The sequence below is a fragment of the Sorangium sp. So ce119 genome (genome assembly GCF_051524405.1).
Classification (GTDB): domain Bacteria; phylum Myxococcota_A; class Polyangia; order Polyangiales; family Polyangiaceae; genus Sorangium; species Sorangium cellulosum_G.
This window is the reverse complement of the sequence record NZ_CP150310.1, coordinates 461374-519044: the sequence shown is the minus strand read 5'-3', so window position 1 is coordinate 519044 and position 57671 is coordinate 461374. Positions and strand designations below refer to the sequence as shown.

42 protein-coding genes and 1 tRNA gene (2 of these 43 only partly in view) are annotated in these 57671 nt (G+C 74.3%); 20 read left to right on the top strand and 23 right to left on the bottom strand.

Going from position 1 to position 57671, the window contains the following annotated elements:
- Window positions 1–951: the 3' portion of a hypothetical protein gene (locus WME76_RS02015; protein ID WP_437958539.1), read on the top strand. Its footprint begins 726 nt before the window's first position; the window shows 951 of its 1677 coding nt (coding positions 727–1677); its start codon lies off the left edge, out of view; the stop codon is at window positions 949–951.
- A gap of 20 nt (window positions 952–971) precedes the next feature.
- On the opposite strand, the gene WME76_RS02010 is transcribed toward WME76_RS02015, so the two are convergent.
- A complete protein-coding gene (locus WME76_RS02010; protein WP_437958538.1) occupies window positions 972–4250 on the bottom strand; it encodes a protein kinase domain-containing protein in 3279 nt (1092 codons plus the stop codon).
- A gap of 145 nt (window positions 4251–4395) precedes the next feature.
- On the opposite strand from WME76_RS02010, the gene WME76_RS02005 reads away from it, so the two are divergent.
- Window positions 4396–8046: an AAA family ATPase gene (locus WME76_RS02005; protein WP_437958537.1), complete on the top strand. Its 3651-nt coding sequence runs from the start codon at window positions 4396–4398 to the stop codon at window positions 8044–8046.
- A gap of 24 nt (window positions 8047–8070) precedes the next feature.
- Here WME76_RS02005 and WME76_RS02000 read toward each other — a convergent pair whose 3' ends face one another.
- The 11 genes from WME76_RS02000 to WME76_RS01950 form a co-directional block, all read right to left on the bottom strand.
- The gene (locus WME76_RS02000; RefSeq protein WP_437958536.1) at window positions 8071–10803 is read right to left on the bottom strand and encodes a penicillin-binding protein 1A; all 2733 of its coding nucleotides are present in this window, start codon (window positions 10801–10803) and stop codon (window positions 8071–8073) included.
- Window positions 10804–11289: 486 nt separating this feature from the next.
- Window positions 11290–11361, bottom strand: a tRNA-Cys gene (locus tag WME76_RS01995).
- 231 nt (window positions 11362–11592) lie between these two features.
- Window positions 11593–12351, bottom strand: coding sequence for a hypothetical protein (locus tag WME76_RS01990; protein ID WP_437958535.1), 759 nt, complete (start codon window positions 12349–12351; stop codon window positions 11593–11595).
- Between the two features lie 295 nt (window positions 12352–12646).
- Window positions 12647–13552: a sulfate ABC transporter permease subunit CysW gene (gene cysW, locus WME76_RS01985; RefSeq protein ID WP_437958534.1), complete on the bottom strand. Its 906-nt coding sequence runs from the start codon at window positions 13550–13552 to the stop codon at window positions 12647–12649.
- Window positions 13552–14457 carry a sulfate ABC transporter permease subunit CysT gene (gene cysT / locus WME76_RS01980; protein WP_437958533.1) on the bottom strand — a complete coding sequence of 302 codons (906 nt, stop codon included), beginning with the start codon at window positions 14455–14457 and terminating at the stop codon, window positions 13552–13554. The genes cysW and cysT overlap by 1 nt, the downstream gene beginning before the upstream one ends.
- Before the next feature lie 6 nt (window positions 14458–14463).
- On the bottom strand, window positions 14464–15483 hold the full coding sequence (locus WME76_RS01975) for a sulfate ABC transporter substrate-binding protein (protein WP_437958532.1): 1020 nt from the start codon (window positions 15481–15483) through the stop codon (window positions 14464–14466).
- A gap of 17 nt (window positions 15484–15500) precedes the next feature.
- Window positions 15501–15824 carry a DUF2325 domain-containing protein gene (locus WME76_RS01970; protein ID WP_061607824.1) on the bottom strand — a complete coding sequence of 108 codons (324 nt, stop codon included), beginning with the start codon at window positions 15822–15824 and terminating at the stop codon, window positions 15501–15503.
- Window positions 15825–16030: 206 nt separating this feature from the next.
- Entirely contained in the window at window positions 16031–16714 is a 684-nt protein-coding gene (locus tag WME76_RS01965) for a helix-turn-helix domain-containing protein (RefSeq protein ID WP_437958531.1), read from the bottom strand.
- Window positions 16715–16772: 58 nt separating this feature from the next.
- Window positions 16773–18128: an NAD(P)/FAD-dependent oxidoreductase gene (locus tag WME76_RS01960; RefSeq protein WP_437958530.1), complete on the bottom strand. Its 1356-nt coding sequence runs from the start codon at window positions 18126–18128 to the stop codon at window positions 16773–16775.
- Window positions 18129–18211: 83 nt separating this feature from the next.
- Window positions 18212–18949, bottom strand: coding sequence for an RNA polymerase sigma factor (locus tag WME76_RS01955; protein WP_437958529.1), 738 nt, complete (start codon window positions 18947–18949; stop codon window positions 18212–18214).
- A 176-nt stretch (window positions 18950–19125) separates the two neighbouring features.
- Entirely contained in the window at window positions 19126–21030 is a 1905-nt protein-coding gene (locus WME76_RS01950; RefSeq protein WP_437958528.1) for a c-type cytochrome, read from the bottom strand.
- A gap of 105 nt (window positions 21031–21135) precedes the next feature.
- Between WME76_RS01950 and WME76_RS01945 the strand changes: the two genes are divergently transcribed.
- Window positions 21136–21783, top strand: a complete 648-nt coding sequence (locus tag WME76_RS01945) for an NADPH-dependent F420 reductase (protein ID WP_437958527.1) — start codon at window positions 21136–21138, stop codon at window positions 21781–21783.
- A gap of 67 nt (window positions 21784–21850) precedes the next feature.
- On the opposite strand, the gene WME76_RS01940 is transcribed toward WME76_RS01945, so the two are convergent.
- Genes WME76_RS01940 through WME76_RS01930 form a run of 3 tightly spaced genes read right to left on the bottom strand, consistent with a single transcriptional unit; the run spans window position 21851 to window position 24362 of the window.
- A complete protein-coding gene (locus WME76_RS01940) occupies window positions 21851–23677 on the bottom strand; it encodes an NAD(P)H-hydrate dehydratase (protein WP_437958526.1) in 1827 nt (608 codons plus the stop codon).
- 5 nt (window positions 23678–23682) lie between these two features.
- Window positions 23683–24237, bottom strand: a complete 555-nt coding sequence (acpS, locus tag WME76_RS01935; RefSeq protein WP_437958525.1) for a holo-ACP synthase — start codon at window positions 24235–24237, stop codon at window positions 23683–23685.
- Entirely contained in the window at window positions 24234–24362 is a 129-nt protein-coding gene (locus WME76_RS01930) for a hypothetical protein (RefSeq protein WP_437958524.1), read from the bottom strand. Before WME76_RS01930 ends, acpS begins: the two co-directional genes overlap by 4 nt.
- A gap of 198 nt (window positions 24363–24560) precedes the next feature.
- On the opposite strand from WME76_RS01930, the gene WME76_RS01925 reads away from it, so the two are divergent.
- From WME76_RS01925 to WME76_RS01885, 9 genes are all read left to right on the top strand, one after another.
- Window positions 24561–26360 (top strand): Eco57I restriction-modification methylase domain-containing protein, encoded by a 1800-nt coding sequence (locus WME76_RS01925; RefSeq protein ID WP_437958523.1) that lies wholly within the window; start codon window positions 24561–24563, stop codon window positions 26358–26360.
- Window positions 26332–28674, top strand: coding sequence for a DUF4139 domain-containing protein (locus WME76_RS01920; RefSeq protein ID WP_437958522.1), 2343 nt, complete (start codon window positions 26332–26334; stop codon window positions 28672–28674). Before WME76_RS01925 ends, WME76_RS01920 begins: the two co-directional genes overlap by 29 nt.
- A gap of 19 nt (window positions 28675–28693) precedes the next feature.
- Entirely contained in the window at window positions 28694–30484 is a 1791-nt protein-coding gene (locus WME76_RS01915) for a DUF4139 domain-containing protein (RefSeq protein WP_437958521.1), read from the top strand.
- Window positions 30485–30584: 100 nt separating this feature from the next.
- Window positions 30585–30941 carry a cupin domain-containing protein gene (locus WME76_RS01910; protein ID WP_437958520.1) on the top strand — a complete coding sequence of 119 codons (357 nt, stop codon included), beginning with the start codon at window positions 30585–30587 and terminating at the stop codon, window positions 30939–30941.
- 16 nt (window positions 30942–30957) lie between these two features.
- The gene (locus WME76_RS01905) at window positions 30958–31899 is read left to right on the top strand and encodes a phosphatase PAP2 family protein (RefSeq protein ID WP_437958519.1); all 942 of its coding nucleotides are present in this window, start codon (window positions 30958–30960) and stop codon (window positions 31897–31899) included.
- 2 nt (window positions 31900–31901) lie between these two features.
- Window positions 31902–32801, top strand: coding sequence for a hypothetical protein (locus WME76_RS01900; protein WP_437958518.1), 900 nt, complete (start codon window positions 31902–31904; stop codon window positions 32799–32801).
- 38 nt (window positions 32802–32839) lie between these two features.
- A complete protein-coding gene (locus tag WME76_RS01895; RefSeq protein ID WP_437958517.1) occupies window positions 32840–33553 on the top strand; it encodes a thioredoxin family protein in 714 nt (237 codons plus the stop codon).
- 467 nt (window positions 33554–34020) lie between these two features.
- Window positions 34021–34833 carry a hypothetical protein gene (locus WME76_RS01890; protein WP_437958516.1) on the top strand — a complete coding sequence of 271 codons (813 nt, stop codon included), beginning with the start codon at window positions 34021–34023 and terminating at the stop codon, window positions 34831–34833.
- A 278-nt stretch (window positions 34834–35111) separates the two neighbouring features.
- The gene (locus tag WME76_RS01885; protein WP_437958515.1) at window positions 35112–38282 is read left to right on the top strand and encodes a protein kinase domain-containing protein; all 3171 of its coding nucleotides are present in this window, start codon (window positions 35112–35114) and stop codon (window positions 38280–38282) included.
- Here WME76_RS01885 and WME76_RS01880 read toward each other — a convergent pair.
- The 3 genes from WME76_RS01880 to WME76_RS01870 form a co-directional block, all read right to left on the bottom strand.
- Entirely contained in the window at window positions 38279–38806 is a 528-nt protein-coding gene (locus WME76_RS01880; RefSeq protein ID WP_437958514.1) for a J domain-containing protein, read from the bottom strand. The genes WME76_RS01885 and WME76_RS01880 overlap by 4 nt on opposite strands.
- Window positions 38807–38975: 169 nt before the next feature.
- Window positions 38976–40199, bottom strand: coding sequence for a GNAT family N-acetyltransferase (locus WME76_RS01875; protein ID WP_437958513.1), 1224 nt, complete (start codon window positions 40197–40199; stop codon window positions 38976–38978).
- Window positions 40200–40323: 124 nt separating this feature from the next.
- On the bottom strand, window positions 40324–41487 hold the full coding sequence (locus tag WME76_RS01870; RefSeq protein ID WP_437958512.1) for an alpha/beta hydrolase: 1164 nt from the start codon (window positions 41485–41487) through the stop codon (window positions 40324–40326).
- Window positions 41488–41839: 352 nt separating this feature from the next.
- On the opposite strand from WME76_RS01870, the gene WME76_RS01865 reads away from it, so the two are divergent.
- The 4 genes from WME76_RS01865 (at window position 41840) to WME76_RS01850 (ending at window position 48670) form a co-directional block, all read left to right on the top strand.
- Window positions 41840–42781, top strand: coding sequence for a hypothetical protein (locus WME76_RS01865; protein WP_437958511.1), 942 nt, complete (start codon window positions 41840–41842; stop codon window positions 42779–42781).
- Between the two features lie 12 nt (window positions 42782–42793).
- The gene (locus tag WME76_RS01860) at window positions 42794–47461 is read left to right on the top strand and encodes a sigma 54-interacting transcriptional regulator (protein WP_437958510.1); all 4668 of its coding nucleotides are present in this window, start codon (window positions 42794–42796) and stop codon (window positions 47459–47461) included.
- Window positions 47462–47716: 255 nt separating this feature from the next.
- Window positions 47717–48214, top strand: a complete 498-nt coding sequence (locus tag WME76_RS01855; RefSeq protein WP_437958509.1) for a hypothetical protein — start codon at window positions 47717–47719, stop codon at window positions 48212–48214.
- Window positions 48215–48322: 108 nt separating this feature from the next.
- A complete protein-coding gene (locus WME76_RS01850) occupies window positions 48323–48670 on the top strand; it encodes a hypothetical protein (protein ID WP_437958508.1) in 348 nt (115 codons plus the stop codon).
- A gap of 365 nt (window positions 48671–49035) precedes the next feature.
- On the opposite strand, the gene WME76_RS01845 is transcribed toward WME76_RS01850, so the two are convergent.
- The 3 genes from WME76_RS01845 to WME76_RS01835 all read right to left on the bottom strand — a co-directional run bounded on the left by WME76_RS01845 (window position 49036) and on the right by WME76_RS01835 (window position 52706).
- Window positions 49036–50697 (bottom strand): tetratricopeptide repeat protein, encoded by a 1662-nt coding sequence (locus tag WME76_RS01845; protein ID WP_437958507.1) that lies wholly within the window; start codon window positions 50695–50697, stop codon window positions 49036–49038.
- A gap of 219 nt (window positions 50698–50916) precedes the next feature.
- Window positions 50917–52245, bottom strand: a complete 1329-nt coding sequence (locus WME76_RS01840; protein ID WP_437958506.1) for a LysM peptidoglycan-binding domain-containing protein — start codon at window positions 52243–52245, stop codon at window positions 50917–50919.
- Between the two features lie 8 nt (window positions 52246–52253).
- Complete coding sequence (locus WME76_RS01835) at window positions 52254–52706, bottom strand: hypothetical protein (protein WP_437958505.1); 453 nt, start codon at window positions 52704–52706, stop codon at window positions 52254–52256.
- 113 nt (window positions 52707–52819) lie between these two features.
- On the opposite strand from WME76_RS01835, the gene WME76_RS01830 reads away from it, so the two are divergent.
- The 4 genes from WME76_RS01830 (at window position 52820) to WME76_RS01815 (ending at window position 55808) form a co-directional block, all read left to right on the top strand.
- Window positions 52820–53335 carry a hypothetical protein gene (locus WME76_RS01830; RefSeq protein ID WP_437958504.1) on the top strand — a complete coding sequence of 172 codons (516 nt, stop codon included), beginning with the start codon at window positions 52820–52822 and terminating at the stop codon, window positions 53333–53335.
- Window positions 53332–53943: a Holliday junction branch migration protein RuvA gene (gene ruvA / locus WME76_RS01825; RefSeq protein ID WP_433932892.1), complete on the top strand. Its 612-nt coding sequence runs from the start codon at window positions 53332–53334 to the stop codon at window positions 53941–53943. Before WME76_RS01830 ends, ruvA begins: the two co-directional genes overlap by 4 nt.
- A gap of 235 nt (window positions 53944–54178) precedes the next feature.
- On the top strand, window positions 54179–55321 hold the full coding sequence (locus tag WME76_RS01820; RefSeq protein WP_437958503.1) for an FHA domain-containing protein: 1143 nt from the start codon (window positions 54179–54181) through the stop codon (window positions 55319–55321).
- 88 nt (window positions 55322–55409) lie between these two features.
- A complete protein-coding gene (locus WME76_RS01815) occupies window positions 55410–55808 on the top strand; it encodes a (deoxy)nucleoside triphosphate pyrophosphohydrolase (RefSeq protein WP_437958502.1) in 399 nt (132 codons plus the stop codon).
- A 73-nt stretch (window positions 55809–55881) separates the two neighbouring features.
- On the opposite strand, the gene WME76_RS01810 is transcribed toward WME76_RS01815, so the two are convergent.
- Both WME76_RS01810 and WME76_RS01805 read right to left on the bottom strand, forming a co-directional pair.
- Window positions 55882–56904, bottom strand: coding sequence for a FecCD family ABC transporter permease (locus WME76_RS01810; RefSeq protein ID WP_437958501.1), 1023 nt, complete (start codon window positions 56902–56904; stop codon window positions 55882–55884).
- A protein-coding gene (locus WME76_RS01805) for a type III pantothenate kinase (protein WP_437958500.1) crosses the window boundary here: on the bottom strand, window positions 56901–57671 show its 3' portion. 138 nt of this gene lie beyond the right edge of the window; the window shows 771 of its 909 coding nt (coding positions 139–909); the start codon falls outside the window, past its right edge; the stop codon is at window positions 56901–56903. The genes WME76_RS01810 and WME76_RS01805 overlap by 4 nt, the downstream gene beginning before the upstream one ends.

Sequence of the window (57671 nt, the reverse complement as noted above, 5' to 3'; positions counted from 1 at the left end):
GACCGCTCGAACCCCCCGGGCTATCCGTTCCACTATGCGGGCTTCGTGGGAGGGTTCGGCGAGGACCAGCCGATCGAGTTCACGTGTCCCTGGGACGTGGGCGCCGCCCCGAGCGGGCACCTCGACGACACGTACTTCAGCGTGATGGTGGCGCCAGCCCACACGGGGTCTGTCTCGCCCCGAGCCATCAAGGCAAGGGCCGGCGCCACCATCACGTACCCGGCCGCGGAGCGGGAGGTGTTCACCTATGCGGAGGGCGCGTTCTACGGGGATATCTTCAAGGCGCCGCCGGCGAGCCATGCATCGGCAGGCGACGACGACGGGAGACACGCCTGCTACAGCGAGATCTGGTCCGAGGGCGAGGCGTACTTCACCGATCGGTTCTGCGCGGGTCGGGGCCTGGATTGCGAGCTCGACGCCCCGACCCTCCCCTGCCGACCTCTCGGCGCCTTCCCCCACGTCTGCGCGGCCACGGGCCCCGCGCCGGAGTCAACCTATCTCGACTGCAAGGAGGGGCCCTCCAGCACCTACCGGTGGGAGCACGGGGTCACCGTCTTCCTCAACGACCCGAGCGATCTCGCCAGCGGGCCGGAGGGCTGGGCGACCGTGTGCAGCCACGACAAGTGCACGACCGGCGCGGCGCTCGACAAGTGGTGCAGCCCGAGCGTGACGGAGGTCTGCGCCGTCGATCCCTACTGCTGCACGGTCGCCTGGGACAGCGTCTGCGTCAGCGAGCTCGAGAGCGTGGCGGGTAGCTGGGCGTGCCGCATGCACGACGGGGACTGCTCCCACCCGCTCTGCGCCACCGGCAGCCGATGCGAGCCAGAGCCGGACACCGCGACCTACTGCGTCTGGGAGGTCTGCGCCGCAGACCCTTACTGCTGCACGACCGCCTGGGACAGCGTCTGTGTCGGCGAGGTGGAGAGCGTGTGCGGTCAGACCTGCGAATGAGGCGAGCGCCCGCGCCCGGCTCACCGCGCCGCGCCGCGGGGCGCCTGGGCGAGCCGGCGCATCTCGGCCACCGCCGGGACGGGCTCGTCGGCCACGGACCACGCGTCGAGGACCTGCCTCGCGAGCCCCCGCGCCCGATCGCCGTCGCCGCGCCGGGCGGCGCGGCGCGCGGCGCGCACCAGCGCGAGGCTCGCCCCGTTGAGCTCCGCGGACCGGTCGGCGACCGCCGCGTCCAGGCGGTCGATGAGCTCGAGCTCCCCCGCGCGCTCGAACGCCTCCGCCATCGGCCCGGCGAGCACCTCGACGAACGGGCCCGGCGTCCGGAGCAGCGGGCGGAACGCGCGCGCCGCGCCCGCGAGATCGCCCGCCGCGTAGCGCTCGGCGCCCGCCGTGAAGGCGTCCGCGTCCGGGAGGGCGCTGTACGACAGCGGCTGCCGGAGCGCTCGGAACCGGGCGAAGCAGCGGCGGGAGACGGCGGGCGAGGCGTGCGCGCAGACGGCGGGCAGGCGCAGCGGCACGTCGAGGTGCGCGACGTCGAGCGGCGGGGGCTCGGGATCCAGGAAGCGCTCCACGATGACGTCGGCGACCTCCCGCGCGCGGCCGAGGACGAGCGCGATCTGCAGCGCGTGCCACGCGATCTCGAAGCGCTCCGCGCGGAGCCACCCGGCGTCGTCCGCGGAGACGACCATGGCCTGCCGCGCCCGCGCGAGCGCGGCGCCGAAGCGCGCCTCGCTCGCCTCGACGCGCAGCAGGAGGAGCTCGCTCCGGAGCCGGTGGACAGGGTAGCCGCCGCCCGCGAGCGCGAGCGCGATGCTCCGCACCTCCTCGCGCGCGCCGGCGGCGAGCAGCGCGTCGGCGAGGGTGCTGGCCACGTACGTGTCGAGGGGCGAGAGCGTGTAGGCGCGCCGGGCGTACGCGAGCGCGGCGGCCCGGTCACCCGAGCTCTTCGCGTGGAACAGCCACCCGTAGCTGTCCCAGGGCGCCCATGCCTGCATCGCGCGCAGCGCGACCGCGGCGCTCGAGGTGCCCTGCGTCACCGCGACGAGCTGGGGCCAGGGCGCGCAGAGCTCGCCGATCGCGTTCTCCGGCTCGGCCTGCACCGCGAGCATCGCCATCTCCTCGGCCCGCCTCGGGTCGGACGGCTGGAGGAGGCACGAGAGCGTCGCCGCGAGCGTAGAGCGGCCGAGCGCGGAGGTCTCGCGCTGGAAGCGCCGATCGAGCTCGGCGTTCACCGCCGGGTCGTCCGCGGATCGCGCGTTGTGCTCGACGCGCGCGCGCGCGGCGAGCCCGCCCGGTGACGCGGGATCCAGGGGAGGCAGCGCCACCTCCGGCAGCGGGAGGCCGAGCGTGTAGGCGCAGCGCCAGCGCTCGCCGGGCCCCATCTCCGCGAGCTCGGCGCTCCTCGCCGCGACCCGAGAGCATTCCTCGGGGAGCCCGCCCGCGTTGTGGCTCATGGCCAGGGCGAGATCGACAAGCGCGAGACCGTCGTCGATGTCACTAGCACGAGAAAAATCCGTCACAACAGGATCGAGCGCCGGCGCCGCCGGGAGCGAGCCCCGCTCGGCGAGGGGCGTCATCGCGTCGCGCACGGCCTCGTAGAGGGCGCGCCCGGCGCCGGCGGCGCGATCGATCTCGGCCCCGTCGGGTCGACGGAGGACGAGCGTGATCCGGAAGCCGGCGCCCTCCCGGACGACCTCGCCGTCGGCGTACGCCGCCGCCCGCCGGCGGGCCGCCTCGATCGACGTCGCGCGCGCGCCGGGCGCGGCGTACGGGTCCTCGGGGAACCTGTCGACGAGCTGCGCCGGGAGCGACAGCAGCTCCGCGGGGACGAGCGTGCGCGACGAGGATCCGCCGAGGATCACGCGCGCCCGCTCGCACACGGCGCCCGCCGCCGCCGCGCCGAGCCACCCGGCGGGCGCGTCGACGCCCGAGGCCTCCAGGATCGGGCAGGCGAGCACCGTCCCGGGGGCGGCGAGCGGAGAGGCCGCTGTGGGCGCCGTGTACGAGCGGGCGCCCGCGTCCTGCCGCGGCCGCGCGCCGGCGCCGAGCCACGCGCTGGCCCCGGCCATCACCATGGCCAGCGCGCCGCCCGCGACCAGCGCGCGCCGCCCCCACGGCGCGCGGCGGCGCGCCGCGACCGGCGCGGGCACCGTCGGCGCGAGCGGCTCGACGCTGTCGACCTGCGCTGTCGCGCCTCGCTCGGCGGCGCGCGCCCCGCCGCCGTCCGCCGTCAGCGTCCGGCCATCGCCCTCGCCGCCGGCGCGCGCCCCGCCGCCGTCCGCCGTCAGCGTCCGGCCATCGCCCTCGCCGCCGGCGCGCGCCTCGGCCGCGCCGGTCCCCACCTCCGCCGCGCGCTCGCCGCGCGCCTCCCCGGCGTTCGTGGGCTCGTCGCCGCCTCGGGGCACGTCGATGCCCCACACGTCCGCGAGCGCCTCGACCGCCGCGCGCGCGCTCGCGAAGCGGCCCGACGGATCGACGTGCGTCGCCTTCACGAACCAGGCGTCGAACGCGGGCGGCAGCTCCACGCCGCGCCGCGCCGCGCGCGCGCTCGCGCGCTCGCCGGGGCCTCGCGTCGTGACGAGCGCGAACGCGAGCAGGTTGTCGTGCTGGGCGAGCTCCTGCGCCCAGTACGCCTCTCCCGCGAGGAACGTGTAGGCGATCATCCCCAGCGCGTACCGATCCACGGCGGCCGTCACCTTCGCGCCCAGGAGCTGCTCCGGCGCCATGTACAGCGGCGTCCCCACGGCCGTGGCCGTCCCGGTGGCCGCCCCCTCGGCCATGAGCTTCGCCACGCCGAAATCGAGCACCTTGATCCGCGCCTGCCCGTCCTGCTCGGCGAGGAACAGGTTCCCCGGCTTCAGATCGCGGTGGATCACGGACGCCCGGTGCATCGTGTCGAGCGCCACCGCGGTCTCATGCAGGGCGCGCACCGCCTCGTCCGGCGAGAGCCGGCCCAGCCGCTGGAGCCGCTGGCTCAGGTCCTCTCCGCGAAGGAGCTCCATCACGAGGAACGGCGCGCCGGTCGCCTCGTCGACGCCGGCGTCCAGCACGTCCACGACCCCGCCGCCCCCCACCCGCGCCGCGAGCCTGGCCTCGAGCGCGAACCGCTCGCGCAGGTCCTGCCGCTCGGCGATGTGCGCGTGCATGACCTTGAGCGCGCAGCGCCTGTCGGTCTGCGCGTGCAGCGCCTCGTAGACCGCGCCCATGCCCCCCGCGCCGAGCCGCCGGAGCACGCGGTAGCGGCCCGCGAAGACGATGCCTTCGACGAGCCCCAGCCCGAGCGGCGCCTGCTCCTCCACGCCTGCAGGATGTCACGGAGCGCGCGCGCTGAGGAGCCCGCGCGGCCGGGCGATCCGGGTCGCCGCGGCGCGGATCGCCCGAGAAATCGAGCCGCAGCGGAGAGAGCGCGCGGGGGCCGCCGGGATCTCCACTACACTCGCCGCCGTGCACTTCACGATCCCGCTCTTCGAGCGGAGGACAGCGAACGTCGCGTGCGTGACGCTCGGCCTCGGCCCGAGCACGCGCTCGCGCGAGGGGCGGCACCCGGAGCGCGTGCGGCGCCTGCTCATCGAGGAGCTCAGGCCGATCTTCGAGAAGACCCGCGCCGCGCAGCTCGCGCGCTTCGAGGTGCCGCGCGGCATCCGGCTCGAGAAGGTGCGCCTCGAGCTCACGCTGTCCGGCGCCGGCCTCGCCGATCGCCGCAAGGTGAGCGGGCTCTGCCCCGTCGTGCTCGAGCCGCGCTGGGCCTCCGAGCACGAGCGCATCGTCTTCGCCTACCACCCCGCCCGGCAGGGCGACGCGGCGCCGATCCGCGACGACCTCCCGCTGGACGAGCAGCTCCGCGCCCTGTTCCAGGTCGCGTGGGCCGCGCTCGACGACGACGAGATCGCGGCGCTCTGGAGCCGCGGCAAGGAGCGCCTCACGACGCTGTCGTTCTCGTGCGCCCCGCGCTCGGCGCTCGCGGACCTGCCCGATCGGCCGGGCGACGACGACACCGGCGCCGACCCGGCGTTCCGCTGGAAGAAGCGCCGCGGCCTCAAGGTGCTGCCGGGCCTCGGCGTGAGCCTCACGCAGCGCGCGGCCCAGGGCGACCTCGACGGGGGCGCGCCGCGCTCGCCGCAGCGCGAGCAGCTCGCGCTGCTGCTCGGCGCCGGCAGGGCCCAGCCCGTCCTCGTCGTCGGCCCGCCCGGGTGCGGCAAGACGACGCTGATCCACCGGGCGGTGCTCGACCTCCTCGAGGCCGACGGGTACGCCGCGCACCGGAACCTCGACCGCGCGCGCGACGTCGTCGCCGTGAGCGGCCGCAGGATCATCGCCGGGATGAGCCACCTCGGCGACTGGGAGAAGCGCTGCGTCGAGCTGGTCGAGGACGCGCGCGGCCGGGGCGCGATCCTCGTGGTCGACGACCTCCACCACTTCGGCCGGATCGGGCGGTCGCGCGAGAGCGAGCGCTCGCTCGCCGACTTCTTCCGCGGCCCGCTCTCCCGCCGCGAGATCGTGATGGTCGGCGAGTGCTCGCCCGAGGCGTTCCGCCTGCTCGAGCAGGAGGCGCCGTCGTTCGCGGCCCTGTTCACGCCGCTGTTCCTCCCCGAGGCGACGCCCTCCGAGACCTTCCGCCTCATGGTGCGCGAGGTCCGCGCCCTCGAGCAGCGCCACGCCGCCCGCGTGAGCCCGTACGCGCTGCGGACCATCCTCGACCTCGGCGGCTCGCTGCTGTCGGCGCAGGCGCTCCCGGGCAAGGCCATGGACCTCCTGCGCGAGGTCGTCCGCGCGGCCGGGAGGCCCGCGCCCGCCGCGGAGCAGGCCGCGGCGCGCGGGCCGCGGCCGGTCGGCTCGCACGACGTGCTCCGGCTGCTGTCGCAGAAGACCGGCGTGCCGGGGCTGCTGCTCGGCGGCGACGAGCCGCTCGACGCCGGCGCGCTCGAGGAGGAGATCGGCCGGCGGGTCATCGGCCAGCCGGAGGCCGTGCGCGCCGCGGCGGACCTCGTGGCGCGCATCAAGGCGGGGCTCGTGGACCCGCGGCGCCCGTACGGGGTGTACCTGTTCACCGGGCCGACGGGGACCGGCAAGACCGAGCTCGCCAGGTGCATGGCGGAGCTCATCTACGGCGGCGCGTCGCGCCTCCTGCGCCTCGACATGAGCGAGCACAGCGGCCCCGACGCGCCGGCGCGGCTCATCGGAGACCGCTACGCGCCCGACGGGATCCTGACGCAACGGGCGCGGGAGCAGCCGTTCTCGCTCGTGCTGCTCGACGAGATCGAGAAGGCGCACCCGTCGGTGCACAGCCTGCTGCTCCAGCTCTTCGAGGACGGCCGGCTCACCGACGCGGCGGCGCGGCCCGCGCACTTCAACCACGCCGTGGTGGTGATGACCTCGAACCTGGGCGCGAGGGCGCGGCCCTTGCTCGGCTTCGGCGGCGCGGGGCTGCCCGAGGCGCGCGCGCTCGCGATGGCGGAGGAGGCGGCCCAGGAGGTCGCGCGGGCCGTGCGCGAGTTCTTCCCGCCCGAGCTGTTCAACCGGATCGATCGGGTCGTGCCGTTCCGGCCGCTGACGCCCGAGGTCGCGGTGCGAGTGGCCGAGAAGGAGCTCGACAAGCTGCTCTGCCGTCGCGGGCTCACGGAGCGGAGCGTCTTCGTGCGCCGGGGCGCCGGCGTGGCCGAGCGGATCGCGCGCGAGGCGTTCGTCGCCGAGGACGGCGCCCGCTCGGTGAAGCGGTTCGTCGAGGACGAGATCGGCTCGCTGCTGAGCGACGCGCTCGCCGGCGGCGCGCCCGCCGCGATGCAGCTCCTGCGCATCCACACGCGCGGCGCCCCCGCCGAGGACGGCGCCGCGTCGGCCGCCTCGCCTGCGCCGCCCTCCCCTTCCCCCGCTCCCGGTCCCTTCGTGCTACACCGCGAGGCGCTCGTGGAGGCCGAGCCCGCGGCCGCGGCGTGGGCGCTCGCGCCCCTCGTGGAGCGGCCGCTCGACGCGCTCGTGGCGGAGCTCTCGCCCCTGCTCGAGTTCGTCGACGCGCTCGAGCGGAGCGACGACCTCGCGCGCCTCTCGGAGCGGATCCGCTACCACCTCGAGGAGCACAGCCGCACCGCCGCGGCGGGGCCCGAGGCGCACGAGCACGCGGAGGCGGTCTACAACCTCGACGCGATGCGCGGGGCGATCCGGGCGTTCCGCGAGCGGATCGAGCTCGCCCGGCGGCGGAGCGGCGACGACGACGGCGAGCAGCGGCACCTCGACCTGGAGATGCAGCGGTTCCGGCACGTGGTCGTGGCCGACGAGTGGAGCCGCCACCGCGTGCGCCTGTTCCACCGGGGCCAGCAGGCGCGCCCGCTGCCGCGGCTGGCGAAGCAGGAGGTGCTCGAGTGCATCGCCGAGGGCCACGCGCTGCGGCGCGCGCTCCGCAAGGTGGACGAGCCGGGCCAGCACGCGGTGCTGATCGAGCTGCTCCGCGCCGCGAGCTTCACGGAGGCCCCGGCCGGGGGCCCCGCCGGCGCGCGCGACGCGGCGGAAGAGGGGCTCTTCGAGGCGCTCGCGCGCGCGTACGGCGAGGCGGGCGGCGAGGTCGAGGGGTGGGCGGGCGCGCGCTCCGGCCGCGCGCCGGAGGGCGATCCCCCCGTGCACGCCCACGCGCGCGCGGTCGAGCACGGCCGCGGGACGGCGGGGCTCGACGCGGCGCTCGCGAGCGGCCCGGAGCTGCTCGTGCTGAGCGTCGTCGGGCTGTGCGTGCGGGACTTCTTCGAGCTCGAGACGGGCGCGCACGTCTGGACGTCGCTCGCGCGCGGCCCCGAGGTGGTGCGGGTGCGCGTGCTGCCGGCGCTGCCGGGCCTCTCGCCCGCGGCCGCGGTCCGCGACCACCTCGAGCGGCAGGCGGCGTTCGACGAGGCGGCGCGGCGCGGGCGCGCGCTGCCGCCGAACCCGGCGGAGCTCCTGCCCGTGGTGCGGCGGATCCGGTTCGACCCGCCGCGCCGGCCGGGCAAGGCCGCGCCGATCGAGATCGAGGACTACGTCATGGGGTACGCCGAGGCGGCGCTGGTGCGGAGCCTGTCGCAGGCGCTCGCGCCGCTGTGGCTGCTCCGGATGAGCCGCGAGGACGTCGCGTGACCTGGCGTGACCGGCGCGTCGGGCCTACTGCGTCGTCTTGAACAGGTCCAGGATCCCCTGTCCGATGGCGGCCGGGTCCGGGATCGCGACGCCGGTCGGCTCGGTGCCCTCGAGGAACACCTCCTGGACCGCGTTTTCCTGGCCGGGCATCGCGATCATGCCGGTCTCGGGGTCGATCTCGAGGCGCACGATCCCGAGCGGCTCCGGGAAATCGGTCGCGGGCCGCCCCGCGTGCGCCTTCTCCATGAACGCGACGAAGGCTGGCAGGGCGGCGCTGCTGCCCACCTCGCGCGCGCCGAGGGGCGCGGCGTCGTCGAAGCCGGTCCACACGGCGCACGCGATGTCGGTCGAGTAGCCGACGAACCACGCGTCCCTGGCGTGGTTCGTCGTGCCGGTCTTGCCCGCGATCGGCCGGCGCAGCGAGAGCGCCTGCTTCGCGGTGCCGACCTTGACGACCGAGGTGAGCAGGTCCGTCGTGATGTACGCCTCGGCCGCGGTCATCACCGGGCGCGGCGGCGGCCGCGCGGGCAGCGGCAGCGCCTCGCCGCGCGGCCCCGTGATCTTCGTCACGACGACGGGCTCCTGGTACGCGCCGCCCGCCGCGAACGTCGCGTACGCGGCCGCCATCTCGCGCGGGGTCACCTCGTACGAGCCGAGCGCGAGCGACAGGTCGGCGCCGAGCTTCGAGGCGATCCCGAGCTCGCGCGCCCACGCGACGACGGCCTCGGGGCCGACCTCCCGGAGCGCCGCCACCGCGGCGACGTTCACGCTGTGCGCGAGCGCCTCGCGCAGGCGCTTCGGGCTCTGCCCCTCGCTCTCGTCGTAGTTGCCCGGCTGGTAGCCGTCGAGCGCCGCGGGGTTCGTCTCGAGGATCGACGCGGCCGTGAGCTTCCGCGCGTGGATGCCGTAGCCGTAGACGAGCGCCTTGAACGTCGACCCCGGCTGGCGGTGCGCGTGGCTCGCCCGATCGAGCCCGCCGCGCGCGCCGTCGTAGCCGCCGACGAGCGCGAGGATCTCGCGCGTGCGCGCGTCGATCGCGACGAGCGCGCCCTGCGGGCCGAGGTCCAGCCGGAGCTTGCCGGCGTCGGGGTCGCCGGCGAAGCGCACGCGCAGCACCTTGCCGATCTCGGCGAAGCGGCTCGGCGGGAGCCCGCGCGGGTTGTACCGGCGCTCCTTGCGCAGGTCGACGGTCCCCTGGACGGTGCCCACGCGGATCGCCAGCGTCCCGCGGCCGTCGTCGGCGCCGGTCACCGCGCCGAGGTAGGCGCGGTTCGGGTCCCTGGGCTCGCCCTGGAACGGCGCCGGGTCCCCCTTGGCCCTGGTAAACGGCGCCGCGACGCCGTGCCGCGCGGCGTACGCGTCGAGGTTCTGGCGCACCGCCGCGCGCGCCGCGGCCTGCATCTTCGGGTCGATCGAGGTCACGACGGTGTAGCCGCCGTACCGGGCCTCGGGCCCCACGGCCTGCCGCAGCGCGCGCTCGGCCTCGGCGACGACCTCCGGCGCGAGCTCGTCCGAGTGCTCCGGCTCGGGGGCGAGGCGGATCGGCTCCGCGAGGGCGGCGTCGATCTGCGCCGCGGGCATGAACCGCTTCTCGCGCATCTGGCCGAGCACGAAGGCCCGGCGCTTCTCCGCGCGCTCCTTGCTCACGCGCGGCGAGTAGATGGACGGCCCCTTCACGATGCCCGCGAGGAGCGCCGCCTCGGCGAGCGTCACCTGGCGGACGCTCTTGCCGAAGTAGAACCGCGCGGCCTCCTCGACCCCGTAGCGCCCATGGCCGAAGTAGATGTGGTTCAGGTAGAGCTCGAGGATCTGGTCCTTCGTGAGCTCCTGCTCGATCCGCCGGGCGAGGAGGAGCTCGCGCATCTTGCGGTCCAGCGTGCGCTCGTGCGTGAGCAGCACGTTCTTCACGACCTGCTGCGTGATCGTGCTGCCGCCCTGGCGCGCCTCGGCGGAGCGCAGGTTGACGATCAGGGCGCGGAGCATGCCGAGGTAGTTGAGCCCGTCGTGCTTGTAGAACCTGGCGTCCTCGGCCGCGAGCGCCGCGAGGCTCATCACCGGCGGGATCTCGGTGACGGGCACGAGCGTCCGACGCTCGACGAAGAGCTCGCCGATGACGGTACCGTCGCGCGCGAGGAACCGCGTCACCTGCGGCGGGTTGTAATTCTTCAGCTCCGCCGTGGTCGGCAGGTCGCGCTCGTAGTGGCGGACGACGAGGAAGAAGGCGAGCGTCGCGGCCGCGAGGAGGCACGCGAGGGCGATCGCGAGCCGCTTGCCCCACAGGAGGAGCTGCGCGCGTCGCGGCGGCCTGGGGCCCGGGTTGCGGGGCTTTCGCTGGAGGAGGGCGCGGAGCGCGGCGATCCCGCGCGCCCACGGCGGGCGCGCGGGCGCGGACGGCGGGTGCGCGGGCGCGGGCGGCGCCGGCGGCGGGTGCGCGGGCGGCGCCGGCGGAGCGTACGCGGGCGTGGGCGGCGGGTGCGCGGGCGCGGGCGGCGCCGGCGGAGCGTACCCGGGCGGCGGGTGCGCAGGCGCGGGCGCGGGCGGCGCCGGCGGAGCGTACCCGGGCGGCGGGTGCGCGGGCGCGGGCGCGGGCGGCGCCGGGTGTCGGGGCGACCAGAGCCGTGTCGGCGCGCGATCGCTCGGCGTCGGGTCGGAGCTCGCCGCCCCTGCGTCGTACGGCAGCGTGGGTTCCAGCGGGGCGGGTCGAGCGCCGGCCCCTTCGGGGTGCGCGGGGGGTTTTCGCGGGGGGTCCGAGGCCATGCTTCAGCGCGCCGGAGCCCGCGGCGCCACCGCGGCGCCCGGGGTGCGGTGATCCAGCCGCGCCACGGTACCACGATCGATCTCCACGGTGGTCCCGCGCGCCGGTCGTCTCATGCGACAACGAGTCCCGCCCCGCGCGCCCGAATCCAGGCGAGTCTCTCGCGCGCGAGGCGAGCCGACGCGGCGGTGGGAGATGGCTTGTCCCTCAAAGGCTGCTCCCGCGTCGCGCTCGCGCGATACAGCCGCTCGGCGTCGCCCGCTGTCAGCCGTCCAGCGGTGCCCAGGACTCGATAGCGACGTCGGTCCAGCGCCGGACTCGATGGCTGCCAACGCGCCCGGCGGCTCCACAGCGCGAGGAGGTGAGCTCCGGCAACGGCTCTACCTCGTTCGAGCCTCGCCTCCCGGAGCCGTATGCCAGGACCACGAGGCCCAGCCGGCTCGATACGGGGCGGCGTTTCCGTCAGCGCTGGGCTGTCGTGCGTGCGGAGGTGAGGACGGGATTCGAACCCGCGTATAACGGTTTTGCAAACCGTTGCCTAACCACTTGGCTACCTCACCGACTGTTCGAAGCGGCGCGAGGTCATGCCTCATCCCGGCCCCGCTGTCAACGCTTTCGGCGCCTCCATCTCGATTTATGCAGCCGAGCCGCCTCGACATGGAGCGCTCCACCACGCCTTCTCGCGTCCTCGACCCGGCGGAGGAGCGCGCACGTCGCGTGCGCACCCCTCCACCCTCCGCCGGCCCCTGCGTCCTGGATCCCTCCTCGCGACCTCCAGGCCCCCCGCTCGCCTACCGCTCGCGCCCGCCGCGCCGCGTCCCCCGCGCTCGCCCCCGGGTCCCCGGCGCCCCCAGCGTCCGCCCGAGGTAGCTGGCCGCGTAGGTCGCCAGCCGCGTGGCCTGGAGCAGCCCGCGCGGCACGATCCCCCGCCCCGTGCGAAACGGATCGAAGCGGAGCGCGTTCTGGTCGATGTCCACCGGCTCGTACAGCTCGATATCGGCCACGGCCATCCACCGCGCCCGTCTCCCCCGCCTCACCTCGAGCCGCAGCAGCGCGAGCCCCGACGCCGCCGCGCGCTCCAGCCTGTCCAGGCGATTGCCCTCCACCGTCTTCGCGCGCAGCGGCACCATGCGGAACTCCGCACGACCGAAATCGGCCACGTCGAAGGGCAGCTGCGCGTAATAATCGTTGTCCAGGAAATCACGTGTCTTCGTCGTGAACAGCGCGATCGGAAGCAGCGCAAAGCGCCGCGCGCTCAGGAAGATCAGGTCCTGATCACGGTCGCTCGCGACCGGCGTCGCCTCCTCGCTCGCCCGGAACCGCACCGCGATGCCCAGCACATCCGGGCGGCTCTCCCGCTTTCCGCCCCGCCACCGCCATAGCGCGCTCGACAGCCGCACGAGCGCCGGCCCCGCGAGCCGCTGCGCCAGCGCGCCGACATCGCCCTCCACCGCGAGCGCCTTCACCCCCGCGCAGTAGACCACGCCGTCGGCGTGGACCAGCCGCGCTCTCCGGAGAAGGCTGCCCTGCCAGACAAAGGGAGACAGCACTCCCCCGATCGCACGCCCAATCGCTTCCAGAAACCGCATGACGCCCCCCTCCCTGCAACCTGGAGCGCCGGGGACCCATCGCAAGTCGGGCGCACACGGGCGCGCCGGTCGCGGCGACGCGCCGAGATCTGCTGTTCTCCGCGCCCCCTCCGCTCTGCCGTGCAGAGGCGATTCCAGCGAAGCGCAGCGCCCCAGGCGCTCCCGCTCGTCCCCGGTCCTCCAGCCGCCCTCGCCTCTCCACGCCCGCCGCGCACGAGGCGAGCGCGAACCGCGAGGCGCTCTCTCGACGACCGCGTTACTGCGCGCCGGCCTTCGCGGCCGGGTCGAGCGCCGGGGCGGTCTCTCGCTGCGCCCTGTGCTCGATGAGGCGCTTCACCACGAGCGTGAGGAGCGCGAGGAGCACGAGCAACGAGGCGACGGCGAACGCCGCCGAGAAGTGGAATTCGTTGTAGAGCACCTCGACGTGCAGCGGCATCGTGTTGGTCTGTCCCCGGATATGGCCCGAGACGACCGACACCGCGCCGAACTCGCCCATCGCCCGCGCGTTGCAGAGCACCACCCCGTAGAGCAGGCCCCACTTCGCGTTGGGGAGGGTGATGCGGAAGAACATGCTCCACCCGCTCGCGCCGAGCGACAGCGCCGCGTGCTCCTCGTCCGCCCCCTGGCTCTCCAGGAACGGGATGAGCTCGCGCGCGACGAAGGGGAACGTCACGAACGTCGTCGCCAGGATGATGCCAGGACGATCGAAGATCACCCGGACGTCGTGATCGATGAGCCACGGGCCGATCACCCCGTGCGCCCCGAAGAGCAGGACGAAGATCATGCCGGAGATCACCGGCGAGACCGCGAACGGCAGGTCGATGAGCGTGACCAGCAGGCTCTTGCCGGTGAACTCGAAGCGCGCGATCGCCCAGGCCGCGGCCACGCCGAAGACGAGGTTGAGCGGCACCGCGATGAGCGCCGTCGTGAGCGTCAGCTCGATGGCGGCGACGGCGTCCGGCGCGGTGATCGCCCGCCAGTACCCCGACAGGCCGTCCTTCAAGGCCTCGATGAACACCGCCACGACCGGCAGGAAGAGGAAGAACCCGAGGAACGCGAGCGCCACCGCCGTGAGCGCCCAGCGCACCAGCGGCGGCTCGGAGGTCGCGCCGCGCACCGCGCCGCGCGACCTCACCCGCAGCTTGCCCGCCGCGCCCGCCATTACGACGCGACCCCGGGCGCGCCGGCGCCGGCAGGGGCAGCGGGCGCCGGGCGCGGCGCCTCGACCGGGCTCCGCGACGACACGCGCGCGCCGCTCCAGGCCTGGAGTCGGTTGATCACGAAGAGAAGGACGAAGGAGCAGAGCAGCATCACCAGCGCGAGCGCCGTCGCCCCCGCATAGTCGTACTGCTCGAGCTTGGTCATGATGACGAGCGGCGTGATCTCCGTCTTGAGCGGCATGTTCCCGGAGATGAACACGACCGACCCGTACTCGCCGAACGCCCGCGCGAACGACATCGCGAACCCGGTGAGGATCGACGGCCAGAGCGACGGGAGCAGGACGCGACGGAAGATCTCGAATCGGCCCGCGCCGAGCGACGCCGCCGCCTCTTCCTGATCCACCTCGAGCTCCTCCATCACCGGCTGGACCGTCCGCACCACGAACGGGAGACCCACGAAGGTGAGCGCGATGACCACGCCGAGGCGGCTGAACGCGCTCTGGATCCCGAGCGGGTAGAGGAACTGGCCCACCCACCCCTGCTGCGCGTAGATGGCCGTGAGCGCGATGCCGCCGACCGCCGTCGGGAGCGCGAACGGCAGATCGACCAGCGCGTCGACGATCGACTTGCCCGGAAAGGTGTAGCGCACGAGCACCCACGCCACGAGGACGCCGAAGATCGCGTTGATCCCCGCCGCGATCAGCGACGCGGAGAAGCTCATCTTCAGGGAGGCGACGGCGCGCGGCGACGTCACCACAGCCCAGATCTCACCGGGGTTGAGCGTCGCCGTCTTGAGGAAGATCATCGACAGCGGGACGAGCACGAGCAGCGACAGGTACGTTACCGTGATACCCATCGCGAGCCCGAAGCCGGGCAGAACGCTCTGTCGCCGCCACAGGAGACCCACGGAATTTTACTTGCCGGCCTGGTAGATCTGGTCGAAGACGCCGCCGTCGGAGAAGTGCGTCTTCTGGGCTTTCTGCCATCCGCCGAAGATCTCGTCAATCGAGAAGAGCGCGACCTTCTGGAAGACACCCTCCGACTCGGCCGCCGCGAGCACCGCCGGATGGCGCGGGCGGTAGAAGTGCTTCACCGCGATGCGCTGCCCCTCCTCCGTGTAGAGGAAGTTGAGATACGCCTCCGCAGCCGCCCTGGTCCCGCGCTTGTCGGCCACCTTGTCGACCACCGCGACCGGCGGCTCGGCGAGGATGCTGATCGACGGGACGACCACCTCGAACTTGTCCTTGCCGCCCTGCTTCAGCGCGAGCAGGGCCTCGTTCTCCCACGCGATCAGCACGTCGCCGATCTGGCGCTCGACGAACGTCGTGGTCGAGCCGCGCGCGCCGGTGTCGAGGACCGGCACGTTCTTGAAGAGGCGGCCGACGAACTCCTTCGCTTTCGCCTCGTCGCCGCCCGCGCGCTTCAGCTCGTAGCCCCACGCGGCGAGGTAGTTCCACCGCGCCCCGCCCGAGGTCTTCGGGTTCGGCGTGATGACCGCCACACCCTCCTTCACGAGATCGTCCCAGTCCTTGATGCCCTTCGGGTTGCCCTTGCGCACCAGGAAGACGATGGTCGATGTGTAAGGAGCGCTGTTGTCCTTGAGGCGCGCCTGCCACCCGTCCTTGATGTAGCCGGCCGACGCGACAGCATCGACGTCGTAAGCGAGCGCCAGCGTGACGACGTCCGCCTCGAGCCCGTCGATCACCGAGCGGGCCTGCTTGCCCGAGCCGCCGTGCGACTGCTTGACGGTGACGTCCTGCCCGCTCTGCTCCTTCCAGCGCTTCGCGAAGGCGGCGTTCACCTCCTCGTAGAGCTCGCGCGTGGGGTCATAGGAGACGTTCAGGAGCTGCACAGCCCCCGACTTGCTCGCCTCGCCCTTCGAGCACCCAGCCAGCGCGAGCACGCAGCAGAGCACCATCATCCAGCATCGCATCGATCGTCCTCACTCCCTCATCCCGTGGCCAGGAACCGCGCTTCCCGCTGCGCGAGCGCGTCGAGCAGCTGCTGGAAGCGCGAGGCGCCGATGCGGCGCGCCATGAAGGCCGCGCGACCCAGCTTCTGGCAGAGCTTCTTCGCGAGCAGCACGCCGCCGTGGCTGTTCACGTCCGTCAACACGATCACGAGGTCGGCCCGCTCGATGGCCGCCCGCAGCTCGGCCGCCCCGCGGCCCCCGGTGTTGCCCGTGTGAAACTCCAGGTGGTGACCCGCCTGCAGCGCCATCCGCTCTAGCTGGGCCTGATTGCGATCCAACCCCCCGATCCAGGTGATCCGCATCGCGCCGTCTCCTTGCAACGTCCAGCGGGCCGTCGCCGCTATAACGGACATATCTCACGCTAAAGCGGAGGACGCAAGGGAGATCTGTCAGTATAACGGAGGACACGTCTTGGATACCGGAGGGAGACCGAGCGGCTGGGATCCGGAAATAGAGAAAGCAGCGCAGGCAGAGCGGGACCGGGCAGGCCGACCGCGACAGCGCGGGGCTACCCGCGCGAGCCGTAGGTCATGACGAGGTACATGACGGCCTCGGCGCCGCCCAGGTTGCGGTAGCTGTGCGGGCTGTCGGCCTCGAAGAGGATGGCGTCGCCGGTCTCGAGGACGCGCCGCTCGCCGGCCACGGTGATCTCCACCGAGCCCTCCGTGACGATCAGGTTCTCCGAGGTGCCGGGGGCGTGCGCGTCGGCGTGCTCCACGGAGCGCGGCGCGAGGCGGAGCTCGTAGAACTCGACGTTGCGCGGTCGGTCCATCGGGAAGAGCGCCCGGGAAGAGAACTCGCCGTTCTTCGAGCGCAGGATGCGCGCGTGCGCCGACTGCATGACCGTCGTCACGGGCGAGGCCGCCTGGCTCATCAGCGCCGAGAAGGGGACCCCGAGGGCGCGCGCGATCTTCCAGAGGACGTTGATCGTCGGCGTGCTCTGGCCCAGCTCGATCTGCCCGAGCATCGCCCGGCTCACCCCCGAAGCCTTCGCCAGCCGCTCGAGCGACAGGCCGCGCTCGGCGCGGAACCGCTTCAGGTTGGAGGCGACGACCGGCGTGAGATCCGAGGCCTCGTCGAACGCGGGTTCGTCCCCGCCCGGCTCGCTCGCCGGGGGCGCCGGCCCGCTCGCCGGGGGCGGCGGCTCGGCGGCCAGAGATCGCGCGGATTGCTGGGCTTTGCGTGCCTTCACTGGAGGCGTATCCGCCATGGTGGAGGGCGCGCGTCAAGCGAGCGAGGGAAGAGGGCGCTCAGGCGCCGCCAGAGACGGCGTCGACCACCGCGCTCCTGGCCGACGGGCGTGGCGCCGGCGGCGCGGCCGCGGTCGCCGCGGCGGGGAGCGCGGTCCGCGTGGTGTGGCCCGTGATGAGCCGGGCGCCGCGCTTGAAGGTGATGTACTGCCACATCCACGCGAACATTACAGCGAAGCGGTTCTTGAAGCCGATGAGGAAGAGCACGTGGACGCCGAGCCAGGCGAGCCACGCGAGCATGCCCGACATCTGCAGGCGCCCGACCTTCGCGATGGCGCGCGAGCGGCCGATGGTCGCCATCGTCCCCTTGTCGCGGTAGGCGAACTGCCCGCGCGGGCGGCCCGCGAGGTCGCCGAGGATGCAGCGCGCGACGAAGCGCCCCTCCTGGATGGCGGCGGGGCTGAGGCCGGGCACGTCGACGCCGTTGCGGTCGCGGAGCATGGCCATGTCGCCGATGGCGAAGGCGGTCGGGTGCCCGGGCAGCGAGCAGTCCGGCTCGACCTTCACGCGGCCGATGCGGTCGAGCTCGACCCCGAGCGCGTGCGCGAGCGGGGTGCCGCGGACGCCGGCGGCCCAGATGATCGTCGCGGCGGGGAGGCGCTCGCCGTCCTCGAACTCGACGCCCTGCTCGTCGATGGTCCGGAAGCGGCGGCCCTTGATGACCTCGACGCCGAGCGACGTGAGCTGCTCCTCGGCGCTCGTCGAGAGGCGCTCGGGGAAGGCCTGGAGGATGCGCTGGCCGATCTCGACGAGCAGCACCCGCGAGAGCGACGGGTCGAGGGCGCGGAAGTCGCGCGCGAGGATGTAGCGCGCGAGCTCGGCGAAGGCGCCGGCCATCTCGACGCCTGTCGCGCCGCCGCCGATGACGACGAACGTGAGCAGCCGCCGGCGCACGGCGGGGTCCTGCTCGCGCTCGGCGGCCTCGAAGGCGAGCAGCATGCGCTCGCGGATGGTGAGCGCCTCGTCGAGGTTCTTGAGCGCGGGCGCGAACCGGGCCCACTCCTCGTGGCCAAAGTAGTTGTTCGCCGCGCCGACGGCGAGGATCAGGTAGTCGTAGTCGAGCGTGTCGTCGTCGACGGTGATGCGCCGGCCGGCGAGGTCCACGCGCGTCACCTCGCCGAGCAGGACGCGGACGTTGCGCTGGCGCGACAGGACCGACCGGATCGGAACGGCGATGTCGGCCGGCGAGAGGCTCGCGGTCGCGACCTGGTAGAGCAGCGGCTGGAACAGGTGGTGATTCGTCCTGTCGACGAGCGTGACCCGGACGGGCGCGTCGCGGAGCGCCTTTGCCGCGTTCAGGCCGCCGAATCCTCCGCCGACGATCACGACGTGGGGCTCTTTCGCGGGCGTGGCCATGGTGCCTCCTGGCGAGGAACGCTTCCTCGGTGGCACGCCGATGGTAGGGGTCGCCGATCAGCGCGGCAAGCGGCCGCGACGGCTCATGCGGCGGCCTGCACGTCGCTCACACCCGTGTTCACGTCGCTCGCGTCCGCGCTCGTCGTCACGTCCAGCTTCACGTCCAGCTTCACGTCCAGCTTCGAATCGGGCGCGGCCTCGCCCCGGAGCGCCTCGGCGAGCAGCTTCCGGCCGCGGTGCAGGCGGCTCATGACCGTGCCGACCGGGACGCCGAGCTGGGTCGCCGCGTCCTTGTAAGACATCTCCTCGAGGTCCACGAGCACCACGGTGTCGCGGAAGCTCGGCGGGAGCGTCGCGAGCGCGCGGCGCACGCCGGGCGAGAGGGCGTGCATCTCCGCGCGGCGCTCGGGCGCGGTCCACGCGCAAGGGTCGGTCGCGAGCACGTCGAGGGCGTTGCGCTCGCGGCGGCTGCGCCGGCAACGGGTGATGAAGACGCTGAAGAGGATCTGATGCACCCACGCCCGCAGGTTGGTCCCAGGCTCGTAGTTGGACGCGAACCGGATCGCGCGCTCCACGGTGTCCTGCACGAGGTCCTCCGCCGTCGCGGGCGATCGGGAGAGCCGGAGCGCGCGGCCGAAGAGCTCCGGTGTCATTTCGACAAGGCCGCGGAGGAGCTCGTCGATCGCCGCCCGCGGTCCGCCGCCCGGCGCCGTCCCGGCCGCGCCGTGGGACGGCCCGGGCCCGAGCGCGGGCCTCACGCCGGGCGGCAGCGGCGCTGGATTCGTGGACCGGGCGGGGACGTGAGCGGCGTGGACGAGCATGGGCGGGACCTCCTTCGCATCGGCACTGGCAAGGCAGGTGCCACCGAGAGGACCGCGCGAACGCCGCGAAATACGCCGGATGGCGCGGGCGGAGACACGCGGGCGCGTGTCAAATCGACATCAGGCCACGCGCGCGCGCCAGAGTGGCGAACCCCGGCGCGCCGGGCGGCTCCGCGTCAGAGCGTCTCGAGGTAGGCGACGAGATCGTCGATCTGGGCCGGTGAGAGCGTCGAGGTGACGCCGTGCTTGTCCCCTCCGCCGCACGGCCCGAAGCGGTCGTGGAGGGTCGCGGCGCAGCCGTCGTGCATGTACGGGGCGCGCGCGGCGAGCCCGCGCAGCGAGGGCACCTGGAAGGCCTTGCCCGTGCCCACATCGACCGTCCGGTTGTCCGTGAGCTTCTCGCCCGCGTGGCACGACGCGCAGGCCACCTCCTGGTCGTTGAAGAGCGCCTCGCCGCGCCGGACGGCGTCCTCGTCCGCCGGCTCGGACAGGGGCACGGGCTTGATCGTGTCGAGCCACGACGCGAACGCCGCGACGCGCGCGTCGCCCTGCGGCTGGCCGCCCATCCGCTGCTCGAACACCTCGCTCATGATGGTGCCGAAATCGGTCATGTCGCCGTCCCAGTGCAGCGGCGCCGTCGCGGTGACGCCGCCCGCGAGCGACTGCGTCCGCCGCACGCCGATCGGATTGAAGGACCACACCCGGCCGTCGTCCAGCCCCTCGGGGTGGCACGACGCGCACGCAAGGCTCATCTGCCCGGCGCCGTCGCCGTGAAACAGCGCGTGGCCCGTGTCGACGCGGCTCTCGCCGGGGAGCAGGAACGTCGCGGCGAGCTCGCCGGTCAGGGCCGAGAGGCGCACGACGCTCGGCGGCTCCCGGAGCTGCACGAGCAGGTTGCTCGCCTCGTCGTAGCCAACCGCGATCGGCTCCCCTGGCACCGAGACGATGCGCTGGCCGGCGAGGGATATGCAGTCGAGCGCATCCGTCTTCTCGAGCACGTCGAGCGGCGTCTCGAGCACCGCGCGGCTGCCCGCCATCAAGATCGCCCCGCGGAAGCCGTCCGGCGAGATCGCCATGTCGACCGGGAGCACGCCGAACGCGAGGCCGCCCACGCCGGCCGCGGGCGGCGCGGGCGCCGGGTTGGCCTCGCTGGGCAGCGGGCGCAGCATGGTCACCGCCGGCTGCATCACGACCGTGCTGCAGTCGAACCCCGAGTAGCTGTTCTGCGGCGCGTCCTCGATGTCGATGGGATCGACAAGGCCGCGCTGGTGCACCATCGCCACGCCGCCCTTGGGCAGCGGGACCATCCTCCACGCCACCGCCGGCTCGAACACGCGCGCCATCCTGGGCTGCACGTACGCCGGCGGCTTCACGCGCTCGACCACCGCGCCGTCCTTCGAGACGACCAGGAGCTCGGGCGACCGGAACCGGCTCACGAGCAGCGAGTCACCCTCGACGACGACGTCGCGCAGGTCGCGGTCGAGGCGCAGCGCGCGCACGGGCGGGGCCTCGAGATCGGAGGAGAGCGAGACGAGCTCTCCGCCCGCGCACGCCACGTGGAGCAGCTCCGTCTTCGTGTCGTACGCCAGCCCGCGCGGCGCCGGACAGACGGGCCTGCGGCGCATCTCCCGGGTCTCGAGATCGATCGTGACCACCGCGCCGCCGCGGCGGAGCGCCACGTGCGCGGAGCCGGGCGCCCCCTCGATCACGCGCCCGGGCTCGTCGCCTGCTTGCAGGGCGAGGTCGGGGACCGCCTCGCCGGTGACGAGGTCGACGATGGATACCCTGTCGCGATCCGGATCCGCGGCGACGGCGAGCGCCTTGTCGGCGGTCACGAGGAGCGTACCGCCGCTGATGGGGGGCGGCGGCACCGGAGACACGTCGGGGGGCAGGTTGTCCACGAACCCGCTTCCGCCCGTTCCGTCGAAGCCCCCCGTCGAGAAGCCCCCCGTCGAGAAGCCTCCCGCGGCCCCGGAGCTGCCAGGCCGGTCATCGTCTGGAAACCACTCCTCGCCTTCATCACATCCGGCGATGGCCGCGGCGGCGAGCGCGGCGAGCCACGTTGCGACGTGCGCTTTCATATGCCTCCTCCTCCCGGCGCGGCCTTGCGATCGCGGCCCGAGCGTGCCTCGGATTTCGGACAGCAGCGCTGGAGCTCGGCTCCGTGCGCGTGCGATGATCCCGCCATGAGCAAAGTCGCGGTTCTCGGTTCGGGGATTGTCGGGCAGACGCTGGCAGACGGGTTTCTCAAGCACGGTTACAGCGTGATGCGCGCCACGCGCGAGCCCTCGAAGCTCGCGAGCTGGCTCGCGGACGCGGGGCCGAAGGCGACCGTCGGGACGTTCGCGGAGGCGGCGCAGTTCGGCGACCTCGTGGTGCTCGCCGTGAAGGGGACCGCGGCCGAGCAGGCGGTCGATCTCGCGGGCGCCCAGGCGCTCGCGGGCAAGACGGTCATCGACGCGACCAACCCCATCGCGGACGAGCCGCCCGTCCACGGCGTGCTCAAGTTCTTCACGGGGCCGAACGAGTCGCTGCTCGAGCGGCTCGCGCGGCGCGCGCCCGAGGCGAACTTCGTGAAGGCGTTCTCGTGCGTCGGCAGCGTGTGGATGGTCAACCCGGATTTCGGCGACGTCCGTCCGACGATGTTCATCTGCGGCGACAGCGCCGCCGCGAAGAAGCAGGTGGAGCGCATCCTCGACACCTTCGGCTGGGAGACCGAGGACATGGGAAGCGTGGAGGCGGCCCGCGCGATCGAGCCGCTCTGCATGCTCTGGTGCATCCCCGGGCTGCTGAACAACCGGTGGACGCACGCGTTCAAGCTCCTGAAGAGGTAGCCAGGCGAGCGGCCGCGCCGGGGCGCGCGACCCCCGGCGCCGCGACGCGCGAATTTCTACAATTAAATCAGATAGATAGCGGGTCGACCCCGGCGGCCAGCGCGGCGATCAGGCCGGGGACCAGCTCGGCGATCTCGCTCGCGAGCAGCCCGCGGTCGCTGCCCGTCCGGGCGCGCCACATGTCGCCGGCGAGCGCGTGGATCAGCACCCCCGCGCTCGCGGCGGCGGCGGGCTCCATCGAGCACAGGAGGGCCGCGATCATCCCGGTCAGGACGTCACCCGAGCCGGCGGTGGCGAGCGCCGGGTTGCCCGCCATGCAGATGAAGATGCGGCCGTCCGGGAGGGCGATGACCGTGCGCGCCCCCTTGAGCAGGACGATCGCCCGGGTCAGCGCCACGGCGTCGCGCACGGCGCCGAAGCGGTCCTCCTCGACGGCGCGCGCGCTCCGGCCGAGCAGCCGGCCGAGCTCGCCGGAGTGCGGCGTCAAGACGAGGCTCCCGCGCGCGGTCGCGAGCGCCTCGGGGCGGCCGACGAAGTGCGTGAGGGCGTCGGCATCGACGACCTTGAGGCCGTCCCAGCCCAGCACGACGTGGTCCACAGCGGCCCGCGCCCTGTCGTCGAGGCCGAAGCCGGGGCCGATCGCGACCGCCCGCCGCCCGGCGAGCGCGGCGTCGAGCGTCGCCTCGATGCGCGCCGGATCGATCGCTGTCGTCATCAGCTCCACGACGCGCGACTCCATCGCGCGCGCGGTGTCGGCCCAGGTGCAGATCGTCACGAGGCCCGCGCCCGTGCGCATCGCCGCGCGCGCGGTGAGCAGCCCGGCGCCGAGCTTGCCGGACGAGCCGGCGATCACGAGCACGTTGCCCGCCTGGTGCTTGTAGACGCTCGCCTCGCGCGGGCGCAGGTGCGCGCCGATCGTCTCCTTGCGGATGACCTCCGCGACGTGGCCCACCTGGGCGAGGATCGGCCGGTCGGGGACGCCGAGGTCGACCACGTGGACGTTGCCCGCGAGCCGCGCGCCCTCGGGCGTGAGCAGGCCGATCTTGAGGTGGCCGAAGGTGACGGTCTCGTCCGCCTGCACCGCGGCGCCGAGCGGCGCGCCGCTGTCGGCGTCGAGGCCCGAGGGCACGTCGAGCGCGATGCAGAGGCAGGTGGCGGTGTTGAGGACGCCGATGACGTCGGCGAGGTGGCCCTCGATCGGGCGGTCGAGGCCCGTGCCGAAGACAGCGTCGACCACGAGGTCGGCCTCGCCGAGCGCGGCCTCGAGCGGGAGGAGCGACGCGCCGGGGGGGAGCTCGGTCAGCGCGCCGCCGAGGTCGACGTACGCGTCGTGGTTGATGCGGCTGTCGCCGGTGACCTTCTCGGAGGGAGCCGCCAGGAAGACCTGGACCTCGGCGCCGCGGGCGAGGAGGTGGCGGGCCACGACGAAGCCGTCGCCGCCGTTGTTGCCGGCGCCGCAGACGACGACGACGCGGGCGTGGAGCGGGTAGGTCGCGGGCTGCCCCGGGCTCGGGACGTGGCGCACCGGGAACGCGCGGACCCGCGCGGCGCGGGCCTCCTCGACGTCGCGGCGGCCGTTCGGCGGCGGCGGGACGCTCCCGGCGCGCGGGCCGCCGCCCCCGGAGGGCAGCGTGGCGGAGGGCAGCGTGGCGGGCCAGAGCGCCCGCGCGGCCGCCTGGCCGGGCGCGATCGGGTGCGGCGACGGGCGCGCGGCGTGGCCGGGGAGACCGGCGGCGCCGGGCTGTCCGGCGGTGCGCGCCTCGATGATCGCCGAGATGACGTCGGCGGCGCCGCGGCCCGCGTTCTCCATGAGGACCACGCCGGGGACGTGGCACTGGTGGATCGCGTGCTTGTCGAAGGCGCGCATCTGCGCGCGCGAGAGGACCGGAATCACGAGCGTTATTTCCCTTCGTCGTCCAGGTGGGATCGGCTCTCGCCGTCCTTTTCATCATCGGTCGGGGATCGGCCTTCGCCGTCCTTTTCATCATCGGTCGGGGATCGGCCTTCGCCGTCCCCTTCTTCATCGGTCGGGGATCGGCCTTCGCCGTCCTTTTCATCATCGGTCGGGGATCGGCCTTCGCCGTCCCCTTCCAGAATGGCCACCGCCGCCGCCACGCCGGCGTCGTGCGTGATCGACAGGTGCACCCGCTTGACGCCCAGGCGCTCCGCGAGCGCGCGCGCCGGGCCGTGGAGCACCATCGTCGGGGGCGTGCGCGGCGCGCCGCGCACCTCGAGGTGGTGCCAGGCGACGCCCGGCGCGCCGGAGAGCGCCTTCACCACCGCCTCCTTCGCGGCGAAGCGGCCCGCGAGCGCGGTCGCCCGGTCCACGCGGTGCGCGAGCGAGCGGCGCTCGGGCTCGGACAGCACCCGCTCCCAGAACCGCTCTCCCCACCGCGCGAGCGCCTCCTCCATGCGTCCGATGCCGCAGACGTCGATCCCGATGCCGAGGATCATGCGCCCACCTCGATGAACCGGGGGCGGAGGCTGGCGGGCGGCAGCCCGACGGCGACAGCGCAGACGACGCTCGCCGCGGCGCGATCGACGGAATCGACGGAGCAGAGGCGCGGGGGGAAGGCCATGCCGGCGACTCTACCCTATTCACCGGCGACGCCCTGTGAAACGCGCCCGCGGCGCGCGCGTGCCCCGAGGAGCGCGGCGGCCAGCCCCGCAGGTGTGCTCGCGCAGGCCCGCCCCCTCCGAGGCAGCCGGCCGCGGCGCGCGCCGCGCACGGGCGTCGCCGGCGCGCGCCGTTCGCGGCTAGCATGCTCGCGGCGCCCATGCAGACAGCCCTCGATCTGACGGTCATGCTCCCGCCGAGCGCCTACGACTACGGCGAGCGCTCGTCAGGGGAGGCCCACGGCGTGGTGCTGACCAAGCCCCACGTGGTGAACCTCATCCTCGATCTCGCGGGCTACACCGCGGACCGGGACCTCGCGTCGCTGTCGCTGCTCGAGCCGGCCTGCGGCCACGGCGCGTTCCTCGTCCCCGCCGCCGAGCGGCTCATCGCGTCGGCGCGCCGCCACGACCGCGACCTGCGAGACATCGAGTCCGCCATCCGCTCCTACGACATCGAGCCAGACCACGTGGGCCGCGCGCGCCTCGCGGTCTCCGGCGCGCTCGCCCGGCTCGGGTTGCCGCTCGACGACGCGAGGCGCCTCTCGGACGCCTGGATCGCCCACGGCGACTTCCTGCTCACCAGCCAGGGACGCCGCTTCGACGCGGTGGTGGGCAATCCACCCTACATCCGGATCGAGCAGCTCTCTCCCGAGCTCCAGGAGGAGTATCGGCAACGCTACCGATCGCTCTACGACCGCGCCGATCTCTACGTCGCGTTCATCGAGCGCGGCCTCGATCTCCTCGCGCCCGGCGGGGTCCTCTCGTTCATCTGCGCCGACCGGTGGACGCTCAACCGCTACGGCGCGCCGCTCCGCCGGCTGCTCTCGAGGTGGTTCCGGGTCCGGTGCTACATCGACCTGCACAGCGCCTCTCCCTTCGAGTCCGACGTCGTCGCGTACCCGTCGATATTCGCCGTGTCGCGCGGCAAGACCGGGAGCGTCCCTGTCGCGACGCTGAGCGCCGCCTCTCCCGAGGAGTGCGAGGCAGCGTCCTCCGCGCTCCTCGGGGCGCGCGCGCCGGAGCGCTGCCCCGGCGTCACCGTGTCGGAGTACCCCACCTGGTTCGACGGGGACGACCCCTGGGTGCTCAGCTCACCGGAGCACCTCGAGGCCCTGCGCTCGCTCGAGGCGCGGTTCGCGCCGATCGAGGAGGTGGGCGGCACCCGCGTCGGCATCGGCGTCGCCACCGGGAGCGACAGGATCTACATCGTCCGCGACGACATCGACATCGAGCGCGATCGCCTCGTGCCGCTCGTCCTGCGGGACGACATCGAGGACGGCCGCATCCGCGACGGCGGGCGGTGCGTCATCAACACCTTCGGGCGCGACGGCAAGGTGGTCAATCTGGACGAGTACCCGAAGCTCGCCGCGTACCTGCGCGCCCACGAGGCCGAGATCAGGCAGCGCTACATCGCCCAGAAGAACGCCGTGAGCTGGTTCCGCACCATCGATCGCGTCTACCCGGAGGTGGCCTTCGCCCGGAAGCTGCTCATCCCCGACATCGCAGGATCCAACGAGGTGGTCTACGAGGAGGGCAGGTTTCACCCGCACCACAACCTCTATTTCATCACCTCGGAGGGCTGGGATCTCGAGGCGCTCGGCGGGCTCCTCAGCTCCCGGGTCGCCCTCTTCTTCGTGTGGTCCTACGCGGTCAAGATGCGCGGGGGCTACCTGCGCTTCCAGGCGCAGTACCTGCGGCGGATCCGCCTGCCGCCGCCGGAGAGCGTCGCGGAGGACCTGATGGGCGATCTCCGCAGCTCGTTCCGGCAGCGCGACTTCGAGCGGCTCGACGCGCTCGCGCTCCGCGCCTACGACATCGACGCGCTCCCGGGGTTCAGCTTCGTCGACACGAGACGACGGCGCGCTGCCTCGCCCGCGCGCGGCGTGGTACGGTCGCGCTCCCACAAGGCGTTCGCGGGCGAGGGACGAGCGGATGACGGCCGAGAGGATCGAGTGCGCTAGCCGTATCGAGGGCGTCGTCGTGTACGCGCGCGGGGCGATCGTCACCCGCCGCGTCGCGCTCGCGGCGCCGCTCCCCCGGGGGGCGGCCGAGATCGCGGTGCCGGGGATCACCCCGCTCGCCGAGCCGGGGAGCTTCCGCGCGCTCGTGTCCACCGCGCCCTCCGCGGGCGACGCGGGCGACGCGGCGCGGACCTCGCGGGCGCCGCGCGAGGTCGTCGGCGTGCGCGCGCGGCTCGTCGTGCCCCCGGCGCCCGTCTCGAGGAGCGCGCTGTCGGCGCAGCTCCGGGAGCTCGAGCTCGCGGTCGAGCGCCTGTCCGCCGAGCACGCCCACCTCCGCCTCTGGCGCGACCGGCTCGCGGACGTCGTGCTCGATCCGGAGCTCGCGCGGCGCTTCCGGCCGGGCGACCCGGCGGCCCGCGTCCGGGACGCGCTCGCCGTGAGCGGGCTGCTCTCGGACGAGCTCGCCGCGCTCGACGCGCGCGCCGCCGCGCTCGCGGCGGAGCTCGAGCGCGCCCGCAAGGAGCTCCGGGCCGCGCAGCTCGACGCCGCGCAGGCGACGAGCGGCGAGGTCGAGGAGCGCGCCCCGGCGCGCCTCGACGTCGTCGTGCGGCTCGCGCCCGCGCGCGACGGCGCGGGCGGGGAAGCGGGCGGAGAACCGACGCTCCGGCTCGAGTACGCCGTCGCCGCCGCGCGCTGGTGGCCCGCCTACGCGGCGCGGTTCTCGCGCGGCGCGACCGAGGTCGCCCTGCAGCTCGACGCGTTCGTGGCGCAGGCCTCCGGCGAGGACTGGAAGGACGTGCGCCTCGCGCTCGCCACCGCCGAGCTCGTGCAGGACACGCGGCTGCCGGAGCTCCCCTCGCTGCGGCTCAGCCGCGCGCAGCGCCCGCCGCGCCGCGGCTATCGCCCCGCGCCCGAGGGGCTCGACGCCATGTTCGAGGGGTTCGACCGCTTCGTCGCCGCCCTCCCCGCGCCCGCGCGGACCAAGGCCGCGCCGGCGGAGCTCCCGCCCGCCGCGCGCGGCGACGACGACGACGACGAGCGCACGCGGATGCCGGCCACGCTCGCGGTCGACGCTGAGCTGGCCGCCGACATGGCCAGCGAGGAGCTGATCGAGACGCGACGGAGGGTGCCGCTGACCGGCGCGCCCCCGCCGCTGGCCTTCGGGCCCTCGCAGCCGCCCGCCGCGGCCCCGTCGGCGGCTCCCGGCGCGGCCCTCGCGCCGCCGCCCCCGATGATGCTCGCCGAGCCGATGCCGATGCCGATGCCCGCGCCGGCGCGCAAGTCGCGCGGGCTGTCGCTGTCGCTCCCGTCGTTCGGCGGGGGTTCCGGGGCGCCGCCCCGGCCGCCGGCGCCCCAGGCGATCGCGCCCGAGGCCCCCAGGGGCGGCTTCGCCCGCGTGCAGGCCGCCGAGCTCACGGCCGGCGTGGCCGACGACGCGCTCGCCGAGGGGCCCGAGGACGCCGGCGCGGCCCCGGCGCCGCTCGATCCGGCGCAGGTCGAAGGGTGGCTCGACTTCGACGCGCTGCACCTCCCCGGCGCGGGCCCGCAGCGCGGCCGGCTCACGCGCGAGAGGCCCCGGCGCTCGAGGCGCCTCGCGAAGCGGGCGGAGGTGGACGTCACGAACCTCCCCGCCCCGCCCCGCGCCGCGGACCCGCGCGACACGCGCGGGCAGTTCGATCACCTCTACGCCGGCGAAGGCGCCGCCGACGTGCCGTCGAACGGCAGGCTCCACCGCGTCGCCCTGAGCGCCGCCCGCGCCCCGGCGACGCCCCGGTTCGTCGCCGTGCCGCGCGAGGCCGCCGAGGTCTACCGCGAGGCGCGCGTCGAGAACCCGTTCGACGCCCCGCTCCTCGAGGGGCCGGTCGAGATCTTCGTCGACGGCGCCCTCGCCGCGCAGTCCACGCTCGGGCACGTCGACCGGGGCGGCGTCCTCCGCGCCGGCCTCGGCGTCGAGGAGCGGATCCGGGTCGCCAGGAACGCGCGCGTCGACGAGTCGAGCGCCGGCCTGCTCGGCGGCTCGCTCGCCGTCGAGCACGCGGTCACCATCGATCTCTCCTCGTCGCTGGGGATGAGCGTCGAGGTCGAGGTCCTCGACCGCCTCCCGGTGACGGACGACAAGGACGTCGAGATCAAGCTGCTCTCGTCGCAGCCGAAGGCCGAGCCGTACAGCCAGGAGGAGCTCGGCGAGCCCGTGCGCGGCGGGCTGCGCTGGCGCGTGCCGCTCGCGCCAGGCGGCAAGGCTTCCGTGGCCTTCACGTACCGGGTGGTGTTCTCCTCGAAGAGCGAGGTCGTCGGCGGTAACCGCCGGGAATAACAGGGGAAACGAGCGCGCCATGGCAAGCGATGCGAACGGTTCGGGCCCGGCTGAGCGGAGCGCCGCCGGAGGGAGCCCCGGCGGGGGGAGCGCCGCCGAGGGGAGCGCGGGCGCGGGCGACGCCGCCGAGGCGAGCGTCGCCGAGCGCGCCCCCCACCCGAGCGCGGCGCGCGCGGTGACGCTGTTCGAGGATCGCGCCGAGGTCGTGCGCGCGGCGCGCGTCGAGGTCGCGGCCGGGGCGCAGTGGGTCGCGATCGGCGGCGTGTCGGTGTTCGTCGACGAGCGCACCGTGCAGGCGCGCGTCGCGCCGGCGGGGGGCGCGGAGGGCGCGGGCGCGGCCCGGGTGACGGCGGCGCGCGTGCGGTGGAGGGCGCACCGGGAGGCGGCGCTCGGGCGCGAGGCGATCGACGCGCTGGAGCGCGAGCACCGCGAGGCGTCCCGGCGAGCCGCCGCCGCCGAGCTCGCGCGGGACCGGGCGTCGCGCCGCGAGGCGCACCTCGATCAGCTCCTCGCCACGTGGGCGCACGCGATGGGCGAGGTCCCGAAGGACGCGGGCGAGCCCGCGCGGCTCGCGTCGTGGCGCGCCGGCGTCGAGGCGCTGCGCGCGGCGCTCGACGAGGCCCTCGCCGCGTCGGCCGAGGCGCGCGCGGCGCGTGCGCACGCGGAGGACGACGCGCGGCGCGCCACGGCGCGGCTGCGCGAGGGGTCGGTCGAGCAGCCGCGCTACGAGGCGGTCATCGAGGTGGAGATCCACGCCCCCGCGCCGCAGCCCGTCGAGATCGAGCTGACCTACCGCGTCGCGTGCGCGGTCTGGCGCCCCGAGCACCTGGCGCGGCTCTCCGTGAACGGCGCGGGCGACGCCGCGGGCGACGCCGCTACCGCCGCCGCAGGCGACGCCGCGGCGCAGGGAACGCGCGGCTCGGTCGAGCTCACCACCTGGGCGACGGCGTGGCAGGCGACCGGCGAGGCCTGGGAGAACGTCGCCGCGCGCTTCTCGACCGCGCGGCCGGCGCGGAGCGCCGAGGCGCCGCTCCTCGCGGACGACGTCCTCCGGCTGCGGCGCAAGACGGACGTCGAGCGCCGCCGCGTCGTCGTCGAGGCGCGCGACCAGGCGATCGCAGCGGCCGGGCTCGACCGCGGGGCGCGCGCCGTCGACGAGATGCCCGGCGTCGACGACGGGGGCGAGCCGCTGGTCTTCGAGGCGACCGAGCCGGTCACCCTACCCTCCGACGGCCGCCCCCTCCGCGTCGAGATCGCGCGGCGCGCGGTCCCGGCCGAGCTCGCGCTGGTGCTGTACCCCGAGGTCCACCCCGCGGCGCACCTGCGCGCGACCGCGACGCTCGACGGCGGCGGCGCCGGGAAGGGCACCGGGAGGCCGCGCCCGCTCCTCGCCGGCCCGGTGCGGATCGCGCGGGGCGGCAGCCTCGTCGGCCGCGCCCGGCTCGACTTCGTTGGAGCGGGCGAGCCGTTCGAGCTCGGCTTCGGCGTGGACGACGCTGTGCGTGTGCGGCGCACCGTGGACGAGGAGCAAGACACCTCGGCCATCACCGGCAGCCGCAAGATCCGCCGCCGCGTGAAGCTCTCTCTTTCCAACCTCTCCAGCATCGCGAAGCGGGTGCTCGTCGCCGAGCGCATCCCCGTCAGCGAGGTGGCCGAGGTGGAGGTCGCGCTCGTCGAGGCCGTCGGATGGACGCTGGAGGAGAAGGACGGGTTTCTCCGCAGCCGCGTCGAGCTGCCCCCGAAGGGCCTGAAGACGATCTCGTTCAGCTACGAGCTGCGCGCGGGTGCGAGCGTCGTGTTGCCGTTCTGAAACGAGGCCGCGGCCGCCGCGACCGCCGTTGACAGGACGCGGTACGCTTCTGTAACTGATGGATTCTCCAGCAGCTTCACTCGCGGGAAGGAGGGTTGCCATGAGGCAGCAGATCGACGGGGCCGTGGTGCTGACCGCGGCCGAGGAAGACGTCATGGAGTACTTGCCCAACCGGGGCGTCTTCTTTGCGCAGTTGCTCGGCAAGCACCGCGGGGACGGCTTCGGCTTCTACAAGGGCAAGATGGATCCCGGCTGCGAGATCTCGCGCGAGCTCCACACCGAGACCACGGAGACCATCTACATCCTGGCCGGGAAGGCGCTCGGCATCATCGGCGACCGCGAGGTCCCCCTCGGCCCCGGCCAGATGATGCACGTCGAGAAGAACGTGCACCACGGGCTGCGCAACGCGGGCGCCGGGCCGCTCGAGTTCCTCGTCATCGGCCACCCCGACTTCTGATCGCGCGGTCCGCTCCTTGAGGTGCACTGCAGCGCTGCGGCTGGCCTCGGGCGCGATCGTCGCGGCGGCGCTGCTCGGCGCGCCCGCGGCGCGGGCCGAGGCCCCCCTGGCGCGCGCGCCGAGCAGCGCCGCCGCGGCGACGGCGCCCGAGACCGCGCGGCCCGAGCTGGCGTGGGACCCGCGCTGGCCGCGCTTCCGCGCGAGCGAGTACGTGGCCACGGGGCTCCTCGCCGCGACCGCCTTCGCGACGCTGGCCATCCCGCCGTCGGAGGGCCGGTGGACGGCCGTGAACGGCTTCGACGGCGCGGCGCGCGACGCCCTGCGGATCCGGAGCGACCGCCAGCGCGAGATGGCGCGGGACGCGAGCGATCTCCTGCTCACGCTGATGACCAACCAGCTCGCGGCGGACGCCCTGCTCGTGGCCTGGTGGGGGCACGGGCGCGGCAGCGTCGCGTGGGAGATCGCGCTGATCGACATCGAGGCGCTCGCGCTGAACGCGGCCGTGAACGGCCTCGTCGCGGGGCTCACGAGCCGCGAGCGCCCCTACCGCGCCGTGTGCGTCGGGCCGGAGGAGGAGCAGGACCGCGACTGCCGCGGGAGCAAGCGGTACCGGAGCTTCTTCAGCGGCCACAGCTCGACCGCGTTCACGGCGGCGGGGCTCATGTGCTCGCACCACGCGCACCTGCCCCTCTACGGCGGCGGCGCGCCCGACGCGCTCGCGTGCGTCGCCTCGCTCGGCGCGGCGGCCGCCGTGGCGACGCTGCGGGTCGTCTCGGACCAGCACTTCGCGACCGACGCGCTCACGGGCGCGGCCGTCGGCACCCTGACGGGCCTCGGGCTCCCGTGGCTCCTGCACTACCGCGGCGGTGCCTCGGCCTCGACGTCGACGCGCGCGGACGCCGTGTCGATCAGCTTCGTGCCGGCGCCGCTCGGCGGGTACCTGATGGGCAGGTTCTAGTCATGGCCCGCCGCCGCGCGCTCGCCGCCGCCGCGCTCGCCGTCGCCGCCGCGCCCGTCCTGGTCCCGGCCGCGGCCGTCGCCCAGGATCCGGCCGACCTGCCGCCGCCCGCCAGCGAGCCGCCGGCGGTGTCCTCCGGGGTCGACCTCCTGCAGAAGCGCTCGTACTGGGCGCGGAGCGCGCCCGCGCGCCCGTTCGTGTCCGCGGTCCTGGAGCTCGGCGTCATCTATTTCAGGCCGAGCCTCGCGCTCGGCGTGGGCAGGCCGCACTGGTCGTGGATCGGGATCGAGGGGTACTCGAGCGTCTCGCCCTCGGGCGGCGCGCAGTACGTGGGCCTGCGCGCGGCGCTGCCCAGCCTGGAGATCCGCGGCGGCGCGCGGTACGCCTTCTCGACGACGCAGTACTTCCTCGAGCCCATGGCGTCGTACACGCGCAGGGACACCGAGCTCATGCTCGGCCCGAGATCGCGCTACATCGCCGCGGAGCTCGAGGTGTCGGGCTCGATACCGCTCCTCGGAGGCAGCCTGTTCGGCGTGGCGACGGGCTATGCGGTGCTGGGGACGCCGGAGGGGTACTACCTCTACGAGGAGGCGCTCCACACCGTGATGAAGCCGCCGTACCTCTACCGCGCCCGGCTCGGCTACATGGCGGAGATGGACCGTTTCGGCGAGCTCCGGCTCGGCGCCGCCGCCGAGGTGCTCGGCAACCCGGGCCGCGAGAGCGTGGTCGTGCGCATCGGCCCTCTCCTGGCGGTCTCGCTGACACACCACCTCGACGCGGTGGCGACGGCGATGGTGGTGGCGGCGACGCCCGATCGGCTCGGCCTGCTGGGCGCCGATCTCGGGCAGCTCGGCTTGCGGTACCGGTGGGCGACCGGCGATCGATGGCCGGAGTTCCCCTGATCCATGCGCCGGGCACGCGGCGTGGTAAGCGTCCTGGCATGAACAAGCTCATCCCCCTGACCTTTCTCGCCGCATCGCTCGCGGCGTGCACCCAGCCCGGCGACGCCAGCGCCCCTGCCGCCCCCGCGGCGACAGGCGCCGCCGCGCAGCAGCCCGCCAGGGCGGAGGCCGAGAAGGCGAAGGCCGCGGACGCGCCGGCGGCTCAGGCGAACGCGGGCCCGGCGAAGGTCGGCCAGCCCGCGCCGGATTTCACGCTGCAAGACCTCGACGGCAAGCCCGTCAAGCTGGCCGACCACAAGGGCAAGACGGTCGTGCTCGAGTGGTTCAACCCCGGTTGCCCGTTCGTGCAGCTCGCGCACCGCAAGGGCGGCCTGAAGGACGTGCCCGCGCAGCAGATGGCCAAGGGCGTCGTGTGGCTCGCCATCAACTCGGGTGCTCCCGGCAAGCAGGGCGCCGCCAGGGAAGACAACGTGAAGGCCAGGGGCGAGTTCGGGATGAGCTACCCGATCCTCGTCGACGAGAAGGGCGATGTCGGCCGCGCCTACGGCGCCCAGCGCACACCGCATATGGTCATCATCGACCCGCAGGGTACGCTCGTCTACGCGGGCGCCATCGACAGCACGAAGGGCGGTGAGCCCGAGCCGGGCGAGCAGGTCACGAACTACGTCGAGGCCGCGCTGGGCGAGCTCACCGCCGGCAAGCCCATCTCCACGAAGGAGACCGAGGCGTTCGGCTGCACGGTCAAGTACTGAGCTGCGGGCCGACGGCCCTGAGCTGTATCGCAGCTTGACCCACCTTGGACGCATGTCGCGCTCCCCACATCCATCCATGACGTGGACGGCGCGCGCCCCTCTCTGCGTTCGTGCCTTTCCTCGCTGGCCGCTTTCCTCGCCCGCCCATTTCCACGCTGGCATCTTTCCACGCCGGCCTCTCTCCTCGAGCAGAACACCCGCCGACCTGCGCCCGTCGACCGCGATCGCCGCGTAGCCAGCGTCGCACGCTCGCGCCATACTGAAAGCGTACAGAGCGCGGCGACACGGCGCGTCGGGGTATTGACATGGACGTAAACTCCGGTCTACCGTCGTGCGACAGTTCTGTAGTATCGCCAGGTGCTCACGACCCAAGACGCTCACTGGCAAGCGACCCAAGCGGTTCGGGAGGATGGCGATTCGGGGCCATGCGCTGGGAGCTGCCAAGGGAGGTGCTGATGCGAAGGTTGATGTCCACACTGCTCCTTGCCCTGGTGTGCGGCTGTGCTCCGGACGTCTCCGAGGAGGATGAGCGCCTCGCGACGACGGTCGATCTCCTGTCGATCGGAGCGGGTGAGTCGGTCAGTCCGGCGCCGGGCGATCGCTCGCCGAGCGGGGTCGTATCGAACGGGTTCTGGCCAAATGGGTTCTGGCCGAACGGGTTCTGGCCAAATGCGCTCAGGCCGGACTCGATACCGTCCACCTCCTTGCGCGCTCTCCGGGTCCAGGCGCTGGAAGGGGTCGTGTCCCGCGACTTCATTCGTTATGCGGTCGGGTGCGCGCTCGACCGTTCTCAGGCGGTCGAGCTCGACGGGCCCGACGGCGCCGAGGAGCACCGGGGCGCGGTCGGGCTCGCACCGGAATGGGTGGACGGGCCGCTCTCTCCGGTCAAGCAGCGGTGGGTCTCGGCCTGCGTCGCCGCGCGGACCAATTACTTCGGCGTGCGCGTGATGGTCTCGATGCGCTCGCAGGGCAGCGCGCAGCTCGCCGCCGGCCCGGAGGAGCGCGGCGCCTTCGCCAGCAAGGAGGGCGCGTTCTGGGGCAACCTGTTCAGCGAGGCGCCGGCGCTCTACACATGCCACGTCCCGGACAACCTCGAACACTCGCGCGCGAGCAGCCGCTCGTGTGCGACGGGGCATGATACCGGCTCGGCGGTCGTTGGGTGCGGTATCATCCAGCGGACGGGAGACTGCTCTTCCGTTTGTCTGGCCGCAGGCGACCCGGCGATGGGTTATGCGGCGTGCAACGGTTCGAGGGAGGTCATCACGACCTTCCTCGAATAGACTCGAAGCCCCGAGCCCTGGGGGTCCCGCCTTTGCTGTCGAAAAGGGTCCGATTGATGAGCCGAGTGGGAAGAGCGGGCCCGGAGAGCGCGCGCGCCGCGAGGTCGGCGGACCAGGAGCCCACGCCCAGGGGCGCCCCGCTCGCCTCCTCGAGCAGGGCCCCCCGCTCCGTCTCGTCGGTCCCGCCCCTTCCGCCCGCTCCCCCCTCCACGCCGGTTCTGGCCGCTCCGCCTGTCTCGCCCGTCCCTCCGGGCGGATCGGGCGCCGCGCAGGACACGGTGTTCGTCTGCGTCGATCCGCCCCCCTCGCGCGCGCCGAGCCGGTTTCCGATCCGCGACTGGGATCGCTATGAGTGCGTGTCGCTCGTCGGGGAAGGGGGAATGGGGACGGTCTACAAGGCCAGGGACCCTCGACTCCAGCGGTACGTGGCGCTCAAGCTCATCCGGGGCAACGATCCGGAGCTCGCGCAGCGCTTCATCTGGGAGGCGCGGGCCCAGGCCCGGGTCGAGCACCCGAACGTCTGCAAGGTGTACGAGGTCGGCGAGGCCCAGGGCCAGCCGTTCATCGCCATGCAGTACATCGACGGCCAGCCGCTCCACCGCGTGGCGCAGCAGATGTCGCTCGAGCAGCGGCTCAAGATCGTCGCCGACGTGGCGGACGGCCTCCACGCCGCCCACCGGCTCGGGCTGATCCACCGCGACATCAAGCCGGCGAACATCCTTGTCGAGCGGACGGCCGACGGCGCCTTCCGCCCCTACCTGCTCGATTTCGGGCTCGCGCGCGACATCGGGGCGGACGGGCGGACGACGACGAGCGATGAAGGGACACCGGCGTACATGGCGCCAGAGCAGGTGTCCGGGGGCCAGCGCCAGCTCGACCGCCGCACGGACGTCTACTGCCTCGGCGCGACGCTCTACGAGGTCCTCTCCGGGCGCCCGCCGTTCGTCGATCCGTCGATGACGACCCTCATCTGGCGGGTGGTCCACGAGCTGCCCGTGCCGCCGCGCCAGATCGACAAGGGGATCCCGGTCGATCTGGAGACGATCGTGATGAAGTGCCTCGAGAAGGAGCCTCAGCGGCGGTACGACTCCGCGAAGATGCTCGCCCTCGATCTCGGGCGCTACCTCGAGGGCGATCCGATCGAGGCGCGGCCCGTGAGCCTCGTGTACCGCGCCCTGAAGCGGGCGAGGAAGCACCGGCTCGCCGTCTCGGCGGCCGCGGCGGCGCTGGTCGTGCTCTCGCTCTCCGGCGCCGTCGCCCTCCGCGCGAAGCTCGCCGCCGCGCGCCAGGCGGAGCTCGCGGCGCACGTGGCGTCGCTGGCCGAGGGCTTCGGTCAGGACGTGAAGGAGATGGAGCTGTTCATGCGCTACGCGTACGCGCTCCCCCTCCACGACGTGTCGCGGGAGAAGGAGGTCATCCGCGCGCGCATGGGCGAGATCGACCGGAAGATGCAGGCGATGCGCGGGGCCGCGGGCGACCTCGTCGAGGGCCCGGGCCGCTACGCGCTCGGGCGCGGGCACCTCGCGCTGCACGAGCCCGAGGAGGCGCTGCGGCACCTCGAGGCGGCGCTCGGGAGCGGGTATGCCGCGCGGGAGGCGAAGTTCGCGGCGGGGCTCGCGCACGGGATGCTCTACCGGAAGGGGCTCGACCGGGCGCGGCGCCTCGCCGACAAGGGGGAGCGGTCCGCCCAGCAGATCGAGCTCGACGAGCGGCACAAGGGCCCGGCGATCAAGTACCTGCGCGACAGCGTGAGGTCGACCGGGGCGCCGTCGGCGTACACCGCGGCGCTGACGGAGCTCTACGAGGGGCGCTTCGACGAGGCGCTCGGCGACGCGCGGCGGGCGTTCGCGCGATCGCCCTGGGAGTACGAGGCGAAGAAGCTGGAGGGCGACGTCCTGTCGGCGAAGGGGGCGGCCGCGCGCGACGCCGGCGACCACGCGGCGGCGCTCGTCGAGTTCCGGGCCGCCGTCGCCTCGTACGACGCCGCGGCGCAGATGGCCGAGAGCGACCCCGAGCTCCACGAGGCGACCGCGAGCGCCCTCAGCGAGATCATGCTGATCGAGGCGCAGCGCGGCGGCGACGTGGAGCAGCTCTTCGCGCAGCTCCTCGATCGCTGCGACCGGGCGCTCCACGCCAACCCGCGCGCGAGCGGCGCGCACGCGAAGAAGGCCTGGGCCCACGTGCACCGGGCCAGGCGGGACCTGTCGAGGGGCGCTGACCCGAGGTCGGACCTCACCCGGGTGATCGCGGCGAGCGAGCAGGCGATCGAGGGGGACCCGTCGGACGCGACCGCGTACGGCTCGATGGGGGCGAGCTTCTTCCTCATCGCGTCCTACGAGGGCACGCTGGGGCTCGACACGCGGCCGTCGCTCGAGCGCGCGATCGAGAGCATGCAGCGGTCGCTCGCCCTCGATCCGAACTCGTTCTGGGCGTGGAACGACACAGGCATCGCGTTCGGCATGATGGCCGAGTACAGCGCGTCCCGCGGCGCCGACCCGATCCGCCTCTTCGGGCTCAGCGCGTCGCACATCGAGCGGGCGATCGAGATCGCCCCGAACGACGCGCCGCCGCGCCTCAACCAGGGCTGGTTCCACGCGCAGCGGGCGCAGTACGAGCTCGACCACGGGGTGTCGCCCGAGGCGTCGCTCGAGGTGGCCATGGACCACCTCGAGGCGGCGCTCCGGCTGCGGCCGGACAGCTACCAGTCGTACAACAGCCTCGCGCTGGCCTACCTGATCCAGGGCCGGTACGAGCGGCTCACCGGGCGGAGCCCGGAGGTGTCGCTCGCGCGGTCGCTCGACGGCTACACCGCGGCGGCGCACCTCAACCCGGAGGATCTCGAGGCGCAGCAGGGGACGGGCCTCGCGCTCGCCGAGGCGGCGCAGTGGGCGCTCTCGCGCGGCGAGGATCCGACCGGCGCGCTGCGCGCCGCGCGGGGCGAGCTGGAGCGCATCGTGGCCGCGAGGCCGCGCAACGCGGAGGCGCTCCTCGCGCTCGGGGGCGTCGACCTGCTCGCGGCGCGCTGGGCCGCGTCCCGGGGGCGGATCCCCGTGGCGCCGCTGGACGCCGCGGAGCGTTCGCTGCTCCGCGCCGTCGAGGCGAACGACGGAAACGCGAGGATCTTCGCGACGTTGGCCGAGGTCCACCGGCTGCGCGCCGCCGTCGCCGCGCCGGGGCTCCTCGACGCGCGCGCGGAGGTCGAGGCGGGGCTCGCGCTGGTCGATCGCGCGCTGGAGATCGACACGGACTTCCCCGCGGCGAGCGCCGAGCAGGGCGCGCTGCTCCTGCTCAAGGCGAAGGCGGAGCGCGACCGGTCGCTGCGCCTGGAGCTGGCCCGCCGCGCCGCCGACGTGCTCGATCGGGCGCTCCACGGGAGCCCGCTGCTCGCGCGCGAGTACGCGCCGCTCCTCGGCGAGGCGAGGAAGGTCGCGGAGGCGAGCGCTCCCTAGCGCCGCTCCCGCCGGGGGCGCGACAGTCTGGACATGGCCTCGTCGTGAGCCCACTTGGCGCGCATGAACTCGCCGGCGTCGCCGCCGCGATCGGGGTGCGTGACGAGCGCGAGCCGGCGGAACGCCTGGCGGATCTCGTCGGCGCTCGCGGCCTCGGTGACGCCGAGCACCGCGAACGGCGAGGCGCCGCGCGCGGCGGCGGGCCGCGACGGAGCGCGCCGCGACGGCCCGGGGGGCGGCGGCGGGGGCGCGTCGCGGCGCGCGCGCGGCCTGGGCCAGGGGGGCTCGCCGCGCAGGACGCGGGTCCAGGCCGTCGCCCACGCCGGCTCGATCTCGACGAGCGGGCGCCCGGCGGCGCGCTCGGCCTGCGCCCGCGCCTCGTCCACGGTCCGCGCGCCTCCCTGGCTCGCGTCCGGCGGGCGGAACGGCTCGCGCGCAGGCTCGGCCGTCCACCAGGCGGCCCACAGGAAGCGTCGGCGGCGCGTCGGCGTCACCGCGTAGACGCCGCGGAGCGGGAGCGTCATCGCCGCGGAAAGTGGCACGGATCGGCCCGAGCGGCGAGCGCTCCTCGGAAGCGCGCGGGACGCGCGCGCGTGGATGGGCGCGCGGGACGCGCGCGCGTGGATGGGCGCGCGGGACGCGCGCGCGTGGATGGGCGCGCGCGCCGCCCGGTCCTCGGCGCCGCGCGGCCTGTCAGAAGATCTCGGGGCACCAGGGGGCGCGCGCGGCCCGGAACAGGCGGTCGGCGCGCTCGATGGCGTCCTCGGAGAGCGCCTCGACCTGGCCGGCGTCGGCGAGGCCCTGGAACGAGACGCCGCCGAGGTAGGCCGAGCCGAGGGCCGTGATGTCGAGGCGGAGGTCCGGCGCCTGCGCGGTCCGCGTCGCGCGCCGCTCGCCCCCGTGCAGCCGGAAGCGGCCGGCGTTCGAGGGGTAATCGCGGTCGGTGATCTCGAGGGTGAGCGGCTCGCTGCTGCCGTAGGCGCGCGCCGCGAGCGCGGCCTCGACGTCCACGATGCGCACCCACAGCCCGTCGCTCGCCGTGAGGCGCAGGCGCCGCGGCTCGGCGACGAGCAGGCCGAGCGGGTGATCGGGCGGCAGGAGGCTCGCCTCGATCCGCTGCGCCAGGTCGATGTCGAAGAGGTACCTCCAGAGGAGCCGGGTCCCGAGCGGCGACGCGCCGATCGCCTCGATCACGCGGACCGTTCCGACAGGGATCTGGGAGGCGTCCCACCGGTGGTGCACGCAGTACAGCGCGTGCGCCTCGGGGCGCCCGTCGACCTCGATCACGGCGCGCTGGAGCGGGCCGCCTCCCTGGCGGACGAAGTCGCTGTCGCTCAGCCGGCGGACCTGCCACCACGCCTTCGAGCGCGCGAGCATCCCCGGGGCGAGCGGGCGGGCGCGCTCCCAGACCGACGCGAACGGCTCGAGCGCCTCCTCTTCTCCGAGCAGCCGCGCGCGGCCCTGGGCGCTGGCCTCTCCGCGGAACGCGGCGCGATCCCGCTCGATCGAGATGGAGCACGCCCGGGACGCGAGGCCGTAGCCGAAGCGGCCGTAGATGGTGCCCTCCGTGGCCCAGAGCGAGGAGATCGGCCGCCCCTCGGCCCGCGCGTCGTCGAGGTGGCGGCGGATGAGGGACGTGAGGATGCCGCGGCGGCGGTGCGTCGGAATCACCGCGACCGCCGTGAGCCCGGCGGCCGGGACGGCGCCGCCGCCGGGCGTGGTCATGGTGAGCGAGAACGAGCCGGCGGCCCCGACGATCGACTCGCCGTCATACGCGCCGATGCGCGACGAGAGCTCCTCGAGGCGCTTCATCCCCTCCGTGCGCTCGGGGTTCGGCATCGCGCCGAACGCGGTGAGGATGGGATGAACGAACTCGCCCTGCTGCTCGGCGGTCAACTGCCGGAGCTCGATGTGCATGCGGCGAACCATAGCAAAGGGGCAGCGCGTCCCGGGACTTACCGGCCTTCTGCCTCGTCAGGCAGCGAGACGTGGAGTTGCTGCGCTCATACCTTGTCCGCGAGGTGAACGCCCTCGCCTCGCCCTACGCGCTCAGCCGCTCCCGCTCCCTCGCCGCCGCCCGCCGGACGCGCGTCTTCAGCCACGCCTCGATGAGCGGCCACACCGTGAGCGGCGCGTCCCGGCCAACGACGATGTCGAGGTGGCCGCGCGGGAACTCGCGGTACGTCCTGTCCGAAGATCGGCTGAAGTCGTACGCCGGCTTCACCGACGCCGGCGGCGCGAGGTCGTCGAACGTGCCGGCGATCACGAGGAGCGGCAGATCCAGGCCCTCGAACGCCTTGGCGTACCCGAAGAGGCTCCCCATGTGCTGGCCGCTCTTCCGCGACGCCGCCGCGTCCAGGAACATGTTCCGCAGCACCGTGACGCTGCCGCTGTCCATCGCCAGCGACATGTGCTGCGTGAGCACCCGCGTCTCCATCGAGCCAGGCACGAAGCCCCGGATCGGCAGCGGAAAGATCGGGCTCTCGACGAACGCGCGCACGAACCGGAACGGCTCACCCCACGCCGACAGCGCCAGCGCCCCCTGCCCGAGCGGGACGCGGCGGTCGACCGTCAACATCAGCCGGCCGAGCAGCGCGAGCGCGCGCGACCCGTGCGTGAACAGGTACGGGCTCCCCAGCGTGACGATCCCCCCCACCGCGTCGCCCATCGTCGGCGCGGTCGCGTAGCTGATGAGACCCCCGAGCGAGTGCCCGATCAGGTACACCGGCCGCGGGCCGGAGATGCGCCGCACCTCCTCGATCGCCGCCGGCAGGTCCTCGCGGACGAAATCCGTCACGTGACTCGGCCGCCGCGCCCCCAGGTGCCGCGACCGCCCGTGCCCCCGCAGATCCAGGTTGAAGACGTCGAAGCCGGCCCGCGCCAGGTAGTTCGAGAAGCTCCGCGACGGCAGGTGCCAGATGTAACGGTTCTGGCCGTACCCATGGACCAGCAGCACGGTCGCCACCGTGCTCCGCAGCCGCGCGCTGCGCTTCCGGATCATCGCGAGCGGCACGTCGTGGACCATCGACTCCCGGTCGACGACAGAGTCCTCCACCCCGGGACCGCGCGCCCCCTCGATCCCACGGCTCGCCGGCGCGACCTCGGCCGCGGTGCTGCGGACCCGCACCACGACCAGTTCCTTGATGAACCTGTCCCGCTCATCGCGGTCGACCGTCTGCTCCACCTGGGACTGGTGAAGGATCATCCTTTCCGTCTATTGCGGATCATTTCGCTGTGCGCAACCTCGGCCGCTCCCGCGCTGGAGACGCCGGCCGCCGTGGAGGCGTCGCACCGGCGCCCAGGCCGGGCTCCGGCGAGCGCGCTCTGCCGCACCCCGCGCGCCGCCCGTCGCACCGCGCACCGTCGCCGTCGCGCCGGAAAAAGCTCCGCCATGGGCGGTCCGCGGGGGCCACACGGCGCTGCGTCTCGTGTACCCTCCCCCCTCGGCTGGTACCCGGTACACCGGGGCGCGCGGCGACACGGAGCTCGCCTCGGCGCGCCCGTCCCGTGAGTGCCCGAGTCCGGCCCTGACCTTACGCATCGCTAGGTGACCTACAATGTACCACTGGAAGATGGGTCGGCAGCTCGCGGTCGGGGTGCACGCCAGGGCCGCCGCGCTCGCCGCGTTGCTCGGCGCCGTGTGCTTCGCGTCGAGCGCCCGCGCGCAGTCGGAGGACGGCGTCGACAGCAACCAGGACGACCCCCTCGCGGCCGAGAAGCAGGCCGAGGACGAGAAGGCGCAGGGCGACGAGGTGCGCGGCGAGAAGGACGTGGAGCCGGAAGCCGCGCCGGAGCCCGTCGACGCCAACGCCCCGCTCGAGAAGGACGGCAAGGCCTACAAGTTCATCGGGGTCCGGTTCCGGAACGTCATCGTCCCGAAGTTCATGATCAACCTCTTCGCCGACGGCGGCTCGTCGGTGAACGTCTTCACGTTCGGCCCGGAGTTCACCACGCGCAAGAACGGCCTCGAGCTCGATCTGGCGCTGTCCTACGCCGACTACTCGATGGATCCCTTCCTCTTCAAGGGGAAGAACGACGACCAGTTCGCCTGGGAGATGGTCTCCAGCGACATGAAGCTGGTCTATTTCACGAGCGATCTCCTCTTCGAGATCCCGCTCGACGAGGAGAAGGGCCGCTTCTCGCTCCTCGTCGGCGGCGGCGTCGGGCTCGGCGTCGTGTTCGGCAACCTCCACCGCGCCCAGGCGTACCCGAACGGCGCCGCGTCGAACCCGGGCCCCGACGACGTGAGCTCCTGGAGCCGCTGCACCGGCCCGGGCGGCCCGGGCGGCGCGTATTGCGACGCGTCCAACAACCACTACGGCGACTACGACGAGCCGAGCTGGGTCAACGGGGGCGCGAAGCCCTCGGTGTTCCCGTGGGTCTCGTTCCCGCAGGTGAGCTTCCGGTACAAGCCGATCAAGCAGCTCCAGACGCGGCTCGACGCCGGCATGTCCATCACCGGGTTCTTCTTCGGGATGTCCGCGGGATATGGGCTCTGATCGAGGGATGACGTGACGCCTCACCCGCTGTTCCCCTCACGATACGAGCCGCTCGGGACGCTCGGAAAGGGCGGCGGCGGCGAGGTGTGGGCGGTGCGCGACCGGATCACCGGAAAGACGGTCGCGCTGAAGACGCTCGGCGAGGACGCGGAGGAGTCCGAGGTGCTCGCGCTCGTGCGCGAGGCGGCGGCGCTGTCGGGCGTCGAGGGCCTCGGCGTGCCGCGCGTGCTGCGCTTCGGCCGGCTGCCCGGGACGGGCCGGCCGTTCATGGTGCGCGAGCTCGTCGAGGGGACGAGCCTCGCCGACCTGCTCGTGCGCCCCGGCGACCTGACCAGCAAGCTCGAGGCCATCGCCGACGCGGCCGATCAGCTCACGCGCCTGCACCGCGCCCTCCTGCTGCACGGCGACGTGAAGCCCGCGAACATCATCGTGGGCGAGGGCGGCCGCGCGACGCTCGTCGACCTCGGCCTCGCGGCGCCGTTCCGCGACGGCGGCGCGCGGCCCGTGGGCCTCACGCCCCGCTACGCCGCGCCGGAGCTCTTCAAGGGCGACCCGCTCACCGTCCGCGCCGAGGTGTTCGCGCTCGGCGCGACGATCGCCGAGGCGCTCCGCGACGGCGCGGACGACGAGCGCGATCCCGGCGTGGTCGCGGAGCTCCAGGCGGTCGTCGACCGGGCGACCGCCAGGGACCCGAACGCGCGCTACCCGAGCGCGGACGAGCTCGCGAACGCGCTCCGGCGCGCCGCGCGGCTCCCTTGCGGGCCGCACGAGGAGGACGCGCGGCAGGGCGCCGACGCGGGCGCGGTGGTGTGGCCGATCGTCGGGCTGGACGCGCCGTGTACGCGGCTGCTCGCGCAGATCATGGGCCTGCCCGCGGGCGGCGGGCTCTCGATCGCGGGGCCGCCCGGATCCGGGCGGAGCGCGCTGCTCCGGCGCATCGCGTGGTCGCTCGAGGTCGGCGGGTACGGCGTCGCGTGGGTGGAGGCGGCCGGCGTGGCCGACCCGCGCGAGGCGCTCGCGATCGAGCTGTCCGGGCACGACCCCGGCCGGGTGACGGCGCTCGTCGACGACGCCGACCGGCTCGGCGGCGCGCAGCTCGAGCGGCTCGACGAGGTGCGCAAGGCCGGCGGCAAGCTCGTGCTCGTGGTCGGGAGAGAGCCGGCGCGCGGCGCGTTCGAGCGCTTCGAGATGGCGCCGCTCGACGAGGAGGTCGCCCGCGAGCTCGTCCAGCGCACCATCCCGTCGCTGAGCGACGCGGTGGCCGCGCACGTCGTCGCGCGCGCGGGGCGGTGGCCGGGGCGCATCCGGGAGATCGTCGCGCGCATCGCCGGCGCGCCCGTCGCGTCGACCGAGGACGTCGACCGCCTGCTCGACCCGCCCCCCGCCTCCGGGGCGGCGGCCTCGGGCCGCGGCGCCGCGGGCGCCGAGGGGGAGGCGCTGCCGTCCGCGGAGATCCACCGGCTGCTCGATCGCGGCCACTTCGACGCGGCGGCGGAGGCGCTCGGCCGGTACGAGCGCGACGGCTCGCCCGCCGTCGTGCTCGCGCGCGCGCGGCTCGCCATGAACCGCGGCGACACCGCGCGGGCGCTCGCCGAGCTCGGGCGCGTGAAGGACGAGGTCGAGACCTCGGGCGACCACGCGCTGGCGGCGTTCTGGTCGCTGCAGATGGCCCGGGCGCTGGTCCGCGTCGGCGACTACGGCGAGGCGGAGCGCCGCGCTGTCGAGGCCGTGGAGCGAGTGGGCCCGATCAAGCTCGAGGCGGAGCTCGCCGGGGGCGTGCGCTCGCTGCTCGCGTCGGTCGCCGCGTTCGGCGCCTCGCCCGAGGCGATCGCCTCCGAGGCGGTGGCGACGCGCGGGCTGGCGCAGAGCTTCGCGTCGCGGCACGAGGAGGCGAAGCGCACGCTGGAGCACGCGGTCCGCCTCGCGCGGCTCACGGGCGAGCCGCGGATCCTGTCGGTCGCGCTCGTCTCGCTCGCGTTCGCGCTCCAGCGGGACGACCGCCTGAGCGAGGCGAAGGCGGTCTACGAGGAGGCGCTCACGGCGGCGGAGCAGGCCGGCGACGCGGGCACGCTCGCGACGACGCGGCTGAACCTCGCCGCGCTCACGAAGCTGCAGGGCGACCTCGGCGCGGCGATCCGCCACCTGGAGGCCGCGGTCGACCTGGGCCGGCGCTCGGGCCGCGTGGCGACCATCCGCCAGGCGCTCCTCAACCTCGCGAACCTCGACCTCTACCTCGGGCGGCTCGCGCGGGCGCGGGTGTCGCTCGACGCGCTCGCCGCCCACCGCGCCGACCTCGCGCCGCAGCAGCACGCGCAGCTCCTCGCGCTCGAGGCGGAGCACGCGGCGCGCTCCGGCGACCTGGAGCAGGCCGAGCGGCTCTGCCTCGAGTGCGCCGAGGCGTACGAGGCGATGGGCCGGCGCGTCGACGGGGTCGAGGCGCGGCTCGAGCGCGTCCTCTTCGCGGCGGCGCGCCCCGGCGCCGACCCGCGCGCGCTCGGCGAGGAGATCGACGTGGCCGCCGAGCGCCTCGGGTCGACCGGGGCGCACCGCGCGCTGCTCGCGCTCGCGCGCGGGCGGGTCGCGGCGCTCGCGCGCGACGAGCGGCAGGCCCGGGCCGCGTACGACGAGGCGCTCGAGGCGGCGCGCGCCGCGGGCCAGCGCGACTGGATCTGGCGCGCGCTGGAGGCGCGGGCGCAGCTCGAGGCGGAGCGGGGGCACCTCATCCGGGCGCGCCACGACCGCGAGGAGGCGCTGATCACGCTCGAGGAGATCGCCTCGAAGCTGCCGCGCGATCTGCGGGAGGTCTTCTGGAACGACGCGCGGCGCAAGGAGATCCGGGCGGCCGCGATGCTCGAGCTGATGAGCGGCCGCACCGTGCCGTTCACGCAGAGCGCGGCGCCCCCCGGCGAGGACCGACTGGCGCGGGTGCTCGAGATCAACCGGGCGATCGCCGGCGAGCACGACCTCACGCGCCTGCTCGCGAAGGTGACCGATCACGCGATCGCGCTCCTCCAGGCCGAGCGCGGGTTCGTCATCCTGCAGCGGCCGCCGCGCGACGAGCCGCCGCAGAGCGCGGGCGAGGCCGCGGTCGACCTCTCGATCCACGCCTCGCGCGACCAGGCCGGGGACGACCCGCACGCGCGGTTCTCCAGCTCGATCGCCGAGCGGGTGATCTCCACCGGCGAGCCGGTCGTGACCACGAGCGCGCGCGACGACGCGCGCATGAGCGATTACGTCTCGGTCCACCAGCTCATGCTGCAGTCGGTCGCGTGCGTGCCGATCCGGCAGCGGAGCGGGCAGGTGATCGGCGCGCTGTACCTGGAGACGCGGCTGAGCGCGGCGGCGAAGTTCGAGGCCGAGCTGCCCACGCTGACGGCGCTGGCCGACCAGGTGGCGATCGCGATCGAGACCGCGCGGCTCGTCAGCGAGAACGAGCGCCGCGCCCGCGAGCTCGAGCGGACCAACGAGGAGCTGCGCGCCGCGCGCGCCAAGCTGGAGGAGCTGCTCGGGCACCGCACCGCGCAGCTCGCCGCGACGCGGCGGGATCTGCGCTCGGCGCGCGCGGTGATCCGCGGGCATTTCGGCTACGAGGGCCTGGTCGGCACGAGCGAGGCGATGCGCCGCGTGTACGCGCTGATCGACCGGGTGAAGGACACGGACATCCCGATCCTCATCACCGGCGAGAGCGGGACGGGCAAGGAGGTCGTCGCGCGGACGATCCACAACGCGAGCCCGCGGGCGAAGAAGCCGTTCGTCGGCGTCAACTGCGGCGCCATCCCGGAGCACCTGCTGGAGAGCGAGCTGTTCGGTCACATGCGCGGGGCGTTCACGGGCGCGGACCGCGACCGCAAGGGGCTCTTCCGGGAGGTGACGGGGGGGACGATCCTGCTCGACGAGATCGGCGAGATGCCGCAGAAGATGCAGGCCGGGCTGCTCCGGGTGCTGCAGGAGAAGGTCGTGCGCCCCGTCGGCGGCGCGCGCGAGGAGCCGGTCGACGCGCGCGTCATCGCGGCGACGCACCGGGACCTCGCCGACATGGTCTCGCGCGGCACGTTCCGCGAGGATCTCTACTACCGGCTCCACGTCGTCGAGGTGCGGGTGCCGTCGCTGCGGCAGCGGATCGAGGACATCCCGCTGCTCATCGACTACTTCCTCGGGATCTTCGCCGCGCGCTACGGGCGCGATCGCCGCAGCGTCTCCCGCGCCGCGCTGAAGCGGCTGTCGGCCTACAGCTGGCCCGGCAACGTGCGGCAGCTCGAGAACGTGCTGCTCAACGCGTGGGTCCTCTCGGACCGCCCCGAGCTGGAGAGCGACGACTTCGAGCTCCCCGACGCGGCGCCGCGGTCGCTGCGGGCCCCCGAGCCGCCGGCGTCCGTGCCGCGCGCGCCCGCGAGCGGCGCGGGCGTGCGCGGCGCGGGCGGCGCGGGCGGCATGGGCGGCGCGGGCGGCATGGGCGGCATGGGCGGCACAGGCGAAATGAGCGCCGGTCGGGCCCCGCCGCCGCCGCCGCCGAGCGATCGGCGCGTCGAGACGTCGCTCGACGCGCACAAGGCGAGCGAGCGAGAGCGGATCCTGGTCGCGCTGTCGTCCTGCAACTGGAACCGCGTGAAGGCGGCGCAGGTGGTGGGCCTGCCGCGCCGGACGTTCTACCGGCGGCTGAAGGAGTACGGGATCCAGTAGCGCCCGCCGCGCGTGGCGTGACGTGGAGCGAGCGTGCCTGGCGCTGCGCCCCGGCGGCGCCTTGACCAGGGATCTCCTTTGCGCGAGCATCGTGGAGGAGGGCTCTCCCCGGGCCCTGCTCCTCGCGGCCCGTTCCCGGCAGGGTCGGTAGGAGGGCGAAGAGGGCGCGGCCCTTCGGGTGGGTTCGTCGCGATCCTCCAGAGCGACCGCCCGTCGCGCCGGGACGACACGTGCGCGGTCGCGGGGAGCGGTCCGATGCCGAATCGACGAGCGAACAAGAAGCTGCGCGCGCGGGTCCTCGCGCGCATGGGCGAGACCGGGGAGAGCTACCAGAAGGCCCTCGCTCACGTGCTGGCCCTGGGCGGCGCTCCAGCGCCTGCGTCCCCGGCGGGCGATCGCGCGGGGGCGCGCCCCCGGCGTCCGGCCGTCCGGGAGGCGGCGCCCGCCTCGCCGCTGCTCCTGTACCAGCAGGCGGTGGCGCTCCTCGCCGTCGCGGATGAAGCGCGCCGGCTGGACGGCGAGCCGTCGAGCGCGGCGATCCACGCCGAGGCGCTGGCGACGTTCGCGGTCTACTGGCGCGCGAGCGGGAGGTCCGGGGCCGCGCCGTTCCGGCTGGGGGGCGACGCGACCCGCGAGCTGCGGGCCGGCGCCGATCTCGTGGAGCGCGCCCGATGGGCGGCCCGGCGGCGGTGGCTCGGGCAGCCGGCGAGCGCGCTGGCGGCCGCGGCGCTCGCGGGCCGGGGCAAGCGCTGACCGCGCGCGTTGCGGTCTTGCCGGGCTGCGCGCCTCCGGGCAGGCTTCCGCGGTGTGGAACCGGCGCGCCGCCTCGGTCGCGCCGCTGCGCCACGCGCACAGGATCCCGTGAGCGATCGTTCGAACCTCGCCGCCTCCATCGACGGCGCGCCCCTCTCCGACGAGGAGGCGCGCGATCTCTGGACGCGGTTCAGCCGGTACATGGATGAGCACCGCGGCGACATGGCGGGCTTCGCGCGCGAGAGCGGCTACGTCAGCGTGACGCCGACCTTCGAGCGCGGCCGAGCGCTGCTCGTGGTCCGGACGACGGAGGCGCCGCCGGAGAAGCCCGCGCCGCGCGCCGCCGCGGACAGGCCCGCGCCGCGCCCGAGCGGCGGCAAGCCGACCCCGCGCGGCGGCGGCAGGCCGACCCCGCGCGGCGGCGGCAAGCCCGCGCGCGGCAGGCGGCGGCGCTGAGCGCCCTTTCGCCGGCGCGGTTCTGGGCGCCGACGGATCGACCCTCGGAGAGGATTCGAACCACAGAAGCACAGAGGGCACAGAGGAAGAGAGAAGACAAAGAGAGAAGGGAAGAGGACAAGAGCCTCTATCTCTCTTCTCTCCCTCTGTGCCCTCTGTGCCTCTGTGGTTCGAACTCTCTAGTTCCACGCACCAGGAGTCTGGCCAGGGATCCGGAGAGGGATTTCAACGCAAAGGCGCAAAGGCGCAAAGGCGCAAAGGCGCAAAGGCGCAAAATTGAATGAATTCTTTGTATTTTTGCGCCTTTGCGTTGGGATCTCTCCGCTCACGAGGCGGAGCCCTGGCAGGACTTCTGACCCGAGATACTAGTATCTCTCGCGCTCGTAGCGCTTCGGGGCGCTCGACGCCCTGGAGTCGCGCGTCGCGCCTTCCTCCTGGCGCGCCTCGATCCGGCCGGCGAGGACCGCCTCGGCCAGCTCGCGGTGCCCGGGGCTCGTCGCGCGATCGGCGCGCGCGAGCGACTGCTCCGCCGCGGCGCGCGCCTCGGCCGCGCGCCCGGCGAGCGCGTGGGTCCGGGCGATCTCGGCCAGCGTCGCGGAGAGCTCCGAGGCGTTGCCCGAGACCTCCAGGAGCCGCTTCGCGCTCAGGTAGAGCGACAGCGCGCCGCCGAGATCCCCCTGGATGCGCGCGAGATCGCCGCGCGCCCGGAGCACGCCGGCCTGGCCGGCGCCGTCCTCCAGCACCTCGAACAGGGCGAGCGCCTGATCGTAGTCCGAGAGCGCGTCCTCCAGGTCCGACGCGTCGGCGGCGGCGACGCTCACGAGCTCGGCGACCAGCTCGAACTGCGCGCGGCGGAGATCGCCGCGCGCCTTGAGCGTCGCGGCCTGGCCGCGGCGCTCGAAGCCCGAGCGGAACAGCGCGAGCGCGCGATCGTAGTCGCGCACCGCGTCCACGAGGTCCTCCTGCTGGGAGCGCAGATCGCCGCGCGCCTTGAGCACCAGGGCCTGGCCCAGGAGATCGCGCGTCGTCGTGAACAGCTCGAGCGCCTGATCGTAGTCGCGCTCGGCGCCCGCGAGATCCCCCTGCCGGGTCCGCAGATCGCCGCGCGCCTTGAGCGCGCTGGCCTGCCCGAGGTGGTCCTCGGTGGCCTGGTACAGCGTGAGCGCCCAGTCGTAGTCGCGCGCGGCGCCCGTCACGTTGTCCTGGCCGAGGCGCATGTCGCCGCGCGCCTTGAGCACGCTGGCCTGGCCGCTCCTGTCGCCCGCGCCCTGGAACAGCGCGAGCGCGGTGCTGTAGTCGCGCGCGGCGCCCGGCAGGTTGCGGAGGCGCACGCGGAGGTCGCCGCGCGCCTTGAGCGCCCGCCCGTGCGCGGCGCCGTGGGGGCGGGCGCGCGGCTGCTGCTCCGAGGGCACCAGGCCGTCGACGTCCGACGTCGGCGAGCGCGACCCGGCGCGCGGCTTGAGCGGCTCGCGATCGCCGAGCTGCAGGAAGAGCTGGATCGCCAGATCGTAGTCGCAGACAGCGCCGCCGAGGTCGCCCTCCTCCGCGCGCGCGAAGCCCCGCGCGCGCAGCGCGTCCCCCTCCCCCGCGCGGTCGCCCGCGGCCTGGAACAGCGCGAGCGCCTCGTCGTGGTCGCGCACCGCCTGGACGGGGACGCCCTCCCGCAGGCGCAGCGCGCCGCGGTCCATGAGCACCTGGGCCTGGCCGAGCGCGTCGCCCGCGGTCCGGAACAGCGCGAGCGCCTCGTCGTAGTCGCGCCCCGCGGTCGCGTAGTCGTTCCGGCGGACGAGCAGGTTGGCGCGCTCCCGCAGCGCGTGGCCGCGCGCCTCCGGCGCGGTGCCGTTGAGGCTCGGCGGCGCGCCGCTCGAGCGCGGCCCCCGTATCCCGCCGTCGCCGAGCGCCTCGGCCACCGATCCGCTCTTCGGCGCGCAGCGCTCGGTCACGCTGTCGAAAGAGCGCTGGGTAGGAGGATCGCCATCCACCCCCTTCGACTCGGGCTGGGCGTCGGCGCGGCGAAGCATGGGCATGACAGAGGGACCATCATACCGCGGCCGCGCCTCCCCCGTGGAGACATTGCGCCGGCGTCCGCGCGTCTTCTACCTCCTTTTCCGGGCGCTCTCTTACGGAAGCTCCGGGCGCTCTCCTACCGAGCTCCGGCGGTTTCCCGAGCGGCCTGCCGAGCTCCGACGCCGACGGTCGCCCGGGCGACCCGCGCGTTTCGTCGCGGTCGACGCGGCGCCGGGGCCTCAGAGGCCCTTGCGCGAGATGAGCACCGCGTCCCGCTCGACCTCGTGCATCGCGTGGGTCACGAGCGCCGCGGCCGTGCGCTCCCGCACGTGCACCACGCGCAGCTCGGCGTAGGTCTCGTCGGGCAGCAGCTCCTCGTCGACGCCGAACTTCGGCGCGTCGACCTGCGCCGGCCGCTCGTCCTGCACCCGCGGCCTGAGCGTCGCCAGCTTGCCGGCGCCCCCGAGCTGCTGCACCCAGCGGTCGCCGCGCCGGACCGCGAAGAAGCGCTGCCCGGGCTTCACGCCGTCCTTCTCGCCCTTGTCGATGAACATCACCTGGTACTGGCCGAAGAGCTGGTAGGGGTAGACCGACGCGAGGATCTTCGCCTCCAGGTCCTGCTCGGCGCTCGCAGGCGGGACCACGTCGAAGCGGCGCGCCACCGAGCCCACCCTGTCCCCGCGCTCGATCACGTCGAGCGACTCGATGAGCCGCGCGCGCACCATGTGCGTCTTCGGGTTGTAGCGGTCGACGCGCGCCGTGCCGCGCACCGTCACGAGCTCGCCCCGCACGTCCCCGCTCCTCACCTTCTTGATCTCGCGGAAGATCGTGAGGTCCTGGCCGATCGCGACGTCGTGATCGTCCGAGAGCCGCAGGTAGACGTCGTCGCCCTCGCTGAGGAGCATCTGGTCCTCGGGGCTCGCGACGAGCTCGCCCCACGTGTCCTTGTTCACGTCGTCGACCCAGCCGAGGTCGCGCAGGAACACGGTCTTCGGCGGCACCCGCGACCCGCGGCCCGTCGCGCGCGCTCCGAGCCCGATGCTGCCGCGGGTCGGCCCCTCGTTCGGGTCGCGGAGCCGGATCCTGTCGCCCGGGTAGATCCAGTGCGGGTTCTGGAGCTGCGGGTTCAGCGCCCAGACCTGCGGCCAGGCGTAGGGGTTCGTGTAGTACCTGCCCGAGATGTCCCAGAGCGTGTCGCCGCGCCGCACCGAGTGCGACTCGGGCACGAACTGCCCCTCGACGACGTAGCTCCCGCCCGCGCTGCCCCGCACCGAGGCGGGCCCCTCGCCGCGGCGGCCCAGGTCGAAGCCGTCCGACGGGCGCGACGTGTCCGTCGTGCCCCGCGAGCTCGAGGGCAGGTGGGCGTTCGGATCGAACCCCGGCTGCGGGAAGCCCGGCGGCATCACGACCTGCGTGTCGACGGTCGGCTCGCCCGGCGGGAGCTGGACGACGGTGACACCAGGCGCCTGGCCGCCGGGGGCGCCCGCCTCGGCGCCCTGATCCTGGGCGAGCGCCAGCGGCGGCGCGGCGGCGAGCGCCAGGGAGACCGGGATCCACGTTGCCTTCACGGGGGACTTCATCGCTTGCGCCTCGACAGGGTGGAGGGGGGCGGGCTCGGCGGCGGCGTCCCGCCCGGAGGCTCGTCGACCACGACGCCGTGCGCGGTCGAGCGGAGCACCGGCGGCCGCGCGGCGCCGTCGGTCTGCGGCTCCGCCTCGGCCCCCGGCGCCGCCTCCGGCGCGAGCCGCACCACCTCGAGGTCGGGCCGGTCCGGCTCTTCATGCGAGGCGGCGCGGGCCTCGGCCGCGCCGGCTGCCTCGGCGCGCGCAGCGCCGCGGGGGCCGCCGCGCGAGAGCTCCAGCGAGCCGACGCGGTCCGCGAGCACCGCGTTCTCCGCGCGGATCCTCACGAGCTCCGCGCGCAGCTCGGCCAGCTGCCGATCGACGATCGCGCCCCGCCCCCCGCCGCACCCGGCGGCGAGCGCGGCGAGCGACAGCCCCAGCGAGCAGATGCCCAGGCGTGTCCTCATGCAGCGCCCAGCCTACCTGCCGCCGCGCCGGCCGGCCAAACGCGCGGCGATCTCCGCGCGCGCGCGGAGTTCTGCTAGGGTCGCGCGTCGCCAACCGGCTGAGAGGGGACAACGTGCGGAAACTCTTTCTGATTTTCGTGATCGGGACGGCGTGCGCCGGGGCCGCGTGCGGCGACGACGGCGAGGCGCCCCAGCCGACCGCGTGCTTCGACTACGGCACGTTCGACGGCGCCACCCCCGAGGTGAGCTTCAGGACCGACGTGCTCCCCGTCTTCCAGCGGGGCTGCGCGTTCAGCTCGACCTGCCACGGCGCCGAGGCCGGCTCGGCGGGCTTCGCGTACCTCGGCCCGCCGCTGAGCGAGCAGGCCACGGACGCGCAGATCGACGCGATCGTGGCCCAGAACGTCGGCGTCGCGTCGCGGGCGCCGTCCGGGATGCCCCGGATCGCGGCCGGCGACCCCGCGAACAGCTTCCTCATGCACAAGCTCGACGGCACCCTGACCTGCGAGGACCTCGAGTGCGCCCCCGACGGCTGCGGGAAGTCCATGCCCGCCGGCGGCGACATCCTCCCCGCGGCGGAGCGGGACACCCTCCGCAGGTGGATCCAGCAGGGGGCCAAGGTCAATTGATCGGACGGCTCTCCGGTCACGTCGTCGAGGAGGGCGACGAGGGCACGGTCGTGCTCGACGTCGCCGGGGTCGGCTACGAGGTGACGGTCCCGCTCGGCGCCCTGGGCCGCGCGCGCGGCATCGCCGGCTCGGACGCGATCACCCTGTTCGTCCACACCCACGTACGCGAGGACGCGCTCCTCCTCTACGGCTTCGCGACCCGCGAGGACCGGGCGGCCTTCCGCGTGCTCATCGGCATCTCCAGCATCGGCCCGAAGATCGCGCTGGCCATCCTCAGCGCGCTCGGCGCGGCGGAGCTCGCCGCCGTGATCGCGCGCCGGGAGACCGCGCGCCTCACGGCCATCCCCGGCGTCGGCAAGAAGACCGCCGAGCGGCTCGTCCTCGAGCTGAAGGACAAGCTCGTCAACCTCCCCTCGGTCCCGCTCTCCGCCGCCGCCCCGCCGCCCGCGGCCGCGGGCGCCAAGCAGGACCTGCTGCACAGCGCGCTCACCCGCATGGGCTACCGGCCGGCCGAGGCCGAGCGCGCGGTCACCGCCCTCGGCGCGCGCGTCGAGAGCGCCCCGCTCGGCGACCTCGTCCGCGACGCGCTCGCGCTCCTGTCCAAGTGAGCCGCCCGCGCGCCCGCCCCCCTGCAGGACGACGACCGGGCAGCGCGCTGCCCGCCGCGCGCGCCGAGGGCGGTGACGGCGGGCCTGCCCGCGCACGCCCGTGCGCCTGCACGCCCGCGGCGCGCCGCGCACGGAGAGAAGCGACAGACAGTCGACAGAAGGCGGCCGCGGCGAATATGCTCCCGCCGCCGTTTGCCCCGAGACCCCGTCCGGTCGCTCGTTGTGAGGAGGCCTGGTGATCACCTGCCCGAAGTGCTCCAAGGAAAATCAGGACCATTACAAGTTCTGCCTCGGCTGCGGCGCCGAGCTGCCTCGGGACGTGTCGCCGAAGAAGTTCGCGCCGGGCACCCCGCCCCACGGCGTGCCGGCGGTCTCGCGGTCGAACAACTACGGCGATGAGCCGACCGCCATCGGCACCGGCGCACAGAAGGGCCCCGCGCTCGCGCCGCCGCGCGCGTCCCAGCCCCCTGCGGTCCAGCCCCCCGCGCTCGTCGACCCCGCGGCGTTCGCCGCCCCGATCCGGGGGGAGGACACCGCCACGAGCCGGAAGGCGGCCGCCGCGGCGCCGGCCGCGTCGGCGTCGCCGTCGACCGCGGCGGCGGCCGGCGCGGGGACGGTCGTCTGCCCGCAGTGCCAGGAGCCCAACCCGCCGAGCAACAAGTTCTGCGCGCTCTGCGGCTTCAAGCTCGTCAAGCCGGCGAACCTGTCCGTGCAGCCGCCCCCGCCGGTGGTGTCGACGTCCGGCGCCGCGAACGTGGTGCTGACGGCGCTCCGGGCCGACGGCACCGAGGCCGGCTCGTACACCCTGCCCGCGAACCCGACGACGATCGGGCGCGACTCGGGCGCGATCTTCGGCGGCGACAGCTACCTCTCCCCGCGCCACGCGACGTTCTCGATCAAGGGCGGCCGGCTCTTCGTCAAGGACGAGAGCTCGCTGAACGGCGTCTACCGCAGGCTGCGCAGGGACACGCCGGTGCAGCTCGAGAACGGCGACGTCTTCCGCATCGGCCAGGAGCTCGTCCGCCTGGAGTCGCTCGCCCCCGCGCCCACGACGCCCGACGGCGTCGAGCGGCTCGGCAGCCCCTCGAAGGGCTACGTCGCGCGGCTGGCGCTGATCATCGGCCGGGACGCGACGGGCAACGCGTTCCCGGTCCCCGACACCGGCCTGCACCTCGGGCGCGAGCGCGGCGACATCCTCTTCCCCGAGGACGGCTATGTCTCCGGGCTCCACTGCCAGATCTCGGTCCAGGGCGGCCGGCTGTCCCTCACGGACCTGGGCAGCTCGAACGGCACCTTCCTTCGCGTCCTCGGCGAGACCGAGATCACGGGAGGCGACATCCTCCTCATGGGTCAGCAGCTGTTCCGCGTGACCGTCTGACGGAGCGAGGTCCCCGCTCCGGGGACGCGACCGTCCCGCTCGCACAACCCGCTGCCCCGTCGTACCCTGGGCCCCCCGAGACGCCGCCATGGAAAGTGTCCGCACCATCCGCGTGGTCGCCGCCGTGATCGAGCAGGACGGCCGCTACCTCATCACCCAGCGCCGCCCGACCGCCGTGCTGCCGATGCTCTGGGAGTTCCCCGGTGGGCGCGTGGAGGACACCGAGACCGACACGGCCGCGCTGAAGCGCGAGGTCCGGCACCGCCTCGGCGTCGAGATCGAGGTCGGCCAGCTCATCTCGTTCGTGAGCCACCCGTACGAGCGCTACGTCGTCGACCTGTACCTCTACGAGTGCCACATCAAGAGCGGCGAGCTCGCCTCGCTCGCCGTGAACGCGTTCCGGTGGGTCACGAGCGCCGAGTTCGACCGCTACCCGTTCACGCCGGCCGACGAGGCCACCATGAACAAGCTCCTCGGCATGTCGTGACGCGGGCCCGCGCCGGACGGCCCTGACGCGCGCCCTCGACCTGCGCGGCGAGGGCCGCCGGACCTGGCGCGCCTCACAGGCGCGGCGAGCGCCGCAGCAGCACGAGGAACAGCGGCCCGCCGAGGATCGCGGTCACGGCGCCCACGGGCGGCTCGGTGCCGAGCCACCGGAACAGGAGGCGCGCGAGGAGGTCGCACGTCGTGAGCAGCACGGCGCCGGCGACGAGCGACAGCGGCAGGAGCAGCCGGTGATCCGCGCCGGCCAGCCGGCGGACCGCGTGCGGGACGATGAGCCCGACGAAGCCGATGAGGCCGGTGCGGCTGACGATCGCGCCGACGACGCACGAGGACGCGAAGAAGACGCGGCGCTCGACGGCGCGCACGTCGACGCCCAGGGTGCCGGCCGACTCGTCGCCGAGCGAGAGGAGGTTCAGGCGCGCGGCGTCGGCGAGGAGCACGGCGCAGCCCGCGGCCACGTAGGCGGCGACGCCGAGGAGGGCCGAGGTCGTGGGCAGCTCGACGAAGCCGATGAGCCACCGGAGGAGCTGCTGGGCGCGCGACGGGGAGACGACCGTCTTGAGGAAGGTGATGAGGCCGGCGGCGATGGAGTTCACGATCACGCCGGCGAGGAGCATCGAGGCGCCGGAGGTGCCCTCGGCCGCGCCCCGCGCGATCGCGTAGACGAGCGCCGTCGCGACGAGGCCGCCGGCGAGCGCCGCGGCCGGCAGGAGCGTCGCGCCGAGCACGGTCGCCGAGCCGACGCCGAGCGCGATCGCGACCGCGGCGCCGAGGGCGGAGCCGCCGGAGACGCCGAGCACGTACGGCTCGGCCAGCGGGTTCCGGAGCAGCGCCTGGAACGCGGCGCCCACGGCCGCGAGGCCGGCGCCGGAGATCGCCGCGAGGAGCACGCGCGGCAGGCGCACGTCGAGCAGGAGGGTCCGGTCGAGGCCCGGGCCCGCGAGGGCGCGCTCGAGCGAGACGGGCTCGGCGCCGAGGAGCACGGCGGCGAGGAGCGCGAGGACGAGCGCCGCGGGCGCCGCGGCGAGGGCGAGCGCGCGTGGCCGTGGGAGCGCGCGGGCGGACCCGGGGGCCGTCAATTCTGGCCGCCTCCGCGCGCCGCGGGCGGCAAGGTGGCGGGGCCGCTGTTGCGCTCGGCGTTCCGCTCGTAGATGAGGCGCAGGCCCGTGAGCGTCAGGTCGTCGTCGACCACCTCGATGGTCTCGGTCTGCGGCGCGATGAGCCGGGCCAGGCCGCCCGTGGCGATGACCCGGCACGGGTAGCCGAGCTCGCGCCGGAGCCGGCCCACGAGGCCGTCGACGAGGCCGGCGTAGCCGTACACGATGCCCGACTGCATCGAGTGGACGGGGTTGCGGCCGACGACCCGGGGCGGGAGGGCGATCTCGACGCGGGAGAGCCGCGCGGCGCGGGAGAAGAGCGCCTCGGCGCTGATCTGGATGCCCGGCGCGATGACGCCGCCGAGGTACTCGCCCCGCGGGGTCACGCAGTCGAACGTCGTCGCGGTGCCGAAGTCGACGACGATGACGCCGGTCGCGGCGGCGTGATCGCCCCGGCCCGCCTCGCCGCCCCGGCCCGCGTCGATCCCGTGCTCGCGCGCCGGCGCGGCCTCCGGCGTCCGCTTCACCCACTCGTGCGCGGCGACCGCGTTGACGATCCGGTCGGCGCCGACCTCGCGCGGGTTCTCGTAGAGGATCGACATGCCGGTCTTGATGCCCGGCCCGACGACGAGCGGCTCGATCCCGAACGCCCGCTCGACGAGCCCGACCATCGTGTCGGTCAGCGTCGGCACGACGCTCGCGATGACCGCGCTGTCGATGCGGGCGAGGTCGACGCGGCGGAGGTCGAG

What these genes read in the sequence shown, in the direction of transcription:
- WME76_RS01910 (WP_437958520.1), top strand. Translation starts at nt 30,585, where the DNA reads ATGAGGCAGCAGATCGACGGGGCCGTGGTGCTGACCGCGGCCGAGGAA.
- WME76_RS01835 (WP_437958505.1), bottom strand. Translation starts at nt 52,706, where the DNA reads ATGAGGACACGCCTGGGCATCTGCTCGCTGGGGCTGTCGCTCGCCGCG.
- WME76_RS01845 (WP_437958507.1), bottom strand. Translation starts at nt 50,697, where the DNA reads ATGCCCATGCTTCGCCGCGCCGACGCCCAGCCCGAGTCGAAGGGGGTG.
- WME76_RS01915 (WP_437958521.1), top strand. Translation starts at nt 28,694, where the DNA reads ATGGCAAGCGATGCGAACGGTTCGGGCCCGGCTGAGCGGAGCGCCGCC.
- WME76_RS01895 (WP_437958517.1), top strand. Translation starts at nt 32,840, where the DNA reads ATGAACAAGCTCATCCCCCTGACCTTTCTCGCCGCATCGCTCGCGGCG.
- WME76_RS01890 (WP_437958516.1), top strand. Translation starts at nt 34,021, where the DNA reads ATGTCCACACTGCTCCTTGCCCTGGTGTGCGGCTGTGCTCCGGACGTC.
- WME76_RS01930 (WP_437958524.1), bottom strand. Translation starts at nt 24,362, where the DNA reads ATGGCCTTCCCCCCGCGCCTCTGCTCCGTCGATTCCGTCGATCGCGCC.
- WME76_RS01900 (WP_437958518.1), top strand. Translation starts at nt 31,902, where the DNA reads ATGGCCCGCCGCCGCGCGCTCGCCGCCGCCGCGCTCGCCGTCGCCGCC.
- WME76_RS01815 (WP_437958502.1), top strand. Translation starts at nt 55,410, where the DNA reads ATGGAAAGTGTCCGCACCATCCGCGTGGTCGCCGCCGTGATCGAGCAG.
- WME76_RS01960 (WP_437958530.1), bottom strand. Translation starts at nt 18,128, where the DNA reads ATGGCCACGCCCGCGAAAGAGCCCCACGTCGTGATCGTCGGCGGAGGA.
- cysW (WP_437958534.1), bottom strand. Translation starts at nt 13,552, where the DNA reads ATGGCGGGCGCGGCGGGCAAGCTGCGGGTGAGGTCGCGCGGCGCGGTG.
- WME76_RS01880 (WP_437958514.1), bottom strand. Translation starts at nt 38,806, where the DNA reads ATGACGCTCCCGCTCCGCGGCGTCTACGCGGTGACGCCGACGCGCCGC.
- WME76_RS01875 (WP_437958513.1), bottom strand. Translation starts at nt 40,199, where the DNA reads ATGCACATCGAGCTCCGGCAGTTGACCGCCGAGCAGCAGGGCGAGTTC.
- WME76_RS01970 (WP_061607824.1), bottom strand. Translation starts at nt 15,824, where the DNA reads ATGCGGATCACCTGGATCGGGGGGTTGGATCGCAATCAGGCCCAGCTA.
- WME76_RS01870 (WP_437958512.1), bottom strand. Translation starts at nt 41,487, where the DNA reads ATGATCCTTCACCAGTCCCAGGTGGAGCAGACGGTCGACCGCGATGAG.
- WME76_RS01975 (WP_437958532.1), bottom strand. Translation starts at nt 15,483, where the DNA reads ATGCGATGCTGGATGATGGTGCTCTGCTGCGTGCTCGCGCTGGCTGGG.
- WME76_RS01925 (WP_437958523.1), top strand. Translation starts at nt 24,561, where the DNA reads ATGCAGACAGCCCTCGATCTGACGGTCATGCTCCCGCCGAGCGCCTAC.
- WME76_RS01955 (WP_437958529.1), bottom strand. Translation starts at nt 18,949, where the DNA reads ATGCTCGTCCACGCCGCTCACGTCCCCGCCCGGTCCACGAATCCAGCG.
- WME76_RS01855 (WP_437958509.1), top strand. Translation starts at nt 47,717, where the DNA reads ATGCCGAATCGACGAGCGAACAAGAAGCTGCGCGCGCGGGTCCTCGCG.
- WME76_RS02000 (WP_437958536.1), bottom strand. Translation starts at nt 10,803, where the DNA reads ATGGCCTCGGACCCCCCGCGAAAACCCCCCGCGCACCCCGAAGGGGCC.
- acpS (WP_437958525.1), bottom strand. Translation starts at nt 24,237, where the DNA reads ATGATCCTCGGCATCGGGATCGACGTCTGCGGCATCGGACGCATGGAG.
- WME76_RS01920 (WP_437958522.1), top strand. Translation starts at nt 26,332, where the DNA reads ATGACGGCCGAGAGGATCGAGTGCGCTAGCCGTATCGAGGGCGTCGTC.
- WME76_RS01950 (WP_437958528.1), bottom strand. Translation starts at nt 21,030, where the DNA reads ATGAAAGCGCACGTCGCAACGTGGCTCGCCGCGCTCGCCGCCGCGGCC.
- WME76_RS01945 (WP_437958527.1), top strand. Translation starts at nt 21,136, where the DNA reads ATGAGCAAAGTCGCGGTTCTCGGTTCGGGGATTGTCGGGCAGACGCTG.
- WME76_RS01865 (WP_437958511.1), top strand. Translation starts at nt 41,840, where the DNA reads ATGTACCACTGGAAGATGGGTCGGCAGCTCGCGGTCGGGGTGCACGCC.